Below are 56,688 nucleotides of genomic sequence, written 5' to 3'. Positions count from 1 at the left end.
CAGACTATGCTGAACGTCGCCGACAACTCCGGTGCACGTCGCGTAATGTGTATCAAGGTTCTGGGTGGCTCGCACCGTCGCTACGCAGGCGTAGGCGACATCATCAAGATCACCATCAAGGAAGCAATTCCACGTGGTAAGGTCAAAAAAGGTGATGTGCTGAAGGCGGTAGTGGTGCGCACCAAGAAGGGTGTTCGTCGCCCTGACGGTTCTGTCATTCGCTTCGATGGTAATGCATGCGTTATTTTAAACAATAACAGCGAGCAGCCTATCGGCACGCGTATCTTTGGGCCGGTAACTCGTGAACTTCGTACTGAGAAGTTCATGAAAATTATCTCTCTGGCACCAGAAGTACTCTAAGGAGCGAATCATGGCAGCGAAAATCCGTCGTGATGACGAAGTTATCGTGTTAACCGGTAAAGATAAAGGTAAACGCGGTAAAGTAAAAAATGTTCTGTCTTCCGGCAAACTTGTCGTTGAAGGTATTAACCTGGTTAAGAAACATCAGAAGCCGGTTCCGGCCCTGAACCAACCAGGCGGCATCGTTGAAAAAGAAGCTGCTATTCAGGTTTCTAACGTTGCAATCTTCAATGCGGCTACCGGCAAGGCTGACCGTGTAGGCTTTAGATTCGAAGACGGTAAAAAAGTCCGTTTCTTCAAATCTAACAGCGAAACTATCAAGTAATTTGGAGTAGTACGATGGCGAAACTGCATGATTACTACAAAGACGAAGTAGTTAACAAACTCATGACTGAGTTTAACTACAATTCTGTCATGCAAGTCCCTCGGGTCGAGAAGATCACCCTGAACATGGGTGTTGGTGAAGCGATCGCTGACAAGAAACTGCTGGATAACGCAGCAGCTGACCTGACAGCAATCTCCGGTCAAAAACCGCTGATCACCAAAGCACGCAAATCTGTTGCAGGCTTCAAAATCCGTCAGGGCTATCCGATCGGCTGTAAAGTAACTCTGCGTGGCGAACGCATGTGGGAGTTCCTTGAGCGCCTGATCACTATTGCTGTTCCACGTATCCGTGACTTCCGTGGCTTGTCCGCTAAGTCTTTCGACGGTCGTGGTAACTACAGCATGGGTGTCCGTGAGCAGATCATCTTCCCAGAAATCGACTACGATAAAGTCGACCGCGTGCGTGGTTTGGATATTACCATTACCACTACTGCGAAATCTGATGAAGAAGGCCGTGCTCTGCTGGCTGCCTTTGACTTCCCGTTCCGCAAGTAAGGTAGGGTTACTGAATGGCTAAGCAATCAATGAAAGCACGCGAAGTAAAGCGCGTAGCTTTAGCTGATAAATTCTTCGCTAAACGCGCTGAACTGAAAGCGATCATTTCTGATGTGAACGCTTCCGACGAAGATCGTTGGAATGCGGTTCTCAAGCTGCAGTCTCTGCCGCGTGATTCCAGCCCGTCTCGTCAGCGTAACCGCTGTCGTCAAACAGGTCGTCCACATGGTTATGTGGGCAAGTTTGGGTTGAGCCGTATCAAACTGCGTGAAGCCGCCATGCGCGGTGAAGTGCCAGGCTTGAAAAAGGCTAGCTGGTAATTACCAATTGAATCACGGGAGTAAAGACAGATGAGCATGCAAGATCCGATCGCGGATATGCTGACCCGTATCCGTAACGGTCAGGCCGCGAACAAAGTTGCGGTCACCATGCCTTCCGCCAAGCTGAAAGTGGCAATTGCCAACGTGCTGAAGGAAGAAGGTTTTATCGAAGATTTTAAAGTTGAAGGCGACACCAAGCCGGAACTGGAACTTACTCTCAAGTATTTCCAGGGTAAAGCTGTTGTAGAAAGCATTCAGCGTGTCAGCCGCCCAGGCCTGCGCATCTATAAGAAAAAAGATGAGCTGCCAAAAGTAATGGCTGGTCTTGGTATCGCAGTTGTTTCTACCTCTAAAGGTGTTATGACTGATCGTGCAGCGCGCCAGGCTGGTCTTGGTGGCGAAATTATCTGCTACGTAGCCTAATCGGAGGAAAGAATGTCTCGTGTTGCTAAAGCACCGGTCGTTATTCCTGCCGGCGTTGATGTAAAAATCGACGGTCAGGTTATTACGATCAAAGGTAAAAACGGCGAGCTGACTCGTACCCTCAACAATGCTGTTGAAGTTAAACATGCAGATAACGCTCTGACCTTCGGTCCACGTGATGGTTTCGTGGATGGATGGGCTCAGGCTGGTACCGCGCGTGCCCTGCTGAACTCAATGGTTGTTGGTGTTACCGAAGGCTTCACTAAAAAGCTTCAGCTGGTTGGTGTAGGTTATCGTGCAGCTATCAAAGGGAATGCAGTAGGCCTGTCTCTGGGCTTCTCACACCCTGTTGAGCATCCGCTGCCGGCCGGTATCACTGCAGAATGCCCGACTCAGACTGAAATCGTGCTGAAAGGCGCTGATAAACAGCTGATCGGTCAGGTTGCAGCAGATCTGCGCGCCTACCGTCGTCCTGAGCCTTATAAAGGCAAGGGTGTTCGTTACGCCGACGAAGTCGTGCGTACCAAAGAGGCTAAGAAGAAGTAAGGTAACACTATGGATAAGAAATCTGCTCGTATCCGTCGTGCGACCCGCGCACGCCGCAAGCTCAAAGAGCTGGGTGCAACTCGCCTGGTGGTACATCGTACCCCGCGTCATATTTACGCACAGGTAATTGCACCGAACGGTTCTGAAGTTCTGGTAGCTGCTTCTACTGTAGAAAAAGCTATCTCAGAACAATTGAAGTATACCGGTAACAAAGACGCCGCAGCAGCTGTAGGTAAAGCTGTCGCTGAACGCGCTCTGGAAAAAGGCATCAGCAATGTTTCCTTTGACCGTTCCGGGTTCCAATATCATGGTCGTGTCCAGGCACTGGCAGATGCTGCCCGTGAAGCTGGCCTTCAGTTCTAAGGTAGAGGTGTAAGATGGCTCACATCGAAAAACAGGCTGGCGAACTGCAGGAAAAGCTGATCGCGGTAAACCGCGTATCTAAAACCGTTAAAGGTGGTCGTATTTTCTCCTTCACAGCTCTGACTGTAGTGGGTGATGGTAACGGTCGCGTTGGTTTTGGTTACGGTAAAGCGCGTGAAGTTCCAGCAGCGATCCAGAAAGCGATGGAAAAAGCCCGTCGCAATATGATTAACGTCGCGCTGAACAACGGTACCCTGCAACACCCAGTTAAAGGTGTTCACACGGGTTCTCGTGTATTCATGCAGCCAGCTTCCGAAGGTACCGGTATCATCGCCGGTGGTGCAATGCGCGCCGTTCTGGAAGTTGCTGGAGTTCATAACGTTCTGGCTAAAGCATATGGTTCCACCAACCCGATCAACGTGGTTCGTGCAACTATTGATGGCCTGGAAAATATGAATTCTCCAGAAATGGTCGCTGCCAAGCGTGGTAAATCCGTTGAAGAAATTCTGGGGTAATTGACCATGGCAAAGACTATTAAAATCACTCAAACCCGCAGTGCAATCGGTCGTCTGCCGAAACACAAGGCAACGCTGCTTGGCCTGGGTCTGCGTCGTATTGGTCATACCGTTGAGCGCGAGGATACTCCTGCTGTTCGTGGTATGGTCAACGCGGTTTACTTCATGGTTAAAGTTGAGGAGTAAGAGATGCGTTTAAATACTCTGTCTCCGGCCGAAGGCTCTAAAAAGGCGGGTAAACGCCTGGGTCGTGGTATCGGTTCTGGCCTCGGCAAAACCGGTGGTCGTGGTCACAAAGGTCAGAACTCTCGTTCTGGCGGTGGCGTACGTCGCGGTTTCGAGGGTGGCCAGATGCCACTGTACCGTCGTCTGCCGAAGTTCGGCTTCACCTCTCGCAAAGCAGCGATCACAGCGGAAATCCGTCTGTCTGACCTGGCGAAAGTTGAAGGCGGCGTTGTAGACCTGAACACGCTGAAAGCGGCTAACATTATCGGTATCCAGATCGAGTTCGCGAAAGTGATCCTGGCTGGTGAAGTTTCTACTCCGGTAACTGTTCGTGGCCTGCGTGTTACTAAAGGTGCTCGTGCTGCTATCGAAGCTGCTGGCGGTAAAATTGAGGAATAAGTAGCAGATGGCTAAGCAACCGGGATTAGATTTTCAAAGTGCCAAAGGTGGATTTGGCGAGCTGAAACGCAGACTGCTGTTTGTAATCGGCGCGCTGATTGTGTTCCGTATTGGCTCTTTTATTCCGATCCCTGGTATTGATGCCGCTGTACTTGCCAAACTGCTTGAGCAACAGCGAGGCACCATCATTGAAATGTTCAACATGTTCTCTGGTGGTGCTCTCAGCCGTGCTTCTATTTTCGCACTGGGTATTATGCCGTATATTTCGGCATCGATTATTATCCAGCTGCTGACGGTCGTTCATCCGGCCCTGGCAGAGTTGAAGAAAGAAGGGGAGTCTGGACGTCGTAAGATTAGCCAGTACACCCGTTACGGCACTCTGGTGCTGGCAATATTCCAGTCGATCGGTATTGCTACCGGTCTTCCGAATATGCCTGGTATGCAGGGCCTGGTATTAAACCCAGGCTTTGCATTCTATTTCACCGCTGTTGTAAGTCTGGTCACAGGGACCATGTTCCTGATGTGGCTCGGCGAACAGATTACTGAACGAGGTATCGGTAACGGTATCTCAATCATTATCTTCGCCGGTATCGTTGCGGGTCTCCCGCCGGCCATCGCCCATACTATCGAGCAAGCGCGTCAAGGCGACCTGCACTTCCTCCTGTTGCTGTTGGTTGCAGTATTAGTATTTGCAGTGACGTTCTTTGTTGTCTTCGTTGAACGTGGTCAACGCCGCATTGTGGTGAACTACGCTAAACGTCAGCAGGGTCGTCGTGTCTATGCTGCACAGAGCACACATTTACCGCTGAAAGTGAATATGGCGGGGGTTATCCCGGCTATCTTCGCTTCCAGTATTATTCTGTTCCCGGCAACCATCGCGTCATGGTTCGGGGGCGGTACTGGTTGGAACTGGCTGACAACAATTTCGCTGTATTTGCAGCCTGGGCAACCACTTTATGTGTTACTCTATGCGTCTGCGATCATCTTCTTCTGTTTCTTCTACACGGCGTTGGTCTTCAACCCGCGTGAAACAGCAGATAACCTGAAGAAGTCCGGTGCATTTGTACCAGGAATTCGTCCGGGAGAGCAAACGGCGAAGTATATCGATAAAGTAATGACTCGCCTGACTTTGGTTGGTGCGCTTTATATTACTTTTATCTGCCTGATCCCGGAGTTCATGCGTGATGCAATGAAAGTACCGTTCTACTTCGGTGGGACCTCACTGCTTATCGTTGTTGTCGTGATTATGGACTTTATGGCTCAAGTGCAAACTCTGATGATGTCCAGTCAGTATGAGTCTGCATTGAAGAAGGCGAACCTGAAAGGCTACGGCCGCTAACTGGTCGCCTGAGAAGTTACGGAGAGTAAAAATGAAAGTTCGTGCTTCCGTCAAGAAATTATGCCGTAACTGCAAAATCGTTAAGCGTGATGGTGTCATCCGTGTGATTTGCAGTGCCGAGCCGAAGCATAAACAGCGCCAAGGCTGATTATTTCGCATATTTTTCTTGCAAAGTTGGGTTGAGCTGGCTAGATTAGCCAGCCAATCTTTTGTATGTCTGTACGTTTCCATTTGAGTATCCTGAAAACGGGCTTTTCAGCATGGTGCGTACATATTAAATAGTAGGAGTGCATAGTGGCCCGTATAGCAGGCATTAACATTCCTGATCAGAAACATGCTGTGATCGCATTAACTTCGATCTATGGCGTCGGCAAGACCCGTTCTAAAGCCATTCTGGCTGCAGCGGGTATCGCTGAAGATGTTAAGATCAGTGAGCTGTCTGAAGAACAAATCGACACGCTGCGTGACGAAGTTGCCAAATTTGTCGTTGAAGGTGATCTGCGCCGTGAAATCAGCATGAGCATCAAGCGCCTGATGGATCTTGGTTGCTATCGCGGTTTGCGTCATCGTCGTGGTCTGCCAGTGCGCGGTCAGCGTACTAAGACCAACGCACGTACCCGTAAGGGTCCGCGCAAACCGATCAAGAAATAATCGGGGTGATTGAATAATGGCAAAGGCACCAGTTCGTGCACGTAAACGTGTAAGAAAACAAGTCTCTGACGGCGTGGCTCATATCCATGCTTCTTTCAACAACACCATCGTTACTATTACTGATCGTCAGGGTAACGCATTGGGTTGGGCAACAGCCGGTGGTTCCGGTTTCCGTGGTTCTCGCAAATCCACTCCGTTCGCAGCTCAGGTTGCAGCAGAGCGTTGCGCTGAAGCCGTAAAAGAATACGGCATCAAGAATCTGGAAGTTATGGTTAAAGGTCCGGGTCCGGGTCGTGAATCTACTGTTCGCGCTCTGAACGCCGCTGGTTTCCGCATCACGAATATTACTGATGTGACTCCGATCCCTCATAACGGTTGTCGTCCGCCGAAAAAACGTCGCGTATAACGCTCGTTTTTTAGGTTAGTTGGAGATAGAAAATGGCAAGATATTTGGGTCCTAAGCTCAAGCTGAGCCGTCGTGAGGGCACCGACTTATTCCTTAAGTCTGGCGTTCGCGCGATCGATACCAAGTGTAAAATTGAACAAGCTCCTGGCCAGCACGGTGCGCGTAAACCGCGTCTGTCTGACTATGGTGTGCAGTTGCGTGAAAAGCAAAAAGTTCGCCGTATCTACGGTGTGCTGGAGCGTCAGTTCCGTAACTACTATAAAGAAGCAGCACGTCTGAAAGGCAACACAGGTGAAAACCTGCTGGCTCTGCTGGAAGGTCGTCTGGACAACGTTGTATACCGTATGGGCTTCGGCGCGACTCGTGCTGAATCACGCCAGCTGGTTAGCCATAAAGCAATCATGGTAAACGGTCGTGTTGTTAACATCGCTTCTTATCAGGTTAAAGCGAATGACGTTGTTAGCATTCGTGAGAAAGCGAAAAAGCAATCTCGCGTGAAAGCCGCTCTGGAGCTGGCTGAGCAGCGTGAAAAGCCAACCTGGCTGGAAGTTGATGCTGGCAAGATGGAAGGTACGTTCAAGCGTCAGCCAGAACGTTCTGATCTGTCTGCGGACATTAACGAACACCTGATCGTCGAGCTTTACTCCAAGTAAAGCTTAGTACCAAAGAGAGGACACAATGCAGGGTTCTGTGACAGAGTTTCTAAAACCGCGCCTGGTAGATATCGAGCAAGTGAGTTCGACGCACGCCAAGGTGACCCTTGAGCCTTTAGAGCGTGGCTTTGGCCATACTCTGGGTAACGCACTGCGCCGTATTCTGCTCTCATCGATGCCGGGTTGCGCGGTGACCGAGGTTGAGATTGATGGTGTACTTCATGAGTACAGCACCAAAGAAGGCGTTCAGGAAGATATCCTTGAAATCCTGCTCAACCTGAAAGGGCTGGCGGTGAGAGTTCAGGGTAAAGATGAAGTTATTCTTACTCTGAATAAATCTGGCATTGGCCCTGTGACTGCAGCCGACATCACCCACGACGGTGATGTTGAAATCGTCAAGCCGCAGCACGTGATCTGCCACCTGACCGATGAGAACGCAGCTATTAGCATGCGTATCAAAGTTCAGCGCGGTCGTGGTTATGTGCCGGCTTCTGCCCGAATTCATTCGGAAGAAGATGAGCGCCCAATCGGCCGTCTGCTGGTCGACGCATGTTACAGCCCTGTAGAGCGTATTGCCTACAATGTTGAAGCAGCGCGTGTAGAACAGCGTACCGACCTGGACAAGCTGGTCATCGAAATGGAAACCAATGGCACAATCGATCCTGAAGAGGCGATTCGTCGTGCGGCAACCATCCTGGCAGAACAACTGGAAGCTTTCGTTGACTTACGTGATGTACGTCAGCCGGAAGTGAAAGAAGAGAAACCAGAATTCGATCCGATCCTGCTGCGCCCTGTTGACGATCTGGAATTGACTGTCCGCTCTGCTAACTGCCTCAAGGCAGAAGCTATCCACTATATCGGTGATCTGGTACAGCGTACCGAGGTTGAGTTGCTGAAAACGCCGAACCTGGGTAAAAAATCTCTTACCGAGATTAAAGACGTGCTGGCTTCACGTGGTCTGTCTCTGGGCATGCGCCTGGAAAACTGGCCACCGGCAAGCATTGCTGACGAGTAACCGGATCACAGGTTAAGGTTTTACTGAGAAGGATAAGGTCATGCGCCATCGTAAGAGTGGTCGTCAACTGAACCGCAACAGCAGCCATCGCCAGGCTATGTTCCGCAACATGGCAGGTTCACTGGTTCGTCATGAAATCATCAAGACGACCCTGCCTAAAGCGAAAGAGCTGCGTCGCGTAGTTGAGCCGCTGATTACTCTTGCCAAGACTGACAGCGTTGCTAATCGTCGTCTGGCATTCGCCCGTACTCGTGATAACGAGATCGTGGCAAAACTGTTTAACGAACTGGGCCCGCGTTTCGCGAGCCGTGCCGGTGGTTACACTCGCATTCTGAAGTGTGGCTTCCGTGCAGGCGACAACGCGCCGATGGCTTACATCGAGCTGGTTGATCGTTCAGAAAAAGCAGAAGCTGCTGCAGAGTAATCTGTAGTAACGTAAAAAAACCCGCCTCGGCGGGTTTTTTTATATCCGCAGAATCTCCACTTATCTACAATGTCTGTATCTTTTCTGCTCACCCCCTGGAGTTCATTATGTGGTTGCTCGATCAGTGGGCTGAACGCCATATTTGCGATGCCCAAAACAAAGGCGAGTTCGAAAATCTTCCCGGCAGCGGTGAGCCGCTGATTCTGGACGATGATTCACATATTCCCCCTGAATTACGGGCCGGTTATCGCTTACTGAAAAACGCAGGTTGTTTACCGCCTGAACTTCAGCAACGCAATGAAGCCGTCGAGCTTGCCGATCTGCTTAAAGGCATTCATAAGAATGACCCGCGGTACTCCGAAATCAGTCGTCGGTTGGCGCTCATCGAGCTAAAACTGCGCCAGACGGGAATGAATACTGACTTTTTGCATGGTGAGTACAGTGAAAGGTTAATGCAAAAAATAAACGAGGAGTAGCCATGTACCGCATAGGTGAACTTGCGAAGCTTGCTAACGTAACGCCGGATACTATCCGCTACTACGAAAAGCAGCAGATGATCGATCATGAGGTCAGAACGGAAGGTGGATTTCGCCTTTATACGGATAACGACCTGCAACGCCTTCGTTTTATCCGCTATGCACGGCAACTCGGCTTCACGCTGGAGTCGATCCGTGAACTGCTGTCGATCCGTATCGATCCTGAACATCATACGTGTCAGGAATCTAAAAGCATCGTTCAGGCCCGGCTGGATGAAGTTGAAGGACGCATTCAGGAGCTGCAAGCCATGCAGCGATCTCTGCAAAGGTTAAATGACGCGTGCTGCGGTACCGCTCATAGCAGTGTTTATTGCTCAATACTGGAAGCTCTTGAACAGGGCGCCAGTAGTGAAACTCAGGGTTGTTGATTTTTTATCAGCCAGGGACTAGACTCCCGCCGACATTAACTATGCTCAGGAGAAATGATGAGCCGCTATCAGCATACGAAGGGACAAATTAAGGATAACGCCATTGAGGCATTGCTTCACGACCCGCTTTTCAGACAGCGTGTTGAGAAGAACAAGAAAGGAAAAGGGAGTTATTTACGTAAAGGTAAACATGCACAACGGGGTAACTGGGAGGCCAGTGGCAAGCAAGCTAATCGCCTTTTTTACCACTGGCCTTTCTGTTTCTGTCGCCTGATTAAACGCGGTTGTTCTGCTCTTTTAACAGATCGCGAATTTCAGTCAGTAAGACTTCTTCTTTAGTTGGTGCTGGCGGGGCAGCAGCCGGTTCTTCTTTTTTACGGTTAAGTCTGTTGATAAGTTTGATCGCCATGAAAATGGCAAATGCCACGATCACGAAATCAAATACGTTCTGAATGAATACGCCATAGTGCATTACAACCGCAGGGATATCGCCCTGAGCCTCCCGAAGGGTGAAGGCGAACTGTTTGAAATCAATGCCTCCAATCAACAGTCCTAACGGCGGCATAATAATGTCGGCGACTAATGATGAAACGATCTTACCGAACGCCGCACCAATAATGACACCCACAGCCAAATCCACCACATTCCCGCGCATCGCAAATTCGCGAAACTCTTTAATAAAACTCATTATGTTCTCCTTGTGCCAGCTGACGCCTATAAGTTTAACAAATGATTAGCTAATTGCCATTGGGGATAAATAATCGTTATGAAAAATAAAAGGCATGAAAATTAGAAGGTTAATATTTGGGTGCTCTCGTCTGAGCACCCAAATCATTACAGGAAGAACGGGCTTGGCTGGAATAAACGCTCGACGTCGGTAATAAATTTTTTATCGGTCAGGAACATAATAACGTGGTCACCCTGCTCAATACGTAAATTATCATTGGCGATCATGACATCGTTACCTCGCACTACGGCGCCGATAATGGTGCCTGGTGGAAGTTTAATTTCGTCGATCGCGCGACCAACAACGCGCGACGTCGTTTCATCCCCATGAGCGACGGCTTCAATGGCTTCAGCAACACCACGACGAAGAGACGACACGCCGACAATATCCGCTTTACGTACATGGCTTAGCAGGGCAGAAATGGTGGCTTGCTGAGGCGAAATAGCAATATCAATTACGCTACCCTGTACCAGGTCGACATAAGCCTTACGCTGGATAAGCACCATTACTTTTTTCGCCCCCATACGTTTAGCGAGCATGGCGGACATAATATTCGCTTCGTCGTCGTTGGTGACGGCAATAAAAAGATCAACCTGATCGATATGCTCTTCGGCCAGCAATTCCTGATCCGAAGCATCGCCATAAAACACGATAGTATTCTGAAGCTTTTCAGCCAGCTCCGACGCGCGCTGTTGATCTCGTTCGATCAGCTTCACGCTGTAGTCTTTTTCCAGCCGTCTCGCCAGACCTGCGCCAATATTACCGCCGCCAACCAGCATAATACGTTTATACGGTTTTTCGAGACGCTGAAGTTCACTCATCACCGCACGGATATGCTGAGAAGCCGCAATAAAGAAGACTTCATCCCCGGCTTCGACAATGGTGGACCCTTGCGGACGAATAGGTCTGTCGTGACGGAAAATCGCCGCAACACGCGTATCGATATGTGGCATATGCTCGCGCATTGTCGACAGGGCATTACCAATCAGCGGGCCGCCGTAGTACGCCTTCACGACCGCCAGGCTTACTTTTCCTTCCGCAAAGTTCACAACCTGCAACGCGCCCGGGTACTCAATCAGACGATAAATACTGTCGATAACCAGCTGTTCAGGGGCAATAAGATGGTCGATAGGTACTGCTTCGGAATTAAACAGCTTTTCCGCATCCCGGACATAGTCCGGGGAGCGAATGCGGGCGATGCGGTTCGGTGTGTTGAAAAGCGAGTAGGCCACCTGACATGCAACCATGTTGGTTTCATCAGAACTGGTTACTGCAACCAGCATGTCGGCATCGTCCGCGCCCGCCTCCCGAAGCACGCGTGGGTGAGAGCCGTGCCCTTGTACAACACGAAGATCAAACTTGTCCTGCAAAACGCGCAGGCGATCGCCATTGGTATCCACAATGGTGATATCGTTGTTTTCGCCCACGAGATTTTCCGCCAGCGTTCCGCCAACTTGCCCTGCGCCCAGAATGATAATTTTCATCTTTCGTGACCTGTTCTCAACATCACTCTTTGATTAGCTTAGCGTAAAAGAAACCATCACCCTCTTCTGCGCCCGGCAGGTTTTGCAGACCCGGGTGCTCAGGTGTTCCCGTATCATGCAGCGTAGCGTCCGGGGTGCGTTTCAGGAAAGCCGCAATTTGCTGACGGTTCTCTTCCGGAAGAACAGAGCAGGTTGCATACACCAGGGTTCCGCCGGGTTTGAGATGCGGCCAGATGGCATCCAGAATTTCGGATTGCAACTGGGCAAGCTCCTTGATATCACGATCGCGACGCAGCCATTTGATATCGGGATGACGACGAATCACGCCAGTTGCTGAGCAAGGGGCGTCCAGCAAAATACGATCGAACCTGGTATCACCACACCAGTCTGCGGGTTTACGTCCATCGCCTTGCTTAACCTGTGCTTTCATACCCAGACGCTTGAGGTTGTCATAGACGCGTGAAAGACGCTGCTCATCAACATCCACGGCCATCACGCTGGCCTGCGGCGCCACTTCCAGAATATGTGTTGTTTTCCCCCCTGGCGCTGCACAGAGATCAAGGATCTGCTCCCCGTCTTTCGGTTCAAGCCAGGTCATGCAGCCCTGAGCGGATGCGTCCTGTACCGTTACCCAGCCCTCTTCAAAACCGGGTAATGCATGTACCGGTGCAGGGGAGGCTAAACGAACCGCATCAGGATAAGCAGCGTGTGTGAAGCCGCTCATTCCGGCCTCTTCCAGCAGGGCCAGCCATGCGTCGCGGGTATGATGGTTACGATTGACGCGTAACCACATCGGCGGACGTTGGTTATTGGCATCAGCAATGTCTTGCCATTGCTGTGGATAGGCTTTTTTAAGGCGATTCAGCAGCCATTCAGGGTGCAGGAAGCGCGCTTCGCTTTGCGCAAATTCTGCCAGCAGTTCGTCCTGCTGACGCTGGAACTGACGCAGCACGCCGTTAATCAACCCTTTCAGTTGAGGACGTTTAATCGCAACGGCACCCTCCACTGTCTCAGCCAGCGCAGCATGAGGTGGAATGCGGGTATGAAGAAGCTGGTAGAAACCGACCATGATCAAATAATGCACGGTACGCTGCTTGCCGCTCATCGGGCGTGACATCAGCTTATTAATTAACCATTCAAGCTGAGAGAGGGTGCGCAGCACGCCAAAGCACAGCTCCTGAAGCAGTGCTTTGTCTTTATCGGAAACCTTTTGTTGCAGTGGAGGCAGGACTTTACTCAGTGACTGGCCCTGCTCGATAACCTGCTCAACGGCCTGAGCCGCCATAGTGCGTAGATTTTGTCTTTTCATAACCGTAAAAATAAAAATGCCCGGAAACACCGGGCCTTAAGAGTAAATTTGTTCAGGCAAGGCGATTGCCAGGGATGAACCATTCACGACGGGAATTTAATAGATCCTGCGCGCTCATTGCCTTTTTACCGGCCGGTTGCAGCGATTCAAGATTCAGGATCCCTTCTCCGGTCGCAACCTGGATACCGTTTTTGCTGGCGTCGATAATCGTACCGGGCTCTGCCGAAGTATTGCCGTTAATAACTGAAGCTTTCCAGACTTTCACTGGCTGCTCATCAATCATCAACCAGCTCATCGGCCATGGATTAAAGGCGCGGATACAGCGTTCGAGTTGAGCTGCTGACAGGGACCAGTCGATCCGGGCTTCTTCTTTACTCAGTTTTTCAGCATAGGTCACCTGTGCCTCATCCTGCACTTCAGGTGACGCTGTATTGTCAGCAAGCTGTTGCAACGTCTCAATCAGCCCCTGCGGACCGAGATCCGCCAGCTTGTCATACAGCGTGGCGCTGGTATCTTCTGCGGTAATGGGACACGCCAGTTTATACAGCATGTCGCCCGTGTCTAAACCTACGTCCATCTTCATGATTGTCACGCCAGTTTCAGCATCGCCTGCCCACAGAGCGCGCTGAATAGGGGCTGCACCACGCCAGCGTGGGAGCAAGGAACCATGAACGTTAACACAGCCCAGGCGGGGCATATCGAGTACCGCTTTCGGCAGAATGAGGCCGTAAGCCACAACTACCATCACGTCAGCGTTCAGGTCTGCCACTAACTGCTGGTTTTCCTGAGGTCGTAATGATGCAGGTTGGAAAACCGGCAAACCATGCGTTTCTGCCAGCACTTTAACCGGGCCAGGCATCAGTTTTTTACCGCGGCCAGCCGGACGATCAGGCTGAGTAAATACGCCAACAATCTGATGACCAGACGATAGCAGCGCGTCGAGATGACGCGCCGCAAAATCAGGGGTACCCGCGAAGATTATACGTAGTGATGTAGACACGTTATTCCTTGTATCCGGGGGGCGTTAAGCGCGAGAACGTAAACGATCCAGTTTCTCAACTTTCTGACGAATACGCTGTTGCTTCAGCGGTGAGAGGTAATCGATAAACAGCTTACCGACCAGGTGATCCATCTCATGCTGAATGCAAATCGCCAGCAGATCGTCGGCTTCCAGCTCAAACGGATTGCCGTCACGATCCAGTGCGCGGATTTTAACTTTTTCGGCACGTGGCACCAAAGCGCGCTGTTCAGGGATAGACAGACAGCCTTCCTCAATACCTGTTTCGCCGCTTTTTTCCAGCATCTCAGGGTTGATCAGCACCAGGCGCTCATCACGATTTTCAGAAACGTCGATCACAATAATACGTTTGTGAATGTCTACCTGGGTCGCGGCAAGGCCAATGCCTTCTTCAGCGTACATGGTATCGAACATATCATCGACGATACGCTGAATTTCTGCATTCACTTCTTTAACCGGTTCCGCGACGATGCGAAGGCGCTCGTCAGGAATATGTAACACTTGCAAAACTGCCATAAATTTCCAGAGTCGTGTTCAGGAGTTGATAAGAATATTACTTCTATTCTAGACAAATCCCCGGTCGATTGACAGCATCAGTGACCAATCGCAAAGATTGCTGAGGCTGCTTATGGCAGGGAAAAGGATGACGTCCACAGAGATATGGTTACGGCTTATAAACATCGGGTCGTTATACGGTGACGCGATGCTGGAGATTGCGCAGAGGCTGCTTCGCCAGGCAACCGTCGATGCTGAAGCTGTCAACGCGTCAGGGCTTTCGCCCAAACATGCCGTAAAGTTTTTTTCGTTCAGTGAGAGTGAGCTTGAACGTAGTCTGGAATGGCTGGAACACACCGACAACCACCTTCTCACAGCGGATGATCCTCGCTTTCCGCCATTGTTACGTTCTATACCTGATTTTCCCGGGGCGCTATTTGTGCGAGGCCGCGTTGACGTGCTTAATAGCATGCAGCTTGCGGTTGTGGGCAGCCGTGCGCCCTCGTGGTATGGCGAGCGGTGGGGGAAAATGCTGAGTGAACAGCTGTCCCAATGTGGCTTTACGATCACCAGTGGCCTGGCTTGCGGCATCGATGGTGTGGCACATCATGCGGCGTTGTCAGCAAAAGGGCGAAGTGTCGCCGTGCTTGGCAATGGTCTTTTTAGTCTCTATCCGCGTCGTCATCACATTCTGGCTGAGCAACTTATCGCTTCAGAGGGGGCGATAGTGTCTGAGTTTTCACTTTCGACATCGCCCAGACCGGGTAACTTTCCACGGCGTAACCGGATCATCAGTGGGTTAAGCCAGGGCGTGCTGGTGGTCGAAGCTGCGATTCGGAGTGGATCGCTGGTTACCGCAAGGTGCGCACTGGAGCAGGGGCGTGAAGTTTTTGCGCTACCCGGCCCGTTGGGGAACCCTGGCTGCGAAGGCCCTCACTGGCTGATAAAACAGGGGGCGACGCTGGTGACCTGTAAAGAGGATATCCTGGAAAATTTGCAATATGGATTGCATTGGTTGCAGGATGATCTCCAAAAGCGACATATTTCATCGGATCAGGAGGCAGTAGCATTGCCATTTCCCAAGCTCCTGGCTAACGTAGGAGATGAGGTAACACCTGTTGACGTTGTCGCTGAACGTGCCGGCCAACCTGTGCCAGTAACGGTAGCACAGCTACTCGAACTGGAGTTAGCAGGGTGGATCGCAGCTGTACCCGGCGGCTATGTCCGATTAAGGAGGGCATGCCATGTTCGACGTACTGATGTATTTGTTTGAGACTTACATCCACAACGAAGCAGAAATGCAGGTGGATCAGGACAAATTAACACGGGATCTGACCGACGCAGGTTTTGAGCGGGAAGATATTTATAATGCGTTGATGTGGCTGGATAAGTTGGCTGATTATCAGGACGGCCTCGCCGAACCGATGCAGCTTGCTTCTGACCCATTGTCTGTGCGCATCTATACAGCTGAAGAGTGTGAAAGGCTGGATGCCAGCTGCCGGGGATTCATTTTATTCCTCGAGCAGATTCAGGTGCTAAACCTCGAAACGAGAGAGATGGTGATAGAGCGCGTCATGGCGCTGGATACTGCTGAGTTTGAACTGGAAGATCTCAAATGGGTGATCCTGATGGTTCTGTTCAACATCCCAGGCTGTGAAAATGCCTATCAGCAAATGGAAGAATTACTCTTTGAAGTGAATGAAGGTATGCTGCATTAATTCTATGTGCAGCAACAAGAGTTGTTATGGCCAAATCAGCACTCTTCACGGTGCATAAAAACGAGCCCTGCCCACAGTGTGGGGCTGAACTTGTTATTCGGTCCGGGAAACACGGTCCGTTTCTCGGTTGTTCACACTATCCGGAATGTGATTATGTCCGTCCCCTGAAAAGCCAGGCGGACGGACATATCGTCAAAATTCTGGAGGGACAGCTTTGTCCACTCTGTGGCGGCGAACTGGCGCTGCGGCAGGGGCGGTTCGGGATGTTTATCGGATGCAGCCGCTATCCGGAATGTGAACATACGGAACAAATTGATAAACCAGATGAAACGGCAATTGCCTGCCCTCAGTGCCAGCGTGGTCAATTGGTGCAGCGCCGCTCTCGTTATGGCAAGACCTTCCATTCGTGCGATCGCTATCCTGAATGCCAGTTCGTTATCAATTTCAAACCAGTAGCGGGCGTCTGCCCTCATTGCGATTATCCGTTACTTATAGAAAAGAAAACCGCGCAAGGCTTGAAACGCTTTTGCGCCAGTAAACAATGTGGAAAGCCGGTTTCGGCGGATCAAATCAGTGAATAATAACCTGTCATCAGGCTCCATCGCGCAGGCGGTGGACATCCTGAAAAAAGAAGAAGTCATCGCCTATCCAACAGAAGCCGTTTTCGGGGTCGGGTGCGATCCTGACAGCGAAGTCGCCGTTAACCGTCTGCTGGCGCTAAAACAGCGGCCTGTCGAAAAAGGATTGATTTTGATCGCTGCGAACTACGAGCAGCTTAAGCCTTATATTGATGATTCCATGCTGACGCCTGCACAGCGGGAAACCATTTTCTCTGCGTGGCCTGGTCCCGTGACGTTTGTTTTCCCTGCACAACCGACAACGCCGCGCTGGCTAACCGGGCGTTTCGATTCACTCGCGGTACGCGTTACGGACCATCCCTTGGTGGTGGAGTTATGCCAGGCATTTGGTAAACCCCTGGTTTCAACCAGCGCCAACCTGACCGGGCTTCCCCCTTGTCGGACAACAGAAGAAGTTCTGGCGCAGTTCGGGAATGATTTCCCTGTAGCCGTGGGTGAAACCGGGGGGCGTCTTAACCCGTCAGAAATTCGCGATGCCTTGACCGGCGAACGTTTTCGCCAGGGATAATGTTATGGAAACCTATGCTGTTTTTGGTAACCCGATCGCGCACAGCAAGTCGCCTCTGATCCATCAGCTGTTTGCAGAGCAATTGCAGATAGATCACCCGTATGGTCGGGTTCTTGCGCCTGTTGATGCATTTATACCGACGCTGAATAGCTTTTTTGATGCGGGTGGTAAAGGTGCGAACGTCACGGTGCCTTTTAAAGAAGAGGCTTTCGGGCGTGCGGATGAGCTGACCGAGCGTGCCTCGCTCGCTGGTGCCGTCAATACTCTTAAGCGGCTCGAAGATGGTCGCCTTCTGGGCGATAACACCGATGGCATAGGTTTACTCAGCGATCTGGAGCGATTGTCGTTTATTAAACCAGGCTTTCGGATCCTGCTGATCGGCGCGGGTGGCGCGTCGCGCGGCGTATTGCTTCCTCTTCTTTCGCTGGATTGTGCGGTGACAATCACCAACCGTACCTTCTCCAGAGCAGAAGAGCTGGCGGCGTTGTTCGCACACACAGGCAGCGTAACTGCGGTAGCACTTGACGATCTCGCGAGTCACGAATTTGATCTTGTGATTAATGCCACCTCAAGCGGTATTAATGGAGAGATCCCGGCGATTCCTGCATCCCTGGTTCATTCCCACATCTACGCCTATGACATGTTTTATCAAAAAGGGAAAACGCCATTTCTGACCTGGTGTGAACAACAGGGGGCAAAACACGTGGCTGATGGTCTGGGCATGCTGGTGGGGCAGGCGGCTCATGCGGTGCTACTCTGGCATGGCGTGTTACCTGCTGTAGAACCGGTGATCGAAAAGCTGAAACAGGAACTGATGGCATGAATCAGGCGATTCATTTTCCCGACAGAGAAATCTGGGATGAAAATAAGCAAGCGGTTTGTTTCCCGGTGCTGGTGCATGGAATGCAGCTCACCTGTGCGATTAAAGGGGAGACGTTGCATCAGCGCTTTGGTGGTTCAGATCCGTTAGCGGTCTTTTGCGAAAATCGCTGGGATCTGGAAGAGGAAGCCAGCGATTTGATCCGCGATCAGCAGGAAGACGATCAGGGTTGGGTCTGGTTATCCTGATCCAGATAGTCATTCTTCCATTTAACGTAATTGTTCGCTGAGTATTTCAATCCTTCGATCTCCGCCTCTTTTAGGGGGCGGATCTGTTTAACCGGACTGCCTAAATAGAGATAGCCACTTTCCAGACGTTTGTTTTGCGGAACAAGGCTTCCTGCGCCAATCATTACGTCATCTTCTACTATGACGCCATCCAGCAAAATCGATCCCATCCCAACGAGAACCCTGTTACCGATTGTGCAACCGTGGAGCATCACTTTATGACCGACGGTGACATCTTCCCCAATGATGAGCGGATTGCCCTCAGGGTTATAAGATGACTTATGAGTCACATGCAGCACGCTGCCGTCCTGAATATTGGTGCGTGCACCGATTGCAACGTAGTTAACATCGCCCCGGATCGCGACGAGTGGCCAGATGCTGACATCCTCGGCCATGCGAACATCACCAATGACCACGCTGCTGGTATCGATCATCACGCGATCGCCTTTTTGGGGGAACAGATCTTTATAAGGACGTAATACTGCAAACATATCTACCTCGATACAGATGAGCGCTATTAAAGAAGACTTTGATCGTATTCCTGGATCGAGGCAAGGCAAAATGCGTCAATTTTTAAGCGGATCGGGTGGGTTTTCAGCGAAAAGCACGGAAAATCATCAGTTGGAAAAAAAGATCTAAAAAATACTTGTGCTAAAAACTGGGATCCCTATAATGCGCCTCCATCGACACGGCGGATGTGAATCACTTCACAGACAACCCGGTCGGCTGAAGAGAAAAAATCCTGAAATAACGGGTTGACTCTGAAAGAGGAAAGCGTAATATACGCCACCTCGCGACAGAGCGCTGAAGCGCGTCGCAACTGCTCTTTAACAATTTATCAGACAATCTGTGTGGGCACTCAAAGTGACATGGATTCTTAATGTCTTCGGACACTAAATGAATACCAAGTCTCAACGAGTGAACACGTAATTCATTACGAAGTTTAATTCATTGAGCATCAAACTTTTAAATTGAAGAGTTTGATCATGGCTCAGATTGAACGCTGGCGGCAGGCCTAACACATGCAAGTCGAACGGTAACAGGAAGCAGCTTGCTGCTTTGCTGACGAGTGGCGGACGGGTGAGTAATGTCTGGGAAACTGCCTGATGGAGGGGGATAACTACTGGAAACGGTAGCTAATACCGCATAACGTCGCAAGACCAAAGAGGGGGACCTTCGGGCCTCTTGCCATCGGATGTGCCCAGATGGGATTAGCTAGTAGGTGGGGTAACGGCTCACCTAGGCGACGATCCCTAGCTGGTCTGAGAGGATGACCAGCCACACTGGAACTGAGACACGGTCCAGACTCCTACGGGAGGCAGCAGTGGGGAATATTGCACAATGGGCGCAAGCCTGATGCAGCCATGCCGCGTGTATGAAGAAGGCCTTCGGGTTGTAAAGTACTTTCAGCGGGGAGGAAGGCGATAAGGTTAATAACCTTGTCGATTGACGTTACCCGCAGAAGAAGCACCGGCTAACTCCGTGCCAGCAGCCGCGGTAATACGGAGGGTGCAAGCGTTAATCGGAATTACTGGGCGTAAAGCGCACGCAGGCGGTCTGTCAAGTCGGATGTGAAATCCCCGGGCTCAACCTGGGAACTGCATTCGAAACTGGCAGGCTAGAGTCTTGTAGAGGGGGGTAGAATTCCAGGTGTAGCGGTGAAATGCGTAGAGATCTGGAGGAATACCGGTGGCGAAGGCGGCCCCCTGGACAAAGACTGACGCTCAGGTGCGAAAGCGTGGGGAGCAAACAGGATTAGATACCCTGGTAGTCCACGCCGTAAACGATGTCGACTTGGAGGTTGTGCCCTTGAGGCGTGGCTTCCGGAGCTAACGCGTTAAGTCGACCGCCTGGGGAGTACGGCCGCAAGGTTAAAACTCAAATGAATTGACGGGGGCCCGCACAAGCGGTGGAGCATGTGGTTTAATTCGATGCAACGCGAAGAACCTTACCTACTCTTGACATCCAGAGAACTTAGCAGAGATGCTTTGGTGCCTTCGGGAACTCTGAGACAGGTGCTGCATGGCTGTCGTCAGCTCGTGTTGTGAAATGTTGGGTTAAGTCCCGCAACGAGCGCAACCCTTATCCTTTGTTGCCAGCGGTTAGGCCGGGAACTCAAAGGAGACTGCCAGTGATAAACTGGAGGAAGGTGGGGATGACGTCAAGTCATCATGGCCCTTACGAGTAGGGCTACACACGTGCTACAATGGCGCATACAAAGAGAAGCGACCTCGCGAGAGCAAGCGGACCTCATAAAGTGCGTCGTAGTCCGGATTGGAGTCTGCAACTCGACTCCATGAAGTCGGAATCGCTAGTAATCGTGGATCAGAATGCCACGGTGAATACGTTCCCGGGCCTTGTACACACCGCCCGTCACACCATGGGAGTGGGTTGCAAAAGAAGTAGGTAGCTTAACCTTCGGGAGGGCGCTTACCACTTTGTGATTCATGACTGGGGTGAAGTCGTAACAAGGTAACCGTAGGGGAACCTGCGGTTGGATCACCTCCTTACCTTAAAGAACCTGCCTTTGCAGTGCTCACACAGATTGTCTGATGAAAAGTAAATAGCAAGGCGTCTTGCGATTGAGACTGTACGTCCCCTTCGTCTAGAGGCCCAGGACACCGCCCTTTCACGGCGGTAACAGGGGTTCGAATCCCCTAGGGGACGCCACTTGCTGGTTCGTGAGTGAAAGTCACCTGCCTTAATATCTCAAAACTGACTTGCGAGTCATGTTTGAGATATTTGCTCTTTAAAAATCTGGATCAAGCTGAAAATTGAAACGACACACAGCTCATGTGTGTTCAAGTCTCTCAAATTTTCGCAAGTCGATGGTGAATCGAAAGAAACATCTTCGGGTTGTGAGGTTAAGCGACTAAGCGTACACGGTGGATGCCCAGGCAGTCAGAGGCGATGAAGGACGTGCTAATCTGCGAAAAGCGTCGGCGAGGTGATATGAACCTTTGACCCGGCGATGTCCGAATGGGGAAACCCAGTGCAATCCGTTGCACTATCGTTAACTGAATACATAGGTTAACGAGGCGAACCGGGGGAACTGAAACATCTAAGTACCCCGAGGAAAAGAAATCAACCGAGATTCCCCCAGTAGCGGCGAGCGAACGGGGAGCAGCCCGGAGTCTGAATCAGCTTGTGTGTTAGTGGAACGGTCTGGAAAGTCCGACGGTACAGGGTGATAGTCCCGTACACGAAAGCACACTTGCTGTGAACTCGAAGAGTAGGGCGGGACACGTGGTATCCTGTCTGAATATGGGGGGACCATCCTCCAAGGCTAAATACTCCTGACTGACCGATAGTGAACCAGTACCGTGAGGGAAAGGCGAAAAGAACCCCGGCGAGGGGAGTGAAAAAGAACCTGAAACCGTGTACGTACAAGCAGTGGGAGCCTCTTTATGGGGTGACTGCGTACCTTTTGTATAATGGGTCAGCGACTTATATTCTGTAGCAAGGTTAACCGTATAGGGGAGCCGAAGGGAAACCGAGTCTTAACTGGGCGTTAAGTTGCAGGGTATAGACCCGAAACCCGGTGATCTAGCCATGGGCAGGTTGAAGGTTGGGTAACACTAACTGGAGGACCGAACCGACTAATGTTGAAAAATTAGCGGATGACCTGTGGCTGGGGGTGAAAGGCCAATCAAACCGGGAGATAGCTGGTTCTCCCCGAAAGCTATTTAGGTAGCGCCTCGTGAATTCATCTTCGGGGGTAGAGCACTGTTTCGGCTAGGGGGCCATCCCGGCTTACCAACCCGATGCAAACTACGAATACCGAAGAATGTTATCACGGGAGACACACGGCGGGTGCTAACGTCCGTCGTGAAGAGGGAAACAACCCAGACCGCCAGCTAAGGTCCCAAAGTCATGGTTAAGTGGGAAACGATGTGGGAAGGCACAGACAGCCAGGATGTTGGCTTAGAAGCAGCCATCATTTAAAGAAAGCGTAATAGCTCACTGGTCGAGTCGGCCTGCGCGGAAGATGTAACGGGGCTAAACCATGCACCGAAGCTGCGGCAGCGACGCTTATGCGTTGTTGGGTAGGGGAGCGTTCTGTAAGCCGTTGAAGGTGTGCTGTGAGGCATGCTGGAGGTATCAGAAGTGCGAATGCTGACATAAGTAACGATAAAGCGGGTGAAAAGCCCGCTCGCCGGAAGACCAAGGGTTCCTGTCCAACGTTAATCGGGGCAGGGTGAGTCGACCCCTAAGGCGAGGCCGAAAGGCGTAGTCGATGGGAAACAGGTTAATATTCCTGTACTTGGTGTTACTGCGAAGGGGGGACGGAGAAGGCTATGTCAGCCGGGCGACGGTTGTCCCGGTTTAAGCATGTAGGCGGAGGTTCCAGGTAAATCCGGTACCTTGTTAACGCTGAGGTGTGATGACGAGGCACTACGGTGCTGAAGTGATAAATGCCCTGCTTCCAGGAAAAGCCTCTAAGCATCAGGTAACACGAAATCGTACCCAAAACCGACACAGGTGGTCAGGTAGAGAATACCAAGGCGCTTGAGAGAACTCGGGTGAAGGAACTAGGCAAAATGGTGCCGTAACTTCGGGAGAAGGCACGCTGATGTGTAGGTGAAGCCCCTGCGGGTGGAGCTGAAATCAGTCGAAGATACCAGCTGGCTGCAACTGTTTATTAAAAACACAGCACTGTGCAAACACGAAAGTGGACGTATACGGTGTGACGCCTGCCCGGTGCCGGAAGGTTAATTGATGGGGTTAGCGGCAACGCGAAGCTCTTGATCGAAGCCCCGGTAAACGGCGGCCGTAACTATAACGGTCCTAAGGTAGCGAAATTCCTTGTCGGGTAAGTTCCGACCTGCACGAATGGCGTAATGATGGCCAGGCTGTCTCCACCCGAGACTCAGTGAAATTGAACTCGCTGTGAAGATGCAGTGTACCCGCGGCAAGACGGAAAGACCCCGTGAACCTTTACTATAGCTTGACACTGAACACTGGTCCTTGATGTGTAGGATAGGTGGGAGGCTTTGAAGCGTGGACGCCAGTCTGCGTGGAGCCAACCTTGAAATACCACCCTTTAATGGCTGGTGTTCTAACGTAGACCCGTAATCCGGGTTGCGGACAGTGTCTGGTGGGTAGTTTGACTGGGGCGGTCTCCTCCCAAAGAGTAACGGAGGAGCACGAAGGTTGGCTAATCCTGGTCGGACATCAGGAGGTTAGTGCAATGGCATAAGCCAGCTTGACTGCGAGCGTGACGGCGCGAGCAGGTGCGAAAGCAGGTCATAGTGATCCGGTGGTTCTGAATGGAAGGGCCATCGCTCAACGGATAAAAGGTACTCCGGGGATAACAGGCTGATACCGCCCAAGAGTTCATATCGACGGCGGTGTTTGGCACCTCGATGTCGGCTCATCACATCCTGGGGCTGAAGTAGGTCCCAAGGGTATGGCTGTTCGCCATTTAAAGTGGTACGCGAGCTGGGTTTAGAACGTCGTGAGACAGTTCGGTCCCTATCTGCCGTGGGCGCTGGAGAATTGAGGGGGGCTGCTCCTAGTACGAGAGGACCGGAGTGGACGCATCACTGGTGTTCGGGTTGTCATGCCAATGGCACTGCCCGGTAGCTAAATGCGGAAGAGATAAGTGCTGAAAGCATCTAAGCACGAAACTTGCCCCGAGATGAGTTCTCCCTGAGACCTTGAGTCTCCTGAAGGAACGTTAAAGACTATGACGTTGATAGGTCGGGTGTGTAAGCGCAGCGATGCGTTGAGCTAACCGATACTAATGAACCGTGAGGCTTAACCTTACAACGCCGAAGCTGTTTTGGCGAAGAGACAGACACGATTTTCAGCCTGATACAGATTAAACAGAATTTGCCTGGCGGCTTTAGCGCGGTGGTCCCACCTGACCCCATGCCGAACTCAGAAGTGAAACGCCGTAGCGCCGATGGTAGTGTGGGGTCTCCCCATGTGAGAGTAGGGAACTGCCAGGCATCAAATTTAGCGTGCTGATATGGCTCAGTTGGTAGAGCGCACCCTTGGTAAGGGTGAGGTCCCCAGTTCGACTCTGGGTATCAGCACCACTTTATACTTAGGTTAAAGTTCGGCAAGAAGTAAAAGAATTTGTCTGGCGGCTTTAGCGCGGTGGTCCCACCTGACCCCATGCCGAACTCAGAAGTGAAACGCCGTAGCGCCGATGGTAGTGTGGGGTCTCCCCATGTGAGAGTAGGGAACTGCCAGGCATCAAATTTAGCGTGCTGATATGGCTCAGTTGGTAGAGCGCACCCTTGGTAAGGGTGAGGTCCCCAGTTCGACTCTGGGTATCAGCACCACTTTATACTTAGGTTAAAGTTCGGCAAGAAGTAAAAGAATTTGTCTGGCGGCTTTAGCGCGGTGGTCCCACCTGACCCCATGCCGAACTCAGAAGTGAAACGCCGTAGCGCCGATGGTAGTGTGGGGTCTCCCCATGTGAGAGTAGGGAACTGCCAGACATCAAACAAGTAGAAAGGCCATCCGAAAGGATGGCCTTTTTGCGTTATCGCTCCAGCCAAACCAATTCCCTCATTCGATATTCCTGCTGTCGCCATTAATACCTTACGGACGTATTAAAGCGTTTTACCCTACTGAAACTGAAGTTGTGGAATGCATTATGCTGGCTCGCAGCAGCGTTAAATCAATTAAATGTTATGTACAGGTATGGGGTATAGCGGAGAGTAAGGTAGCGTATTGAATTTAATTAATATCTGATGCTATTCGTGATGGGGAGTATGCATTTCTTATATCAGGCAAAAATAAAAGCGCGGCCATCGCCGCGCTTTTAGAAGCCTTATTTAGTCAGGGCAACAATACCGAGTGTCAGGCCTGCGATTGCCGCGGCGCCACCAGCAATCGCACCTGCTGTTTCCCAGTTATCCTGGGTAGTGCCCTTCATACAGGTATTGGTGTGAACCAGTCGGCCCTGATCGTCGTATACCGGTACACATGGAGAGTCGGGTGATGCTGCCAACTTACTGATTTAGTGTATGATGGTGTTTTTGAGGTGCTCCAGTGGCTTCTGTTTCTATCAGCTGTCCCTCCTGTTCAGCTACTGACGGGGTGGTGCGTAACGGCAAAAGCACTGCCGGACATCAGCGCTATCTCTGCTCTCACTGCCGTAAAACATGGCAACTGCAGTTCACTTACACCGCTTCTCAACCCGGTACGCACCAGAAAATCATTGATATGGCCATGAATGGCGTTGGATGCCGGGCAACCGCCCGCATTATGGGCGTTGGCCTCAACACGATTTTCCGCCATTTAAAAAACTCAGGCCGCAGTCGGTAACCTCGCGCATACAGCCGGGCAGTGACGTCATCGTCTGCGCGGAAATGGACGAACAGTGGGGATACGTCGGGGCTAAATCGCGCCAGCGCTGGCTGTTTTACGCGTATGACAGGCTCCGGAAGACGGTTGTTGCGCACGTATTCGGTGAACGCACTATGGCGACGCTGGGGCGTCTTATGAGCCTGCTGTCACCCTTTGACGTGGTGATATGGATGACGGATGGCTGGCCGCTGTATGAATCCCGCCTGAAGGGAAAGCTGCACGTAATCAGCAAGCGATATACGCAGCGAATTGAGCGGCATAACCTGAATCTGAGGCAGCACCTGGCACGGCTGGGACGGAAGTCGCTGTCGTTCTCAAAATCGGTGGAGCTGCATGACAAAGTCATCGGGCATTATCTGAACATAAAACACTATCAATAAGTTGGAGTCATTACCGCCGATGCGTGAGATGATTCGTGACAGGTTAATACTTTCCGAAAATGACGACCCTTTGTTAATGCTTCGTGAACAATTTATTGTCGCACTACAATATATTGCGAGCGAGCCGCGGCAATATGCGCTTTTACAAATTTTGTATCATAAGTGTGAATTTCATGACGATGTGATTTCAGAATGTGAAATACGAAAGCGGATCGGTTTAAACGATGATTATCTTCGCAAGACGCTAAAGCGATGCATTGCTCGTAACGTTATCTCTTCGCAAACCAATATTGAACTGGCGCTGATTGTTTTCCACGCCTTTTTTAGCGGTGTCATTAAAAACTGGTTAATGGATAGCAACAATTTTAATCTGTACAAACAAGCACCGGCGCTGGTGGATAATATTCTGGCGACACTAAATATCACCCGAGTGGCGCCAGTGGTTTACGATACAGCCTCATGACCGCGTCCGGGGTAGCGACATCTCCCCGTGCTGGCACTGTTCCATAATAGCTTGCGCGGTAATCGGTTTGCCCAGCAGGTAACCCTGTAGCGTATTGCATCCCAGTTCTGTCAGAAAGGTTTGCTGCGCTGCGGTTTCGACCCCTTCCGCCACGACCTTCAGATTCAGCGTTTTTGCCAGGGCGACAATCGCCGAGACAATCGTCGCATCTTCGCTCTCACCACTTAACTCTTTCACAAAAGCACGATCGATTTTCAACTCGCAGGCGGGGAGTCGCTTAAGATACAGAAGGCTTGAGTAACCGGTGCCAAAATCGTCTATCGAGGCTTTTACTCCCGCATCCGTCAGCGCTGTCAGGACACGCACGCTTTCGTCCGGATTGTTCATTGCCGTGGTTTCGGTCACCTCCAGGATCAACATGCCGGGCGGTACGCTATGGCGCGTCAGACAATCGAGAACTGTTTTAACCAGCGACGGCTGTTCGAACTGCAATGTAGAAAGATTCACCGCCATTGACCAGTCCGTGTGGCCCTGAAGATGCCATTCACGCAGCTGGCGGCAGGCCTCGTCGATTACCCAGTTTCCAATCGGAATAATCAGCCCCGTTTTCTCTGCCAGCGGTAGAAACAGGTCAGGGGAGAGTAACCCTGTTTGGGATGCTGCCAGCGTAACAGCGCTTCGAACCCGAGGACTGGCCCGGCAGGGGCGTGAAATTTAGGTTGATAAAGCAGGCGTAACTCATTACGGTCGATGGCCTGCCACAGATCATTCATCAGCTGTAGATGCGTCTGCGCCAGCGTATTCATTGACGGCTGGAAGAAGTGATAGCCGTTACGACCCATATGTTTCGTGTGGTACATCGCAGCATCAGCGTTAAACATCAGTTCACGATCGGTTTTGCCATCGTGTGGATAGAGCGCAATGCCAATGCTCAGGGTGACCATCAGTTCATAAGGATCGAGATGGAACGGGCTATCAATGACGCGCACCAGTGAATTTGCCTGTGAGGCAGCATCATCCGGAGTGGCGGTTTCGGCCAGCAGGACGAATTCATCCCCACCGATACGCGCCAGCGTATACTGACCTTTCAGCTGCAACAGCAAACGCTGAGTCACCGCAACCAGAAGCTTGTCACCGACATCATGACCATAGGCATCGTTGACGGTTTTAAAGCCATCAAGATCCATAAACATCAGCGCGAAAGGGCTTCCTTCGCGATCGGCCTTGCTGATGGCCTGATCGAGGCGATCCTCAAGCAGAATACGATTGGGTAATCGCGTCAGCGTATCATGCAACGCCAGCTGTGCGAGTTCACGGTTAGCTTCTGCCAGTGATGAGGCCAGCAGCGAGGTACGAGCCTGAAGGCGGGCATCGAACATCGACACCAGCAGCGTAATCCCCAGAATAGCGAGCGCGACCACGCTAACCAGTATCGCCAGCCAGCTCCCGTTAATGCCATGATGGTGGACCATCGTCGACATTGGAAATTGTGCTGCTTCCATGCCGGCGTAATGCATGCCAGCGATAGCGATGCCCATGGTGATCGCCGCCCCCAGCCGCATCAACGCCATTCGTGCTGCTTCCTGACGTAAACGGAACGTCAGCCAAAGAGCGGCCAGTGAAGCGGCAAGGGCAATGACCACGGAGATAGCCACCCACTTTTTATCCCAGACAATACCCGGTGTGACCTCCAGGGCAGCCATACCAGTGTAGTGCATGGCAACAATGCCCGCTCCCATCACGACGGCGCCAGGCAGCAGCCGGCGCAAACGTAGCTGCTCGCCGCTAACGAGCCACAGGGCAAACATTGACGAGCTGATGGCGATAACCATCGAAAGCACGGTCAGGACCGCGTTGTAACTCATGCTCATGGAAAGATCCATCGCCAGCATACCGATGAAATGCATCGCCCACACGCCAATCCCCATCGAAACACCGCCACCTGCCAGCCAGACGCGTGCAGCGATGCCCTGGCTTCCGGCAACGCGCGCAGCCATATTCAGCGCGGTATAGGCGGCAAGAATGGCAACAACAAAGGAGATGACTACGAGGATTTGGTTGTATTGGCTAACCAGCATGGTCTGTTCACTCGTTGTGAGACGTTAAGCAAGAGCGGTTGGAAAGGGCACAGACATTATCATCGTCAGGAAATGACGAAAAGTGATTTAAATCCCTGTTTTTATTGAGTGATAACAGGGGGGGACAGGATGGAAGCGGTTAGTCCAGCTCTGAGCAGTTGACCAGTTTAAGCGGGTTCACGGAATTCATATTGCGACATTTATCGGTTTCGGTGCTCATCAGTTCAATCCACTGCATCAGCAGCGCATCAAAAATGAAAACAGAGACAGCAAAAACGACCAGCCACCAGTATTTACGAATCATGTGTCATTCCGTGAAAAGAGAGCCTGTAAGTTGCTGGAAATATACACGAAAAGCGGGCGTTGAAAAGTGGGGAAAGAGAAGGTTTACAAAGCATTGACGGTTGCCCGTCCGGACGATAAAAAAGGCGCTTCCCCATGCCGAAGAGCGCCTTTTTAAACAAGCAGTTAGCTAATCGAAATTAGTTCATGCCGTATTTTTTCAGTTTCTTACGCAGGGTACCACGGTTGATGCCCATCATCAGGGCAGCGCGGGTTTGATTACCACGGGTGTATTGCATCACCATGTCCAACAGTGGCTGTTCAACTTCAGCCAGTACCAGCTCATACAGGTCATTAACATCCTGACCGTTCAGTTGAGCAAAATAGTTCTTCAGTGCCTGTTTAACCGAGTCACGCAGGGGCTTTTGAGTCACCTGATCCTGAGAGTTAACGGTAGAAACGGTCAGTACGTCAGAATTTACGCGTTGTTCGAACATAGTTCTGTCAGCTCTTTATTTCATTACGCAAGATTTTCGAAGTATGCCTCCAACGCCTCCAGCTGTTCGCTGGCATCCTCAATGGCGTTGAATGTGCGCCGAAACTGGTCATTTGGAGCGTGCTCCTGGAGGTACCAGGAGACGTGTTTACGCGCAATTCGGTACCCTTTTGCCTGGCCGTAGTGGTCATGCAGTTCCCGAACATGCGAACAAAGCAAGCGCTTGACCTCTGCCAGAGGCAGCGGGGCAAGCAGCTCCCCAGTGTCCAGATAATGCTGGATTTCCCGAAAGATCCAGGGTCTTCCCTGAGCGGCACGTCCTATCATCAGAGCATCAGCTCCCGTATAGTCGAGCACAGCTCTGGCTTTAAGCGGGTCAGTAATGTCGCCATTCGCGATAATCGGAATGGAAACTTTCTGCTTAACTGCCCGAATGCTGTCGTATTCAGCTTCACCGTTGAACAAACAGGCGCGAGTGCGTCCATGAATGGTCAGGGCCTGAATGCCACAGTCTTCGGCCAGTTGGGCAATCTCTACGCAGTTACGGTGTTCCGGCGACCAACCCGTGCGAATCTTCAACGTAACAGGAACGTCCACTGCGCTGACAACCGCCGTCAGGATTGACTTCACCTGGTCGGGGTATTGCAGAAGGGCTGAACCTGCAAGCTTGCGATTCACCTTTTTGGCCGGGCAACCCATATTGATATCAATAATCTGGGCGCCACTTTCCACGTTAATACGCGCGGCATCTGCCATCTCTTCAGGCACGCTTCCGGCAATTTGCACGGTGCGGATACCTGGTTCATCAATGTGCACCATCCGTAGGCGGGACTTATCGCTTTCCCAAACCTGCGGGTTAGACGACATCATCTCGGAAACGGTCAGGCCTGCTCCCATCTCGTAACACAGCGTCCTGAACGGCCGGTCGGTAATACCTGCCATTGGGGCTGCGATCAGGCGATTTCTGAGCTGGTGGTGTCCGATGCGCATGAGTTAAGAAATGACCATACTGTGACTGCAAGGCGGCGTATATTACGCATTTTTTGCACGAGATGAAAGGCCAAACTTTGAACAATCCTCTGTTGTAGATCAAGGAATCGCCAGTCATTCTTTTTGGATAAGATTATTCGCTATTTAAATCATTGTGTTATGAATAAATGAACATTTTGTGGGCGCTTACAATTTCCCGTAACTTCTCATCATTTCTGAATAAATGAATCAATTGTCCGGGATAATCTGCTGCTATAAGCAGCAGATTATGGCGCTTCTTTGCGATATGCGTCGCATTTCAGCACAGGATATCAGCGTAAAAAAATCGACTTATTCAACAACCAGACGGCCATGAAGCGGTTGAACCGGGCGGCTGTTTTCATGGCGCATGGTGTGAGTGAATTTTTGCAGCTGTTCAGCAGAGACGGTCAGCGGGTGCTTGAGCACCAGCCATGTCACCCCTTCTGAACACGGTGGCGTGGTCAGAGAGCCGCTAAAACGCCAGTAGGTTTTATCCGTGGGCAGTAATTTATTCATATCGAGGGTTGGCTTAATCGTTACGTTCTGGTCAACCTGTCCAGGCATCACGCCCCAGAGTTTATCCAGTTCAGTGTTTGCCGCGCCCTGATCGAACATAACGGCAACGACCGTCAGTTCGCCGTCAGCGTTTTTATGGACCAGATGCATTTCCATTGCGTATTTTTTACCGTGCACCGTGTTTTCGGATGGCGCATGGAAATGGAACTGCTGTAACGTCCAGCGCTGTTTATCAAGCGTGATGCTGTCGCGTGTATCGGCATTTTCACTTGCCTGGATAGTATGGCCGTTGTTTGTCAGAATGACCGGGCCGTCGATATAGTGCGTTTCCAGCGGAGAGATGTGGGCTTTGACCGTGTTATCTATGTTGACCGGCGACTGATACATTCCGCTTTTACACGTCTTGTACGCCTCGTCCAGTTCGCCCCAATGTTCCGGTGCGCCTTCTCCCTGATAACTCCAGTGTGATGCGTAAGCCGTAGCCGAAATCATGCTCAGCGCCAGCAGCACTGCCTTGCCTGAAATGTGTTTCATCATATTCTTCCTGTGAATTTTATTATCCAAATCAATGAGTAACATTATGATTTGTGCGGTTATTTTATCGAAGAAAGGAAGAAGGCGGGAGAAAAAACCGAAGGGAAAAGGCGTGGTCAGACGACCACGCCAAACGCTTATTTTTTACGGCCGGTGATGCGACACCACTCTTCTTTCTCGACCACCGGGTCGAGCGCGAAGAGATCGGCGTAGGCTTCACAGACGCTGTCTGCCTGGCTGGCAAGGATACCGGACAGGCCCAGCAGACCGCCTTCAACCGGCAGCACGCTGATTAACGGCGCCAGCTCGCGTAACGGGCCAGCCAGGATATTCGCGACCACAACATCGGCTTTCATCGCCTCTGGCTGTGCATCGGGCAAATACAGTTCAAGGCGATCGGAAACGCCATTACGCTCGGCGTTATCACGGCTGGCCTGAATCGCCTGCGGATCGATGTCGATCCCGATGGCTTTTGCCGCGCCCAGTTTCAGCGCCGCGATAGCAAGGATCCCGGATCCGCAACCGAAGTCGATCACGGTTTTGCCTTCCAGATCCAGGCCATCCAGCCATTGCAGGCACAGGGAGGTTGTCGGGTGGGTGCCGGTGCCGAACGCCAGACCCGGATCCAGCATCACGTTGACGGCGTTTTTATCGGGAACTTCACGCCAGCTTGGGCAGATCCACAGACGCTGACCAAACTGCATCGGATGGAAGTTGTCCATCCACTCGCGTTCCCAGTCTTTGTCTTCCAGCTGTTCAATTTTATGCGCGAAACCCACGCCCAGCAGCGGATGGTTTTCCAGAATCGCCACGACCTCTTTCATGTCGGTTTCTGCATCGAACAGGCCGATAACGTCCGTATCACCCCACAGGCGCGTTTCGCCCGGCAGCGGCTCAAAGACCGGCGTGTCATGCGTGTCCTGGAAGGTGATAGAGACCGAACCGGCCTCCATCAGCGCATCACTCAGTTCTTCGGCGTTCGCGCCGGTTGTGTTCAGTTTTAATTGGATCCACGGCATGGCAAAACTCTTTATTTGTCAGTAGAAATCAGGACAGTTTGTGGCACCGGTCGACCAAAACGGTTTCCCACCACAAACGCCAGTAAACTTACCAGTAACGAAGGCACGATAGGATGGAAGCCCAGATACTGAATTTTAAACGTGGCGAGAACGGCATACAGGACGCCCCCGACAATCATGCCGCTTAATGCACCCGCGGCATTCGCGCGTTCCCAGTACAGCCCCAGCACCAGCGGCCACAGGAAAACGGCCTCCAGCCCGCCAAAGGCGAGCAGGTTCAGCCAGATGATCATCTCCGGTGGACGCCATGCGGCCAGCAGCAGCAACGCCCCCAGCACCAGGGTAATCACCGCCGACATACGCTTGAGGCGTCGCTCATTTTCGACCTGTTCAGGGCGCAAATTCAGATAGAGATCTTTAATGATCGTAGCGGAACTTTGCAGCAACTGAGCGTTGATGGTCGACATAATGGCCGCCATGGGTGCGGCGAGGAAAATCCCGGCGGCAAACGGCGGAAGCACTTTCACCATCAGGGTCGGAATGACCAGATCCGGTACGGTAAGGTCAGGGATCACCGCGCGTCCCAGCGCGCCCGCCAGATGCATACCGAACATCAGGATCGCCACCACAATTGTCCCGATAATGATCCCGCGGTGCACCGCTTTGCTGTCTTTATATGAGATGCAGCGCACGGCAGTATGGGGCAGGCCAATCACGCCAAAGCACACCAGTACCCAGAACGAGGTCATAAAGGTTGGAGAGAGGATGTCATCCGCCCCCTGCGGTGAGACCAGTTTCGGATCGATCGCTTCCAGGGTTTCAACCGCATGGCTCAGGCCTCCTGCGGCATGCACGATACCTACCAGCAGAACGAGGGTGCCAATGAGCATCACCATCCCCTGCATTGTGTCGTTGAGTACGCTGGCGCGGAACCCGCCAAACGCGGTATACAGCGCGATACTCACACCGAAAATGACCAGACCTGTTTCATAGGGGATACCGGCTGCCGTCTCCAGCAGACGCGCCCCGCCGATAAACTGCACCGTCATTGCGCCAATAAACGCCACCAGCAGACTCAGGCTTGCCAGCCATACCAGCAAGCGACTCTGATAGCGGGCAAACAGCATATCGTTCAGCGTTACGGCATTGTAGCGACGGGCCAGAATGGCAAACTTTTTACCCAGTATGCCCAGAGAGAGCCAGATGGCAGGCAGCTGGATCATGGCCAGCAGTACCCAGCCCAGCCCGTACTTATAAGCGGCGCCGGGGCCACCGATAAACGAGCTGGCGCTGATGTACGTGGCGGTCAGCGTCATGGCCAGCACGACGCCACCCATTGAGCGGCTCCCGAGGAAATACTCGTTCAGAAAGGTGCCGGTCGAACGTTTACGCATCGCATAAACCGACAGGCCAAACACCAGGAACAGGTAAGCGATAAGGGGCAGAATGACTTCAAGCTGCATCATCGTCCTCCAGTGATATATCGCGATAGATGAATTTCACCATCGCCCAGCACAGCAGGATAAACACCAGCGGCAGCAGCAGGCAGGCCATTTCAAACCAGTGCGGGAGGCCGGTAATGCCAATCGCCGAATCAGGTAAGTAAGCAGTTACTAACCACGCGGCGAGATAGAGAAGGGTCAGCCACAGCGCCCAGCGCGCTTCTTTATGGGCCTGAACAAAACGTTTGTCCATTTTTTGTCCCTTGTGGATGAAGAAAGCGGGGATTGTACATGATGGGGCTTAGCGATCCCCAGAAATAAAAAAGGCCGGATAATCCGGCCTTTTAGCAACACTGGTCTCTTACTTCTCGTTCAGACCGAGTTTTTTCTCCAGGTAGTGGATGTTAGTCCCACCATTCTGGAAGTGCTCGTCGCTCATAATGCGCATCTGGAGATCAACGTTGGTTTTGATCCCGTCGATGATCAGCTCCTGAAGGGCGTTCTTCATGCGGGCAATGGCCACGTCACGGTTTTCGCCGTAGCAGATCAGCTTACCGATCATTGAGTCATAATACGGCGGTACGGTGTAACCGGCGTAGATATGGGACTCCCAGCGCACACCAAAGCCACCCGGCGCGTGGAAACGCGTGATTTTACCCGGGCTTGGCAGGAAGGTATTCGGGTCTTCGGCGTTGATACGGCACTCTACCGCATGGCCTTTAACCACAACTTCTTCCTGTTTGATGGACAGCGGCTGACCGGCTGCGATACGCAGCTGTTCTTTGATCAGGTCAACGCCGGTGATCATTTCGGTAACCGGGTGTTCAACCTGAATACGGGTGTTCATCTCAATGAAGTAGAACTCGCCGTTTTCGAACAGGAACTCAAAGGTACCCGCCCCGCGATAGCCGATATCGACACACGCTTTGGCGCAACGCTCACCGATGTAGCGACGCAGTTCAGGCGTAATGCCCGGCGCTGGCGCTTCTTCGACCACTTTCTGGTGACGACGCTGCATGGAGCAGTCACGTTCTGCCAGATAGATCGCGTTACCCTGACCGTCAGCCAGCACCTGAATTTCGATGTGGCGTGGGTTTTCCAGGTATTTTTCCATGTACACCATGTCATTGCTGAAGGCCGCTTTCGCTTCCGCTTTGGTCATGGAGATGGACTGCGCCAGTTCAGCATCGCTGCGTACAACGCGCATACCGCGACCGCCGCCGCCGCCGGACGCTTTGATGATCACCGGATAGCCAATGCGTTTAGCATGGGCGCGGTTAGCATCCATATCGTCGGTCAGCGGGCCGTCAGAGCCCGGTACGGTTGGCACGCCGGCTTTTTTCATCGCGGTGATGGCAGACACTTTGTCACCCATCAGGCGAATGGTGTCGGCTTTCGGGCCAATGAAGATAAAGCCAGAGCGTTCAACCTGCTCAGCAAAGTTGGCGTTCTCAGAGAGGAAACCATAACCCGGGTGAATCGCGACCGCGCCAGTGATTTCGGCGGCGCTGATGATCGCCGGGATGTTCAGATAGCTTTTTACGGACGGAGCCGGACCGATACAGACCGTCTCATCCGCCAGCAATACGTGTTTTAAATCGCGATCCGCGCTTGAGTGCACGGCCACGGTCTTGATGCCCAGTTCTTTACAGGCACGAAGAATACGCAGTGCAATCTCGCCACGGTTGGCGATAACAATTTTATCCAGCATGTTCGCCTCGTTACTCGATGACGACCAGCGGCTCGTCAAATTCTACCGGCTGACCACTTTCGACCAGGATCGCTTTCACAGTACCTGATTTGTCTGCTTCGATCTGGTTCATCATTTTCATGGCTTCAACGATGCACAGGGTATCGCCTACGTTGACTTTCTGACCCACTTCGATGAACGCCTTCGCGTCCGGGCTCGGGGTGCGGTAGAAAGTACCAACCATTGGGGAACGTACGATGTGACCACTGATTTCTGTTGCAGCCGCAGGTGCCGCTTCTGCTGCCACTGGTGCAACGGCTGCGGAGAGCGCAGGCTGCTGCACTGGCGCAGCGTAAGCTTGCTGCATTACCGGGAAGCTAGCGGCCGGGGCTGCACGGCTGATGCGTACAGACTCTTCGCCTTCAGAAATTTCCAGTTCGGAGATGCCTGATTCTTCAACCAGCTCGATCAGTTTTTTAATCTTACGAATATCCATGAGTGGGTTCCGTACTCTTGTTTAGTGTGATTGTGACAAGCGTTTTACCGCTGTCTGTAAAGCGTATGAATAGCCGTCTGCACCCAGCCCACAAATCACGCCAGCGGCGATATCTGACAGGTAGGAATGGTGGCGGAACGGCTCTCGGGCGTGCACGTTACTCAGGTGGATCTCGATAAACGGGATACTCACCGCGAGCAGTGCGTCGCGTATAGCAACACTGGTGTGCGTAAACGCGGCCGGATTGATCAGGATATAGTCCACAGTGTCTTTAGCCTGATGAATACGGTCGATGATTGCGTACTCCGCGTTTGACTGAAAATGGTCCAAATCCACATTCAGCGAGGCTGCTTCCGTACTCAGACGGTTAACAATTTCGCTCAATGTCAGCGTGCCGTACTTCTCTGGCTCACGGGTGCCGAGCATGTTCAGGTTCGGACCGTTCAATACTAAAATTTGGAATTTGTCAGCCATTGCGCCGCTATCTCCTGCGATTTTCGGGTAAAAAACAACATATACCCTCAACGCGCAATTGTCACCCTTTCAGAGGCCTAAAACCCCTGTCCGGAAAACCGAAGTCGCACATTATAACGATTTCGTAGCATTTGGCAGCTAAATACTGGTCTTATCAGGGAAGATTATCAACCGCTATCCGAAAAAGATTCGCGGTTGATAAATAATCTGCGGGAAAACGCACAGTTTCGTGAACTATCGCAACCACTGGCGGAACTTCTTGTAACGCCACGCTAAAAGGGCCAGGGCCAGCAGGGCGTAGATGACCGGCTGAGGGGATAAAATCTTCACCGACCACAGGTAATGAATCGGGGCGAGGATCGCGACAAGATAGACGAAGTTGTGCAGCAGTTGCCAGCGTCGACCCAGTTTTCGCTGCGCATACTGCGTGGATGTCAGCGTCAGCGCCAGTAAAACCAGCCAGCTTACGATACCCAGCGTCAGATAGGGACGCGTCACCAGTTCGCTGCCAAGGAGTGCCAGGTTGTTAATGCCCAGTTCCAGCAGGGCATAACTGGTGAGATGCAGCGTCGCCCAGGCAAAACACCATAGCCCTAAAAGCCGACGGGTGCGTATCAATAATGGCTGTTTAGCGTAGCGCGCCAGCGGTGAGACGAGCAAGGTCGCCAGCAAAAATTTCAGAGCCATCCGACCCGTAAAATGCTGAATATCTTTCGCCGGATCGGCACTGAACTGTCCCTGGCTGGCTGCCCAGAAGAGCCAGATAAAGGGGAGCAATCCTGCTAAATGCAGGAGTACCTTCAGCCAGGTTATCTGCTTTGCCGTTAAACGCACTTAGAAGTTCTCCCGTAAATTCAGCCCACGGTAGAGGGATGCCACCTCATCCGCATAGCCGTTAAACAGCAGCGTTGGCTGGCGTTTAACATCCAGCGCGCCGCCGGAGCCGATAAAACGTTCCGTTGCCTGCGACCAGCGCGGATGGTCAACGTGCGGGTTAACGTTGGCAAAAAAACCATACTCGTCAGGCGCTGCCAGGTTCCAGGTGGTGGGGGGGCGTTCACGGGTGAGCTTAATGCTGACGATCGATTTGATGCCCTTGAAACCGTATTTCCACGGTACGGTCAGGCGAATGGGCGCCCCGTTTTGCGGCGGCAGCGCTTTGCCATAAACCCCGACGGTGAGCAGCGTAAGCGGATGCATGGCTTCGTCGAGACGTAAACCTTCAACGTAGGGATACTCCAGCCCGCCGCCGATAAACCGATCCTTCTGGCCTGGCATCTCGTCCGGGGCGTAGCGCGTCTGGAAGGAAACATACTTCGCGTTGCTGGTGGGCTCAACCAGCGCCAGCAGTTTATGCAAAGGGAAACCTACCCACGGCACCACCATCGACCAGGCTTCCACACAGCGCATACGGTAAATGCGTTCTTCAAGTGGGAAGCGGGTGGTGAGGTCATGATGATCCAGCGTCAGCGGTTTTGCCACCTCGCCATCTATCTTCAGCGTCCAGGGATCGGTTTTCATGCTCCCGGCGTTGGCGGCAGGATCGGCCTTATCGAGACCAAACTCATAGAAGTTGTTATAGCCGGTGACTTTATCTTCCGGCGTCAGCGCCAGTTTATTCTGCCACTGCGCCGGTTTGGTGAAGTTAAGCGGTGCGCCGGAGGGGGCTTTCGGGCGATCGTTGCCCTTAAACCAGTCGAGCAGATCGGCATGGGCCGCAGGGGTGAGCGTCAGGGCGGTGGCGCTGATGCCAAGCATTTTCAGGATCTGGCGGCGCTGTAGCATAAAGACAGATTCAGACGTTACGTCGGCTTCCGTCAGTTTTCGGGTTTTCATGGCATCCTCCGTCAGGCGTTTTTCTAAGCATGACGGAGGAGGAGGGTTAGCGCGAATATGTCACGAAAATTTGAAGATTAGGCGATTTTAACAAGCGCACGACCGTGGAACTGGTTGTCCATGATTTTATTGGCGAACTCTGGCGCCTGGCTCAGGGTAATCTCAGTGGCGCTCTGGTCAAAGAATGAGGCTGGCAGATCCTGCACCAGACGTTCCCAGGCCTCAGCCCGCCGCTCGGCTGGGGTCATGACCGAATCGACACCCTGAAGACGCACGTTACGCAGAATAAATGGCATCACCGTCGTCGGCAGGGCAAAACCACCCGCCAGTCCACAGGCCGCCACGCAGCCGCCGTAATTCATTTGCGCCAGCACCTTCGCCAGCACTTTGTCGCCGACGGTATCTACTGCGCCAGCCCAGACCTGTTTTTCCAGCGGGCGGGTCTCGGCAAATTCGTCGCGGCTCAGAATGCGGCTTGCGCCCAATTGACGTAGATAGTCATGCGTACTTTCGCGGCCTGAGACGGCAGCGACCTGATACCCCAACTTGTGCAGCAGCGTGACGGCCGTGCTGCCCACGCCGCCGCTGGCGCCGGTGACGACAATTTCGCCAGAGTCAGGGCGGATCCCGGCCTCTTCCAGCGCCATCACGCACAGCATGGCGGTGAAACCTGCCGTGCCGATGATCATCGCCTTACGACCGTCCAGGCCTTTCGGCATCGGGACCAGCCAGTCACCTTTTACGCGCGCCTGCGCTGCCAGTCCGCCCCAGTGGTTTTCACCTACGCCCCAGCCGGTGAGCAGCACCTGCTGTCCGGCGTGAAAACGTGGATCTTCACTGGTATGTACGCGGCCTGCAAAGTCGATTCCTGGCACCATCGGGAAATTTCGGATGATTTTACCTTTTCCCGTAATGGCCAGCGCATCCTTATAGTTCAGGCTGGACCAGTCGATATCTACGGTCACGTCGCCCTCCGGCAGGCGGCTCTCCTCGATGGCTTGCACTGAGGCAACGGTTTTGCCGTCCTGCTGTTCTAAGATCAAAGCCTGCATACTGGGTCCTCACTAGGTTTGATGATGGGAAAATATGTTCTGATGACTATACTCGCTCAATGAAACGCAGTGCCGATTTAACGCAATAAATTGCCAGATACGCCAGGTTTGGTAGTATGCCGCATTTGAAATGCAAGTTAGTGCTCACTTGCACCCCCTTCAACCCACGGAGTAATCTCAAGGATGCGATTAACGACGAAGTTCTCAGCTTTTATCACCTTGCTGACGGGGCTGACCATATTTGTCACGCTAATCGGCTGCTCGCTGAGCTTTTACAATGCCATCCAGGATAAGCTGGTTAACCGGGTTGAATCGGTTGCATCGGTTATCGACACTCGCCTGATTGCAACCTCCTTCCCGGCGCTTTCGCGTGAGCTGGATGAGTTAATGGTGCCTGTGGATATCGTGCAGATCGACATTAAACAGGGGAAGCAGACCGTTTTCAGCCATACCCGCCAGGGCAGCTATCGTCCTGCCGGCACGGTAGATCAGTATCGGAACGTCACGGTTAATTCACTTAAACATCCGGGTATGACAATTCATCTGATGTACCAGGATCCGATGAGCAACTATTTACGCTCGCTTATGACCACCGCGCCCTTAACCATCGCCGTTGCCTTTATCGTACTGCTGATTTTCCTCGCCGTTCGCTGGCAGCGTCGTCAACTTTCCGGCCAGGAACTGCTGGAAACACGCTCCGTGCGGATACTGAATGGCGAACGGGGTCCACAGGTGCGGGGATCGGTTTATGAATGGCCATCACGCACCAGTAGCGCCCTGGACGTGCTGCTCTCCGAAATCCAGTTTGCCAGCGATCAGCGTAGCCGTATGGACACATTGATTCGCTCTTACGCCGCGCAGGATAACAAAACGGGCCTCAACAACCGTCTCTTCTTTGATAATCAGCTGGCTACCCTTCTTGATGACCCCGAAAAGGTGGGTACGCATGGCGTGGTAATGATGATTCGCCTGCCCGACTTCGATCTGCTCCGTGATACCTGGGGTCAGCGCGTGGCGGAAGAGAACCTCTTTACGCTGATTAACCTGCTGTCCACCTTTATTATGCGCTACCCCGGCGCGTTACTGGCACGCTACCACCGCAGCGATTTTGCCGTCTTGCTGCCGCATCGCACCTTAAAGGAGTCCGAGAGTATCGCCAGCCAGCTGCTGAAAGCCGTCGATGCGCTGCCCCAGAGCAAAATGCTCGACAGAGACGATATGGTGCATATGGGCATCTGTGCCTGGCGCGGCGGTCAGTCGACGGAGCAGGTGATGGAACATGCGGAAGCGGCCACGCGTAACGCCGTATTGCAGGGGGCGAACGGCTGGGCAGTCTATGATGATACGCTGCCGGAGAAAGGGCGCGGCAACGTGCGCTGGCGAACCCTGATTGAACAGATGCTGAGCCGGGGCGGACCGCGCATCTATCAAAAACCGGCGGTCATGAAGAATGGTCATGTTCATCATCGTGAGCTGATGTGCCGTATTTTTGATGGCACTGAAGAGGTTATCTCCGCGGAATATCTGCCCATGGTGTTGCAATTCGGATTGTCCGAAGAGTATGACCGTCAGCAAATCACCCGTCTCATTCCGTTTTTATCGTACTGGCCTGAAGAAAATCTGGCTTTACAGGTGACCGTCGAATCGCTGATCCGTCCGCGTTTCCAGCGCTGGTTACGTGACACGTTAATGCAATGCGAAAAATCGCAACGCAAACGCATTATTTTTGAACTTGCAGAGGCAGATGTAGGTCAACACATCAGCCGGTTGCGCCCGGTAGTGCGTTTAATCAATGCGCTTGGGGCTCGCGTGGCGGTAACCCAGGCGGGTTTGACGCTGGTGAGCACCCGCTGGATCAAAGAGCTGGATGTTGAATTATTGAAGCTGCATCCGGGTCTGGTAAGGAATATTGAAAAACGCACGGAAAACCAGCTGCTGGTACAAAGCCTGGTGGAAGCGTGCAAAGGAACGCAAACGCAAGTATTTGCCACAGGCGTACGTTCACGTAGTGAATGGCAGATGTTGACAGAGCGCGGCGTGACGGGCGGTCAGGGGGATTTTTTTGCCGCCTCTCAGCCGCTTGACACCAATGTGAAAAAATATTTGCAAAGATACTCTGTTTGACCTGCCGTTTACTTTGTTTTCACGTAGAATATCGCGCCTGTAGCTTTGAGTAAGACGAGCATAAAAGCCAGTGAACGACCTTTAGTGGGTTACAAGTGAAAGTGAGGGACGCTGCTGTTTACTCAGCCCTGAGGGATTCAGGGGATGAATTTGTAACAAAGGAAACGTGCTGCACTAATTTTCACCGTAGCAGACGATTTTTGCGCCTTGTCGCTGCTGCGTGTGGTTGGTAAAGTAAGCGGATTTTGTTTTCCGCCCCAGCTTTCAGGATTATCCCTTAGTATGTTGAAAAAATTTCGTGGCATGTTTTCCAATGACCTGTCCATTGACCTGGGTACCGCGAATACCCTTATTTATGTAAAAGGACAAGGCATCGTATTGAATGAGCCTTCCGTTGTGGCCATTCGTCAGGATCGTGCCGGCTCGCCAAAAAGCGTGGCCGCAGTAGGTCATGATGCGAAGCAGATGCTGGGCCGTACGCCGGGCAACATCGCCGCGATCCGCCCTATGAAAGACGGCGTTATTGCTGACTTCTTCGTGACCGAAAAAATGCTTCAGCACTTCATCAAGCAGGTTCACAGCAACAGCTTCATGCGCCCAAGCCCGCGCGTGCTGGTGTGTGTGCCGGTTGGCGCAACCCAGGTTGAACGCCGTGCGATCCGTGAATCCGCTCAGGGTGCCGGTGCGCGTGAAGTGTTCCTGATTGAAGAACCGATGGCTGCGGCAATTGGTGCGGGTCTGCCGGTTTCTGAGGCTACCGGTTCTATGGTGGTGGATATCGGTGGCGGTACCACTGAAGTGGCCGTTATCTCCCTGAACGGTGTGGTGTACTCCTCTTCCGTGCGTATCGGCGGCGACCGTTTCGACGAAGCCATCATCAATTACGTTCGCCGTAACTACGGCTCTCTGATCGGTGAAGCAACCGCAGAGCGCATCAAGCATGAAATCGGTTCTGCCTATCCGGGTGATGAAGTACGCGAGATCGAAGTTCGCGGTCGTAACCTGGCTGAAGGCGTGCCACGCGGATTCACCCTGAACTCCAACGAAATCCTGGAAGCGTTGCAGGAGCCGCTGACCGGCATCGTGAGCGCGGTGATGGTTGCGCTGGAACAGTGCCCGCCAGAGCTGGCTTCCGATATCTCCGAGCGCGGTATGGTTCTGACCGGTGGTGGTGCGCTGCTGCGTAACCTCGACCGCCTGTTAATGGAAGAGACAGGTATTCCTGTCGTAGTTGCAGAAGATCCACTGACTTGCGTCGCCCGTGGTGGTGGCAAGGCGCTGGAAATGATCGACATGCACGGCGGCGACTTGTTTAGCGAAGAGTAGTCGGGTGTGAGAGGGTAGCAATTCGCTACCCTTTCTCTCTGACGCGAGAATACGCATAGCCTATGAAGCCAATTTTTAGCCGTGGCCCGTCGCTACAGTTTCGCCTGATCCTGGCGGTTCTGGTTGCGCTCGGGGTCATTATTGCCGATAGCCGCCTCGGTACGTTCAGCCAGATCCGAACGTACATGGATACCGCCGTCAGTCCTTTCTACTTTATTTCAAATGGTCCCCGTGAACTGCTCGACTCCGTGTCGCAAACGCTCTCATCGCGTGACCAGCTCGAACTCGAAAACCGTGCGTTACGCCAGGAACTGCTGCTGAAAAATAGCGAGCTGCTGATGCTGGGGCAATATAAGCAGGAAAACGCCCGTCTGCGCGAACTGCTCGGCTCGCCGCTGCGCCAGGATGAACAGAAAATGGTCACCCAGGTAATCTCCACCGTAAACGATCCGTACAGTGATCAGGTGGTGATTGATAAAGGCAGCGTGAACGGCGTATACGAAGGTCAGCCTGTCATCAGCGATAAGGGCGTCGTGGGCCAGGTTGTGGCGGTTGCCAAACTGACCAGCCGCGTGTTGCTGATTTGCGATGCCACCCATGCACTGCCGATTCAGGTGCTGCGTAACGATATTCGCGTGATTGCCGCCGGTAATGGCTGCACGGACGATCTGCAACTGGAACACCTGCCTGCCAACACGGATATCCGAGTGGGCGACGTGCTGGTGACGTCCGGTCTGGGCGGTCGTTTCCCTGAGGGCTACCCGGTTGCGGTTGTCTCTTCCGTGAAGCTCGACACTCAGCGTGCCTACACCGTGATTCAGGCGCGTCCAACGGCCGGCTTGCAGCGTTTGCGCTACCTGTTGCTGCTGTGGGGGGCCGATCGTAACGGCGCTAACCCGATGACCCCGGAAGATGTGCATCGCGTGGCCAACGAACGCCTGATGCAGATGATGCCGCAGGTGCTGCCTGCGCCGGATGCGATGGGACCACCTGCACCCGTACCGGCTCCGGCGACGGGGTTAACGCAGCCGCTGCCGGATGCGCCCCCACCGCCGCAAGTCTCGGGTGGAGGGCAGTAGTGGCCAGTTATCGTAGCCAGGGGCGCTGGGTAATCTGGCTCTCATTCCTCGTTGCACTGTTGCTGCAAATTATGCCCTGGCCGGACGACATTCTTGTTTTCCGGCCAAACTGGGTATTGCTCATTTTGCTCTACTGGATCCTTGCCCTGCCGCACCGCGTAAATGTCGGCACAGGTTTTGTGATGGGTGCCATACTGGATCTTATCAGTGGCTCTACGCTTGGCGTCCGCGCCTTATCCATGAGCATTATTGCGTATCTCGTCGCACTCAAATTCCAGCTCTTTCGTAACCTTGCGCTCTGGCAACAGGCGCTGGTAGTGATGTTGTTGTCGCTCGCTGCGGATATCGTTGTTTTCTGGGCAGAGTTTTTAGTGATCAACGTCTCTTTCCGACCGGAAGTGTTCTGGAGTAGTGTAGTAAACGGTGTGCTCTGGCCGTGGCTGTTCCTGCTGATGCGTAAAATTCGCCAGCAGTTTGCCGTGCAATAAAAGGTTTCTATGACGTCTTTGTATCTTGCCTCCGGTTCTCCGCGTCGCCAGGAACTGCTCGCGCAGTTGGGTGTCTCCTTCGAACGCATCGTTACCGGTATCGAAGAAAAACGTGCTGAGGGTGAAAGCGCTCAGCAGTATGTCTCTCGTCTGGCGCGTGAAAAAGCGCAGGCGGGCGTGGCATGCGTGCCGCGTGACTTACCGGTGCTGGGTGCGGATACCATCGTTATTCTCAATGGTGAGGTGCTTGAGAAACCCCGCGACGTAGACCATGCGGCGCGGATGCTGCGTAATATGTCCGGACAAACCCATCAGGTGATGACGGCGGTAGCGCTGGCAGATAGCCAGTACGTTCTGGATTGCCTTGTGGTAACGGAAGTGACGTTCAGAGTCCTCACCGACGAGGAGATCGCCGGCTATATCGCCAGCGGTGAACCTATGGATAAAGCAGGTGCATACGGTATTCAAGGGTTGGGTGGCTGTTTTGTCAGGAAGATAAATGGCAGCTATCACGCCGTAGTCGGCTTACCGCTGGTGGAAACGTATGAGTTGCTGAGCAATTTTAACTCACTGCGTGAGGGAAGGGATAATTATGACGGCTGAATTGTTGGTAAACGTAACGCCATCGGAAACCCGTGTGGCCTACATTGATGGTGGCATTCTCCAGGAAATTCATATTGAGCGTGAAGCGCGACGCGGAATCGTAGGCAATATCTACAAAGGTCGTGTCAGTCGTGTCCTGCCGGGTATGCAGGCGGCTTTTGTAGATATTGGGCTCGATAAGGCGGCGTTTTTACATGCCTCCGATATCATGCCGCACACCGAATGTGTGGCAGGCGAAGAGCAAAAGCAGTTTGCCGTGCGCGACATCTCTGAGCTGGTGCGTCAGGGCCAGGATCTGATGGTACAGGTGGTAAAAGATCCGCTTGGCACCAAAGGCGCGCGTCTGACCACCGACATCACCCTGCCTTCACGCTATCTGGTCTTTATGCCGGGGGCGTCGCACGTCGGCGTGTCACAGCGCATTGAGAGCGAAAGCGAGCGTGAGCGCCTGAAAAAGGTGGTCAGCGCCTACTGCGACGAGCAGGGCGGGTTTATTATCCGTACCGCGGCGGAAGGGATCAGCGAAGAAGATCTGGCCTCGGATGCGGCCTATCTGAAGCGCGTCTGGACCAAAGTGATGGAGCGTAAAAAACGCAACCAGACCCGCTACCGGCTGTACGGTGAGCTGGCGCTCGCTCAGCGCGTATTACGTGATTTCGCCGACGCCCAGCTTGACCGCATCCGCGTGGACTCCCGTCTGACGTACGAAGCCTTACTGGAGTTCACCGCCGAGTACATCCCGGAAATGCCGGGTCTGCTGGAGCATTACACTGGACGCCAGCCAATATTTGACCTCTATGACGTTGAAAACGAAATCCAGCGTGCGCTGGAGCGTAAGGTTGAGCTGAAATCGGGTGGCTATCTGATCATCGATCAAACCGAAGCGATGACCACCGTCGACATCAACACCGGCGCGTTTGTCGGACATCGCAACCTCGATGACACCATCTTCAACACCAACATCGAAGCGACGCAGGCCATCGCGCGTCAGCTTCGTCTGCGTAATCTGGGCGGCATTATCATCATCGACTTTATCGATATGAACAATGAAGATCACCGCCGTCGCGTGCTGCACTCTCTGGAGCAGGCGCTGAGTAAAGATCGCGTGAAAACCAGCATCAATGGCTTCTCGCAGCTCGGTCTGGTGGAAATGACCCGGAAACGGACCCGCGAAAGCGTGGAACATGTCCTGTGTAATGAGTGTCCAACCTGCCATGGACGCGGAACGGTAAAGACGGTGGAGACGGTCTGCTACGAGATCATGCGTGAGATTGTCCGTGTCCATCATGCCTACGACTCAGACCGTTTTCTGGTCTATGCTTCCCCTGCGGTGGCGGAGGCCCTGAAAGGGGAAGAGTCGCACGCGCTGGCAGAAGTGGAAATCTTTGTCGGCAAACAGGTAAAAGTGCAAATTGAGCCGCTCTATAACCAGGAGCAGTTTGACGTCGTCATGATGTAAACGCAGTTCGCTGCGAGATTTAAGGCTGACAAGGAGAGACGCGTGAGGCGATTGCCGGGGATTTTACTGCTTACAGGGGCAACGCTGGTCGTGATTGTCGCGTTGCTCGTGAGCGGGCTGCGTCTCGCCTTGCCGCATCTGGACAGCTGGCGTCCGCAGATCCTGGCAAAAATCGAATCCGCCACCGGCCTGCCGGTGGACGTGAGTCATATCGAGGCAAGCTGGCAGAACTTTGGCCCGACGCTAGATGCCCGGGATATCAGCGCCGGCCTGAAAGATGGCGGCCACCTCAAAATCAAACGCGTCACCCTGGCGCTGGATATCTGGCAAAGCCTGCTGCATCTGCGCTGGCAGTTTCGCGATCTCACCTTCTGGCAACTTCAGCTGATGACTAACACGCCGCTGCGAAGCGGCGACAGCGATCGGGGGCTGGAAACCAGCCGTATCAGCGATCTGTTCCTGCGGCAGTTCGATCATTTCGATCTGCGCGACAGCGAAGTGAGCTTTATTACTCTTTCCGGCCAGCGCGCTGAGCTGGCGATCCCACAGCTGACCTGGTTAAACGGGAAAGATCGCCACCGCGCCGAGGGGCAGGTGAATCTCTCCAGCCTGAACGGGCAGCACGGCGTTATGCAGGTGCGGATGGATCTGCGTGACGACAATGGCTTGCTGAACAACGGCAGGGTGTGGCTACAGGCGGACGACGTGGACGTGAAGCCGTGGCTCGGTGAGTGGTTACAGCAGAACATGCAGCTGGAGACCGCGCGCTTCAGCCTGGAAGGCTGGATGACCCTGACGAACGGGACGTTCGCCAGCGGCGATATCTGGCTTAAGCAGGGGGGCGCGAGCTGGAAAGGGGAAAACCATCAGCATCAACTTTCCGTCGATAACCTCACCGCACACGTGACGCAGGATAAAGGCGGCTGGCAGTTCGCTATACCGGATACGCGCATCTCCATGGATAACAAACCCTGGCCGCGCGGCGCGCTGACGCTGGCGTGGATGCCGGAGCAGGACGTCGGCGGGATAAACGGTAAACGCAGCGACGAGCTGCGTATCCGCGCCAGTAACCTGGATCTGACGGCGATCGAAGGGCTGCGTTCAATGGCCGCAAAACTCTCCCCGGAGCTGGGCGAAATCTGGCTGGCGACGCAGCCGAGCGGGCAAATAAACCGGCTGGCGTTGGATATTCCGCTCCAGGCTACGGAAAAGACGCGTTTTCAGGCGGCATGGAAAAATCTCGCATGGAAACAGTGGAAACTGCTGCCGGGTGCCGAGCACTTCAGCGGTAAACTGGAAGGAAGCGTGGAAAACGGCAGGCTGACAGCAGAAATGCAGGACGCGAAAATGCCGTACGAAACGGTCTTCCGTGCGCCACTGGAGATCGAAAAGGGAAATGCCACCCTCAACTGGCTGAAGAATGACAAAGGTTTTCAGCTCGATGGCCGCGATATCGATGTGAAAGCCAAAGCGGTACATGCCCGCGGTAATTTCCGTTATCTACAGCCTGAAGGCGATGAGCCGTGGTTGGGTATTCTGGCGGGCATCAGCACGGATGACGGTTCGCAGGCGTGGCGCTACTTCCCGGAAAACCTGATGGGGAAAGCGCTGGTGGACTATCTCAGCGGCGCCATTCAGGGCGGCCAGGCGGATAACGCCACGCTGGTCTACGGCGGCAACCCGCACCTGTTCCCGTATAAGCACAACGAAGGCCAGTTCCAGGTTCTGGTGCCGCTACGCAACGCCACCTATGCCTTCCAGCCGGACTGGCCGGCGCTGAAGAATCTGGATATTGAACTCAACTTCCTGAATGACGGCCTGTGGATGAAGACGGACAGCGTTGCGCTGGGCGGCGTAACGGCAAGCAACCTGAGGGCAAACATCCCGGATTACTCCAAAGAGAAACTGCTGATCGATGCGGATATTAAGGGGCCGGGTAAAGCGGTTGGCCCGTACTTTGAAGATACGCCGCTGAATGACTCCCTGGCAGCCACCCTTCAGCAGTTGCAGTTAGATGGCGATGTGAATGCTCGCTTACATCTGGATATCCCGCTGGACGGTGAAATGACCACCGCCAAAGGTGACGTTCGCCTTAATAACAACAGCCTCTATATCAAGCCGCTGGACAGCACGCTGAAAAACCTCAGCGGTCAGTTCAGCTTTGTTAACGGCACGCTGAAAAGTGAGCCGCTGAAAGCGACCTGGTTCAATCAACCCGTCAATATCGATTTCTCCACCACCGAGGGCGATAAAGCCTACAAGGTGGCGGTCAATATGGACGCGAACTGGCAGCCGTCACGCATGGATGTTCTGCCGAAGCCGATTGAAAATGCGGTGGACGGCGCGGTGTCATGGAATGGCAAGGTCGCCATCGACCTGCCTTATCATGCCGGTGCGCGCTATAACGTCGACATTACGGGCGATCTGAAAAACCTCAGCAGCCAACTTCCCGCGCCGCTGAATAAGAAAAGCGGTGAAGCATTGCCCGTCAATGTTAAGGTTGCGGGCAACCTTAACAGCTTCGATTTAACCGGAAACGCTGGTGGAACAAACCACTTCAACAGCCGCTGGCTGCTTAACCGCAAGCTGACGCTGGACAGAGCGATCTGGACGACGGACAGCCGTACCACGCCGCCGCTGCCGGAGCAGGCGGGCGTTGAACTGAATCTCCCGCCGATGGATGGCGCAGAGTGGCTGGCACTGTTCCAGAAAGGTGTCGGGCAAAACGTCGACCAAACGGCGCAGTTCCCACAGTCCATTACCTTGCGCACGCCTGCGCTGACGCTGGGCGGGCAGCAGTGGAACAACCTGAGTATTGTCTCCCGGCCGACGGTAAACGGCTCAAAGGTCGAGGCGCAGGGGCGTGAGATTAACGGTTCGTTGACCATGCGCGATCACGCGCCATGGCAGGCGGCTATCCGTTATCTCTATTACAATCCGACCTTTACGGCGTCTAAAGCAGAGTCGACAAGCGCTTCTCCTGTCAGTGGCAGTGGGAGGTCGCGCGTGGATTTCAGCGGCTGGCCCGATCTCCAGTTGCGCTGTGCGGAGTGCTGGCTGTGGGGGCAAAAATATGGCCGTATCGACGGTGATTTTGCTATTCAGGGCAATACGCTGAGCCTCTCTGGTGGGCTGGTGGATACCGGCTTTGGCCGCATGACTGCCGCTGGCGAATGGGTGAACAAACCGGGTGAACAGCGCACCTCGCTGAAAGGCGATATTAAAGGCAACAAGCTGGACGCCGCAGCTAACTTCTTCGGCATTAGCACGCCGCTTCGCGGATCGTCCTTCGATGTGAATTACGATCTGCACTGGCGCGCAGCGCCATGGACACCCGATGAAGCTTCGCTTAACGGCATCCTGAAAACCCACTTCGGTAAGGGGGAGATTGCCGATGTGAGCACGGGGCGCGCCGGGCAGATCCTGCGTCTGCTGAGTTTTGACGCGCTGCTGCGCAAGCTGCGCTTCGACTTTAGCGACACCTTCAGCGAAGGTTTCTACTACGATTCCATTCGCAGCACGGCGTGGATCAAAGACGGCGTTCTGCACACCGACGACACGCTGGTGGACGGCCTGGAAGCGGATATCGCGATGAAAGGGTCAGTGGATCTCGTGCGCCGCGAGCTGGATATGGAAGCCGTGGTGGCGCCGGAGATTTCCGCAAGCGTGGGCGTTGCGGCAGCCTTTGTGGTCAATCCGATCGTCGGGGCGGCGGTGTTTGCGGCCAGTAAAGTGCTGGGACCGCTCTGGAGCAAAGTCTCGATTCTGCGCTATCGCATCACCGGGCCGGTTGATAAACCACAGATTAATGAGGTGCTGCGCCAGCCGCGCAAAGAAGCACAGCAATGATTTGACGTGGGCAGGTAATTGCCTCACTCTCAATAAATACGATCTTTATACCGCCACGGGCGGCAACGAACGAGTAGCAATAGATGAGTCTGAACCTGGTAAGTGAACATTTGCTCGCAGCGAACGGCCTGAGCCATCAGGACCTGTTCTCCATTCTTGGTCAACTGACCGAACGCCGCCTCGACTACGGCGATCTCTATTTCCAGTCGAGCTATCACGAATCCTGGGTTTTAGAAGACAGCATCATTAAAGATGGCTCTTATAACATTGACCAGGGCGTCGGCGTGCGCGCCGTCAGCGGCGAAAAAACCGGTTTTGCCTATGCAGACCAGATAAGCCTGGCCGCGCTGGAGCAGAGCGCGCAGGCGGCGCGAACCATCGTGCGCGATACGGGCGACGGACGGGTGAAAACGCTGGGTGAAGTGCAGCACGCTGCGCTCTATACCAGCATCGACCCGCTGCAAAGCATGAGCCGCGAAGAGAAGCTGGACATCCTTCGTCGCGTGGACAAAGTGGCTCGCGCGGGGGATAAACGCGTGCAGGAAGTCTCTGCCAGCCTGACCGGTGTTTATGAACTGATCCTGGTGGCGGCGACGGACGGTACCCTGGCCGCCGACGTGCGTCCGCTGGTGCGTCTTTCCATCAGCGTGCAGGTTGAAGACGACGGCAAGCGCGAGCGCGGCTCCAGCGGTGGCGGCGGTCGTTTTGGCTATGACTGGTTCCTGGGCGATGTCGACGGCGAAGCCCGCGCAGATGCATGGGCAAAAGAAGCCGTGCGCATGGCGCTGGTCAACCTGTCTGCCGTGGCTGCACCCGCCGGTACGTTGCCGGTGGTACTGGGCGCAGGCTGGCCGGGCGTGCTGCTGCACGAAGCGGTCGGTCACGGCCTGGAAGGTGATTTCAACCGTCGCGGGACGTCCGTATTCAGCGGTCAGATGGGGCAGCTTGTCTCCTCCGAACTGTGTACCGTGGTGGATGATGGCACCATGCTCGACCGTCGCGGCTCGATTTCTATCGACGATGAAGGTACGCCGGGTCAGTACAACGTGCTGATCGAAAACGGCGTACTGAAAGGCTACATGCAGGACAAGCTTAACGCACGGCTGATGGGCGTAGCGCCAACGGGTAACGGCCGTCGCGAATCCTACGCGCACCTGCCGATGCCGCGCATGACCAACACTTACATGCTGCCGGGCCAGTCCACGCCGCAGGAGATTATCGAATCCGTTGATTATGGTATCTTCGCGCCAAACTTTGGTGGCGGTCAGGTGGATATCACCTCCGGCAAATTTGTCTTCTCTACCTCAGAGGCGTATCTGATTGAGAAGGGCAAAGTGACCAAAGCGGTGAAGGGCGCAACCCTGATTGGCTCCGGCATTGAGGCCATGCAGCAGATTTCCATGGTCGGTAACGACCTGAAACTGGATAACGGCGTGGGCGTTTGCGGCAAAGAGGGCCAGAGCCTGCCTGTGGGCGTCGGTCAGCCTACGTTGAAAGTGGATAATCTGACGGTGGGCGGCACGGCGTAAATTTTCCCCCGCACTCTAACCCTCTCCCCAACGGGGAGAGGGGAAAAGCCTACTCTTTCCTTCTACCTCGCATGCCCTGAAACAGCTCCGCCACTTCCACAAAATAGTCCGTCAGATAGTTAATACAGACCTGCACCTTCAGCGGCAGCTTGTCCTTTTCGGTATAGAGCGCGTACACCGGACGCGGATCGGACTGGTAGCGCGGGAAGAGGATCTCCAGCACGCCGCTGTTGATCTCGTTGATCACCCACATCAGCGGTACGTAGGCGATCCCGGCCCCGGCCACCAGCCAGCGTGAGATGGTCATCGGATCGTTGGTCACGAAGCGGCCTTCAGGCAGCAGTTTAGTGGAAAGCCCTTCCGGCGCGATCAGTTCAAATTCGTTATCTGGCCGAACGCTGTATTCCAGCCACGAGTGGTTGCTCAGGTCGGCAGGTTTTTCCGGCACGCCATACTGTGCCAGATAGCTTTTCGACGCGCAGACCACCATCGGCATGCTGCCCAGTCGACGCGAGAACAGGCTTGAGTCCTGCAACGCGCCAACGCGGATCACCACGTCTAACCCATCGGCAATCAGGTCCGGTGCCGGAATGCCCGTTACCAGATTAACGGTTAAACCGGGATACTCTTTCAGCATTTCCGCCGTCATGGCAGCGAGAACATTTTGTGCCATAGTTGAAGAACACCCGATACGCAGCGTGCCGATAGGCGTGTTGTTAAAGGCATAGAGCTGCTCGTGAACGTCCTGCACCTCATGCAGCATTCGACGGCAGCCCTGATAGTAAATTTTACCCGCTTCCGTCAGCCCGATGCTGCGGGTGCTGCGGTTGAGCAGCTTCACCTGGAGCTCATCTTCCAGTTTTGACACTGTCTGGCTAATGGATGAGACGCTCATTTGTAGCTGACGTGCTGCGGCGGTAAAAGAGCCTTGCTCAACCACTTTCGCAAAGACGGACATGCGTTTTAGACGTTCCATTATTCACTCTGGCTTAAAAGTGATTTAGATCACATATGATAGATAACAGCATAACAGTTACGTTAATATATTATTAATTACATAACGGCTGCGCCACTCTCGCCCGGCAATTCTTGCTCTCCTGCGGCGGCGCGAGCTTAAAAATCCAGTAACCTGCACTCTCTTTAATCAAGGTCAACATGAGTCTGTTTCCCGTTATCGTGGTGTTCGGTTTGTCGTTCCCACCGATATTTTTCGAGCTTCTTTTATCACTGGCGATCTTCTGGCTGGTGCGCAAGGTGCTGGTCCCTACCGGGATTTATGATTTCGTCTGGCATCCTGCATTGTTCAATACCGCGCTGTATTGCTGCCTGTTCTATTTAATATCGCGCATGTTTGTCTGAGGTTGATGTGAAAACGCTAACAAGAAAAATCTCCCGCACTGCCATCACTATGGCGCTGGTCATCCTGGCGTTCATCGCTATTTTTCGCGCCTGGGTTTATTACACCGAATCCCCGTGGACGCGCGATGCGCGTTTCAGCGCGGAGGTGGTCGCGATAGCGCCCGATGTCGCCGGTCTCATTACGGCGGTCAACGTCCACGATAACCAACTGGTGAAAAAAGATCAGGTACTGTTCACCATCGACCAGCCGCGCTATCAAAAAGCGCTGGAAGAAGCGGAAGCCGACGTGGCGTATTACAACGCGCTGGCCGCTGAAAAACGCCGTGAAGCAGGTCGCCGTAACAAACTGGGCATCCAGGCTATGTCCCGGGAAGAGATTGACCAGTCTAATAACGTGCTGCAAACCGTGCTGCATCAGCTGGCAAAAGCGCAGGCGACGCGCGATCTGGCGAAGCTCGATCTGGAACGTACCGTTATCCGCGCCCCGTCCGATGGCTGGGTGACCAACCTCAACGTCTATGCGGGTGAGTTTATCACGCGCGGCTCAACTGCCGTGGCGCTGGTGAAACAGAACTCCTTCTACGTCCTCGCCTATATGGAAGAGACCAAGCTGGAAGGCGTGCGTCCGGGCTATCGCGCCGAAATCACGCCGCTCGGCAGCAACCGGGTCCTGAAGGGAACCGTGGACAGCGTGGCCGCGGGGGTGACCAACTCCAGCAGTACCAATGATACAAAAGGGATGGCGACCGTCGATTCTAACCTCGAGTGGGTTCGCCTGGCGCAGCGCGTACCGGTACGCATTCGTCTGGATGAGCAGCAGAGCAACCTCTGGCCCGCAGGCACCACCGCGACGGTGGTGATCACGGGTGAAAAAGACCGTGATGCCAGCCAGGATTCTATCTTCCGTCAAATCGCCCATCGCCTGCGCGAGTTTGGTTGATCGCTATGGGCATTTTTTCCATCGCCAGCCAGCACATCCGCTTCGCCGTTAAGCTGGCATGCGCCATTGTGCTGGCGCTGTTTGTTGGCTTCCATTTCCAGCTTGAAACGCCGCGCTGGGCCGTTCTGACCGCCGCGATCGTCGCCGCCGGTCCAGCCTTCGCGGCGGGTGGCGAACCTTACTCCGGGGCAATTCGCTATCGCGGGATGCTGCGTATTATCGGCACCTTTATCGGCTGTATCGCCGCTCTGACCATTATCATCCTGATGATCCGCACGCCGCTGCTGATGCTGATTGTGTGCTGTATCTGGGCGGGTTTTTGCACCTGGGTCTCTTCGCTGGTGAAGGTGGAGAACTCGTACGCCTGGGGTCTGGCGGGGTATACCGCGCTGATTATTATCATCACCATTCAGAGTGAACCGCTGCTTGCTCCGCAGTTCGCCGTGGAACGTTGTAGCGAGATTGTCATTGGTATCGTCTGCGCGATTGTCGCAGATCTGCTCTTCTCTCCGCGATCCATCAAGCAGGAAGTCGATCGTGAGCTGGACGCGCTGATTGTTGCTCAGTACCAGCTTATGCAGCTGTGCATTAAGCACGGCGACAGCGAAGAGGTCGACAAGGCCTGGAGCGCGCTGGTGCGCCGCACGCAGGCGCTGGAAGGGATGCGCAGTAATCTCAACATGGAGTCTTCCCGCTGGGAGCGGGCCAATCGTCGTCTGAAAGCGATCAATACCGTCTCGTTAACGCTGATCACCCAGGCGTGTGAAACCTACCTGATTCAGAACACCCGCCCCGAAGTGGTAACGGATACTTTCCGCGAACTGTTTGATGAGCCCGTGGAGACGGTGCAGGACGTGCATCGACAGCTTAAACGCATGCGTCGTGTGATTGCCTGGACAGGAGAACGGGATACGCCAGTCACCATTTATACCTGGGTTGGCGCCGCAACGCGCTACCTGCTCCTGAAACGCGGCGTGATTAGCAACACCAAAATCAGTGCGGCGGAAGAAGAGGTATTGCAGGGCGAAGTGGTGATCAAACCGGAGTCCGCCGAACGCCACCATGCGATGGTTAATTTCTGGCGTACCACCCTGGCTTGTATACTCGGCACGCTGTTCTGGCTGTGGACCGGCTGGACGTCCGGCAGCGGCGCGATGGTGATGATTGCCGTCGTCACCGCGCTGGCGATGCGTCTGCCCAACCCGCGCATGGTTGCTATCGATTTTCTGTACGGCACCATTGCGGCGTTACCCATTGGTGCGCTCTACTTCCTGGTGATTATTCCCTCGACGCAGCAAAGCATGCTTTTGCTCTGCATCAGCCTGGCGGTGATGGCGTTCTTTATCGGGATTGAGGTACAAAAACGCCGTCTGGGATCGTTGGGTGCGCTGGCGAGCACGATTAACATCATCGTGCTGGATAACCCGATGACCTTCCATTTCAGCCAGTTCCTGGATAGCGCATTAGGTCAGCTGGTGGGCTGTTTCCTGGCGATGATGGTGATCCTGCTGGTGCGGGATAACTCTCAGGCGCGGACAGGGCGTGTGCTGCTGAATCAGTTTGTGTCGGCCGCCGTATCGTCATTGACTACCAACACCGCGCGGCGTAAGGAGAACCACCTGCCGGCGCTCTATCAGCAGCTGTTCCTGTTGTTGAATAAATTCCCGGGCGATGTCGCCCGCTTCCGCCTGGCGTTAACCATGATTATCGCGCACCAGCGTCTGCGGAACGCGCCAGTGCCGATCAACGACGATTTGTCCGCCTACCACCGCCAGCTACGGCGAACGGCGGACCATGTGATATCGGCATCCAGTGATGACAAACGTCGCCGCTACTTTAAGCAACTGCTGGAGGAACTGGATATCTACCAGGAGAAACTGCGGATCTGGGAAGCGCCGCCGCAGGTTACCGAGCCGGTAGAGCGGCTGGTGTTTATGCTGCACCGCTACCAGAATGCGCTGACAGACAGCTAATGAAGAGAAAACCGACGCCAAAAGCGTCGGTTTTTTTGTGGCTATACTTATTCTTGCAGGTTCAAACATTCAGGAAGGGAGGACACATGACAACCCAGGCTCTTCAGGACAGTATTCTTTTTCAGACCGGGTATCTGGTCAACGGTATCTGGAAAACACTCGACACCACGTTTGATGTGCTAAACCCGGCCACGGGTGAGGTGGTCGCGAAAGTGGCGAAAGCAGGGAAAGCCGAAACCGAAGAGGCCATTGCGGCCGCGACGAAGGCCTTTCCCGCATGGCGCGCAAAAACGGCAAAAGAGCGCTCCACGATCCTCTATCGCTGGTATGAACTGATTATCGAGAACAAAAGCTGGCTCGGGCGGCTGATGACTACCGAGCAGGGCAAGCCGCTGAAAGAGGCTGAAGGTGAGGTGGACTACGCTGCCAGCTTCATTC

General features: G+C 53.4%; 58 protein-coding genes, 3 tRNA genes, 5 rRNA genes and 4 pseudogenes (2 of these 70 running past the window's edge). 48 read left to right on the top strand and 22 right to left on the bottom strand.

The features are described 5' to 3' along the window. The 20 genes and pseudogenes from rplN to L463_RS20850 all read left to right on the top strand — a co-directional run. Positions 1-360, top strand: partial view of a 50S ribosomal protein L14 gene (gene rplN, locus L463_RS20765; protein ID WP_002919748.1) — the 3' portion only. The gene continues 12 nt to the left of window position 1, outside the view; 360 of the gene's 372 nt are visible here — the last part of the coding sequence; its start codon lies beyond the left edge, outside the window; it ends in the stop codon at positions 358-360. Positions 361-370: 10 nt separating this feature from the next. Then, on the top strand, positions 371-685 hold the full coding sequence (gene rplX / locus L463_RS20770) for a 50S ribosomal protein L24 (protein ID WP_003863287.1): 315 nt from the start codon (positions 371-373) through the stop codon (positions 683-685). 14 nt (positions 686-699) lie between these two features. Further along, a complete protein-coding gene (gene rplE / locus L463_RS20775) occupies positions 700-1,239 on the top strand; it encodes a 50S ribosomal protein L5 (RefSeq protein ID WP_003863290.1) in 540 nt (179 codons plus the stop codon). A gap of 14 nt (positions 1,240-1,253) precedes the next feature. Then, entirely contained in the window at positions 1,254-1,559 is a 306-nt protein-coding gene (gene rpsN, locus L463_RS20780; protein ID WP_003863291.1) for a 30S ribosomal protein S14, read from the top strand. 30 nt (positions 1,560-1,589) lie between these two features. Beyond that, positions 1,590-1,982, top strand: a complete 393-nt coding sequence (gene rpsH, locus L463_RS20785; RefSeq protein WP_006178918.1) for a 30S ribosomal protein S8 — start codon at positions 1,590-1,592, stop codon at positions 1,980-1,982. A gap of 12 nt (positions 1,983-1,994) precedes the next feature. Next, the gene (gene rplF / locus L463_RS20790; protein ID WP_006178917.1) at positions 1,995-2,528 is read left to right on the top strand and encodes a 50S ribosomal protein L6; all 534 of its coding nucleotides are present in this window, start codon (positions 1,995-1,997) and stop codon (positions 2,526-2,528) included. A gap of 9 nt (positions 2,529-2,537) precedes the next feature. Beyond that, complete coding sequence (gene rplR, locus L463_RS20795; protein ID WP_003863297.1) at positions 2,538-2,891, top strand: 50S ribosomal protein L18; 354 nt, start codon at positions 2,538-2,540, stop codon at positions 2,889-2,891. A 14-nt stretch (positions 2,892-2,905) separates the two neighbouring features. Next, positions 2,906-3,406, top strand: coding sequence for a 30S ribosomal protein S5 (gene rpsE / locus L463_RS20800; protein WP_003863299.1), 501 nt, complete (start codon positions 2,906-2,908; stop codon positions 3,404-3,406). Between the two features lie 6 nt (positions 3,407-3,412). Next, the gene (gene rpmD, locus L463_RS20805) at positions 3,413-3,592 is read left to right on the top strand and encodes a 50S ribosomal protein L30 (RefSeq protein WP_003863301.1); all 180 of its coding nucleotides are present in this window, start codon (positions 3,413-3,415) and stop codon (positions 3,590-3,592) included. 3 nt (positions 3,593-3,595) lie between these two features. Continuing rightward, positions 3,596-4,030 carry a 50S ribosomal protein L15 gene (rplO, locus tag L463_RS20810; protein WP_003863304.1) on the top strand — a complete coding sequence of 145 codons (435 nt, stop codon included), beginning with the start codon at positions 3,596-3,598 and terminating at the stop codon, positions 4,028-4,030. Positions 4,031-4,037: 7 nt separating this feature from the next. Beyond that, positions 4,038-5,369 carry a preprotein translocase subunit SecY gene (gene secY / locus L463_RS20815; RefSeq protein WP_003863305.1) on the top strand — a complete coding sequence of 444 codons (1,332 nt, stop codon included), beginning with the start codon at positions 4,038-4,040 and terminating at the stop codon, positions 5,367-5,369. Between the two features lie 31 nt (positions 5,370-5,400). Then, positions 5,401-5,517: a 50S ribosomal protein L36 gene (gene rpmJ / locus L463_RS0122485; protein WP_000868187.1), complete on the top strand. Its 117-nt coding sequence runs from the start codon at positions 5,401-5,403 to the stop codon at positions 5,515-5,517. Positions 5,518-5,663: 146 nt separating this feature from the next. After that, positions 5,664-6,020 (top strand): 30S ribosomal protein S13, encoded by a 357-nt coding sequence (gene rpsM / locus L463_RS20820; protein WP_003863308.1) that lies wholly within the window; start codon positions 5,664-5,666, stop codon positions 6,018-6,020. Positions 6,021-6,036: 16 nt separating this feature from the next. Further along, positions 6,037-6,426: a 30S ribosomal protein S11 gene (rpsK, locus tag L463_RS0122480; protein WP_003863312.1), complete on the top strand. Its 390-nt coding sequence runs from the start codon at positions 6,037-6,039 to the stop codon at positions 6,424-6,426. A gap of 32 nt (positions 6,427-6,458) precedes the next feature. Continuing rightward, positions 6,459-7,079, top strand: coding sequence for a 30S ribosomal protein S4 (gene rpsD, locus L463_RS20825; protein WP_003863314.1), 621 nt, complete (start codon positions 6,459-6,461; stop codon positions 7,077-7,079). Positions 7,080-7,104: 25 nt separating this feature from the next. Continuing rightward, on the top strand, positions 7,105-8,094 hold the full coding sequence (gene rpoA, locus L463_RS20830; protein WP_002919219.1) for a DNA-directed RNA polymerase subunit alpha: 990 nt from the start codon (positions 7,105-7,107) through the stop codon (positions 8,092-8,094). Between the two features lie 40 nt (positions 8,095-8,134). Next, the gene (gene rplQ, locus L463_RS20835; protein ID WP_001216368.1) at positions 8,135-8,518 is read left to right on the top strand and encodes a 50S ribosomal protein L17; all 384 of its coding nucleotides are present in this window, start codon (positions 8,135-8,137) and stop codon (positions 8,516-8,518) included. Positions 8,519-8,625: 107 nt separating this feature from the next. Then, positions 8,626-8,994, top strand: coding sequence for a DnaJ family domain-containing protein (locus tag L463_RS20840; RefSeq protein WP_023295520.1), 369 nt, complete (start codon positions 8,626-8,628; stop codon positions 8,992-8,994). A gap of 2 nt (positions 8,995-8,996) precedes the next feature. Next, positions 8,997-9,422 (top strand): Zn(2+)-responsive transcriptional regulator, encoded by a 426-nt coding sequence (gene zntR, locus L463_RS20845; protein WP_003863328.1) that lies wholly within the window; start codon positions 8,997-8,999, stop codon positions 9,420-9,422. 57 nt (positions 9,423-9,479) lie between these two features. Further along, positions 9,480-9,696, top strand: a pseudogene (locus L463_RS20850) (alternative ribosome-rescue factor A). Here the strand turns inward: L463_RS20850 and mscL are convergent. From mscL to def, 5 genes are all read right to left on the bottom strand, one after another. Then, positions 9,697-10,110, bottom strand: coding sequence for a large-conductance mechanosensitive channel protein MscL (gene mscL / locus L463_RS20855; protein ID WP_003863335.1), 414 nt, complete (start codon positions 10,108-10,110; stop codon positions 9,697-9,699). It abuts the pseudogene before it with no gap. Between the two features lie 146 nt (positions 10,111-10,256). Next, positions 10,257-11,633: a Trk system potassium transporter TrkA gene (trkA, locus tag L463_RS20860; protein ID WP_003863337.1), complete on the bottom strand. Its 1,377-nt coding sequence runs from the start codon at positions 11,631-11,633 to the stop codon at positions 10,257-10,259. A 22-nt stretch (positions 11,634-11,655) separates the two neighbouring features. Then, a complete protein-coding gene (gene rsmB / locus L463_RS20865) occupies positions 11,656-12,942 on the bottom strand; it encodes a 16S rRNA (cytosine(967)-C(5))-methyltransferase RsmB (protein WP_032673328.1) in 1,287 nt (428 codons plus the stop codon). Between the two features lie 52 nt (positions 12,943-12,994). Then, positions 12,995-13,942: a methionyl-tRNA formyltransferase gene (gene fmt, locus L463_RS20870; protein WP_032104909.1), complete on the bottom strand. Its 948-nt coding sequence runs from the start codon at positions 13,940-13,942 to the stop codon at positions 12,995-12,997. A gap of 24 nt (positions 13,943-13,966) precedes the next feature. Then, positions 13,967-14,476, bottom strand: coding sequence for a peptide deformylase (gene def, locus L463_RS20875; RefSeq protein WP_015571402.1), 510 nt, complete (start codon positions 14,474-14,476; stop codon positions 13,967-13,969). Positions 14,477-14,603: 127 nt separating this feature from the next. Here def and dprA point away from each other — a divergent pair, with 127 nt between their 5' ends. From dprA to L463_RS20905, 6 genes are read left to right on the top strand one after another with little or no spacing between them, the layout of a single operon-like run. Beyond that, entirely contained in the window at positions 14,604-15,728 is a 1,125-nt protein-coding gene (dprA, locus tag L463_RS20880) for a DNA-protecting protein DprA (protein ID WP_017693885.1), read from the top strand. Further along, positions 15,700-16,173, top strand: a complete 474-nt coding sequence (smg, locus tag L463_RS20885; protein WP_000460665.1) for a DUF494 family protein Smg — start codon at positions 15,700-15,702, stop codon at positions 16,171-16,173. The genes dprA and smg overlap by 29 nt, the downstream gene beginning before the upstream one ends. A 26-nt stretch (positions 16,174-16,199) precedes the next feature. Then, complete coding sequence (locus L463_RS20890; RefSeq protein WP_017383725.1) at positions 16,200-16,754, top strand: DNA topoisomerase family protein; 555 nt, start codon at positions 16,200-16,202, stop codon at positions 16,752-16,754. Beyond that, a complete protein-coding gene (tsaC, locus tag L463_RS20895) occupies positions 16,747-17,319 on the top strand; it encodes an L-threonylcarbamoyladenylate synthase type 1 TsaC (RefSeq protein WP_032104910.1) in 573 nt (190 codons plus the stop codon). Before L463_RS20890 ends, tsaC begins: the two co-directional genes overlap by 8 nt. Positions 17,320-17,323: 4 nt before the next feature. Next, on the top strand, positions 17,324-18,142 hold the full coding sequence (gene aroE / locus L463_RS20900; protein ID WP_032104911.1) for a shikimate dehydrogenase: 819 nt from the start codon (positions 17,324-17,326) through the stop codon (positions 18,140-18,142). Next, positions 18,139-18,387, top strand: coding sequence for a DUF1488 family protein (locus tag L463_RS20905; RefSeq protein WP_015571398.1), 249 nt, complete (start codon positions 18,139-18,141; stop codon positions 18,385-18,387). Before aroE ends, L463_RS20905 begins: the two co-directional genes overlap by 4 nt. Here the strand turns inward: L463_RS20905 and L463_RS20910 are convergent. Further along, positions 18,363-18,917 carry a gamma carbonic anhydrase family protein gene (locus L463_RS20910; RefSeq protein ID WP_023295516.1) on the bottom strand — a complete coding sequence of 185 codons (555 nt, stop codon included), beginning with the start codon at positions 18,915-18,917 and terminating at the stop codon, positions 18,363-18,365. The two genes, L463_RS20905 and L463_RS20910, sit on opposite strands and share 25 nt — an antisense overlap. A gap of 477 nt (positions 18,918-19,394) precedes the next feature. On the opposite strand from L463_RS20910, the gene L463_RS20915 reads away from it, so the two are divergent. From L463_RS20915 to rrf (L463_RS20950), 8 genes are all read left to right on the top strand, one after another. After that, positions 19,395-20,936, top strand: a 16S ribosomal RNA gene (locus L463_RS20915). Positions 20,937-21,020: 84 nt separating this feature from the next. Beyond that, positions 21,021-21,096 (top strand) — tRNA-Glu (locus L463_RS20920). A 192-nt stretch (positions 21,097-21,288) separates the two neighbouring features. Next, positions 21,289-24,194: ribosomal RNA gene (locus L463_RS20925) — 23S ribosomal RNA — on the top strand. Between the two features lie 70 nt (positions 24,195-24,264). Further along, a 5S ribosomal RNA gene (rrf, locus tag L463_RS20930) occupies positions 24,265-24,380 on the top strand. Between the two features lie 14 nt (positions 24,381-24,394). After that, positions 24,395-24,470: transfer RNA gene (locus L463_RS20935), tRNA-Thr, on the top strand. Between the two features lie 43 nt (positions 24,471-24,513). After that, positions 24,514-24,629 (top strand): 5S ribosomal RNA (rrf, locus tag L463_RS20940). A gap of 14 nt (positions 24,630-24,643) precedes the next feature. Beyond that, positions 24,644-24,719 (top strand) — tRNA-Thr (locus L463_RS20945). A gap of 43 nt (positions 24,720-24,762) precedes the next feature. Further along, a 5S ribosomal RNA gene (rrf, locus tag L463_RS20950) occupies positions 24,763-24,878 on the top strand. The 16S, 23S and 5S rRNA genes sit together here with 3 tRNA genes alongside, the layout of an rRNA operon. A gap of 335 nt (positions 24,879-25,213) precedes the next feature. Here rrf (L463_RS20950) and L463_RS0122475 read toward each other — a convergent pair. Further along, positions 25,214-25,378, bottom strand: a pseudogene (locus L463_RS0122475) (hypothetical protein); the annotation flags it as partial. Between the two features lie 56 nt (positions 25,379-25,434). Here L463_RS0122475 and L463_RS20955 point away from each other — a divergent pair. Together L463_RS20955 and L463_RS20960 are read left to right on the top strand one after the other, a co-directional pair. Beyond that, positions 25,435-26,132 (top strand): IS1-like element IS1B family transposase gene (locus L463_RS20955; protein ID WP_095033700.1). Its coding sequence is split into 2 segments (ribosomal slippage): positions 25,435-25,684 and positions 25,684-26,132, totalling 699 coding nucleotides; the frame shifts between segments, so codons are not numbered across the junction. Positions 26,133-26,148: 16 nt separating this feature from the next. Then, positions 26,149-26,595: pseudogene (locus L463_RS20960) on the top strand (acrEF/envCD operon transcriptional regulator); the annotation flags it as partial. On the opposite strand, the pseudogene L463_RS0122470 reads toward L463_RS20960, so the two are convergent. From L463_RS0122470 to L463_RS21025, 14 genes and pseudogenes are all read right to left on the bottom strand, one after another. Further along, positions 26,590-28,673 (bottom strand): annotated as a pseudogene (locus tag L463_RS0122470) (putative bifunctional diguanylate cyclase/phosphodiesterase). The pseudogenes L463_RS20960 and L463_RS0122470 overlap by 6 nt on opposite strands. Positions 28,674-28,812: 139 nt before the next feature. Beyond that, positions 28,813-28,977 carry a DUF2556 family protein gene (locus tag L463_RS20965; protein WP_003860373.1) on the bottom strand — a complete coding sequence of 55 codons (165 nt, stop codon included), beginning with the start codon at positions 28,975-28,977 and terminating at the stop codon, positions 28,813-28,815. Between the two features lie 178 nt (positions 28,978-29,155). Further along, positions 29,156-29,452, bottom strand: a complete 297-nt coding sequence (fis, locus tag L463_RS20970) for a DNA-binding transcriptional regulator Fis (protein WP_000462905.1) — start codon at positions 29,450-29,452, stop codon at positions 29,156-29,158. Between the two features lie 23 nt (positions 29,453-29,475). Beyond that, the gene (dusB, locus tag L463_RS20975) at positions 29,476-30,441 is read right to left on the bottom strand and encodes a tRNA dihydrouridine synthase DusB (protein ID WP_013098996.1); all 966 of its coding nucleotides are present in this window, start codon (positions 30,439-30,441) and stop codon (positions 29,476-29,478) included. A gap of 330 nt (positions 30,442-30,771) precedes the next feature. Then, entirely contained in the window at positions 30,772-31,512 is a 741-nt protein-coding gene (locus tag L463_RS20980) for a carbonic anhydrase (protein WP_032104507.1), read from the bottom strand. Positions 31,513-31,649: 137 nt separating this feature from the next. Then, positions 31,650-32,531: a 50S ribosomal protein L11 methyltransferase gene (gene prmA / locus L463_RS20985; RefSeq protein ID WP_015572021.1), complete on the bottom strand. Its 882-nt coding sequence runs from the start codon at positions 32,529-32,531 to the stop codon at positions 31,650-31,652. Positions 32,532-32,542: 11 nt separating this feature from the next. After that, on the bottom strand, positions 32,543-33,994 hold the full coding sequence (gene panF / locus L463_RS20990; protein ID WP_032104509.1) for a sodium/pantothenate symporter: 1,452 nt from the start codon (positions 33,992-33,994) through the stop codon (positions 32,543-32,545). Beyond that, on the bottom strand, positions 33,984-34,226 hold the full coding sequence (locus L463_RS20995) for a YhdT family protein (RefSeq protein WP_003860385.1): 243 nt from the start codon (positions 34,224-34,226) through the stop codon (positions 33,984-33,986). The genes panF and L463_RS20995 overlap by 11 nt, the downstream gene beginning before the upstream one ends. Before the next feature lie 108 nt (positions 34,227-34,334). Beyond that, the gene (gene accC / locus L463_RS21000) at positions 34,335-35,684 is read right to left on the bottom strand and encodes an acetyl-CoA carboxylase biotin carboxylase subunit (RefSeq protein WP_003860388.1); all 1,350 of its coding nucleotides are present in this window, start codon (positions 35,682-35,684) and stop codon (positions 34,335-34,337) included. Positions 35,685-35,694: 10 nt separating this feature from the next. After that, the gene (gene accB / locus L463_RS21005) at positions 35,695-36,159 is read right to left on the bottom strand and encodes an acetyl-CoA carboxylase biotin carboxyl carrier protein (protein ID WP_015572018.1); all 465 of its coding nucleotides are present in this window, start codon (positions 36,157-36,159) and stop codon (positions 35,695-35,697) included. Between the two features lie 21 nt (positions 36,160-36,180). After that, complete coding sequence (gene aroQ / locus L463_RS21010) at positions 36,181-36,633, bottom strand: type II 3-dehydroquinate dehydratase (protein WP_003860391.1); 453 nt, start codon at positions 36,631-36,633, stop codon at positions 36,181-36,183. Positions 36,634-36,867: 234 nt separating this feature from the next. Next, positions 36,868-37,467 (bottom strand): protein-methionine-sulfoxide reductase heme-binding subunit MsrQ, encoded by a 600-nt coding sequence (gene msrQ, locus L463_RS21015; protein WP_003860393.1) that lies wholly within the window; start codon positions 37,465-37,467, stop codon positions 36,868-36,870. Beyond that, positions 37,468-38,469 carry a protein-methionine-sulfoxide reductase catalytic subunit MsrP gene (gene msrP, locus L463_RS21020; protein ID WP_015572016.1) on the bottom strand — a complete coding sequence of 334 codons (1,002 nt, stop codon included), beginning with the start codon at positions 38,467-38,469 and terminating at the stop codon, positions 37,468-37,470. A gap of 77 nt (positions 38,470-38,546) precedes the next feature. Further along, on the bottom strand, positions 38,547-39,521 hold the full coding sequence (locus L463_RS21025; protein ID WP_015572015.1) for an acrylyl-CoA reductase (NADPH): 975 nt from the start codon (positions 39,519-39,521) through the stop codon (positions 38,547-38,549). A 183-nt stretch (positions 39,522-39,704) separates the two neighbouring features. Here L463_RS21025 and csrD point away from each other — a divergent pair, with 183 nt between their 5' ends. The 8 genes from csrD to tldD all read left to right on the top strand — a co-directional run bounded on the left by csrD (position 39,705) and on the right by tldD (position 51,978). Beyond that, positions 39,705-41,645 carry an RNase E specificity factor CsrD gene (gene csrD / locus L463_RS21030; protein ID WP_017693893.1) on the top strand — a complete coding sequence of 647 codons (1,941 nt, stop codon included), beginning with the start codon at positions 39,705-39,707 and terminating at the stop codon, positions 41,643-41,645. A gap of 282 nt (positions 41,646-41,927) precedes the next feature. Beyond that, positions 41,928-42,971 carry a rod shape-determining protein MreB gene (mreB, locus tag L463_RS21035; protein ID WP_000913396.1) on the top strand — a complete coding sequence of 348 codons (1,044 nt, stop codon included), beginning with the start codon at positions 41,928-41,930 and terminating at the stop codon, positions 42,969-42,971. Positions 42,972-43,033: 62 nt separating this feature from the next. Next, positions 43,034-44,050, top strand: a complete 1,017-nt coding sequence (mreC, locus tag L463_RS21040) for a rod shape-determining protein MreC (RefSeq protein ID WP_003860400.1) — start codon at positions 43,034-43,036, stop codon at positions 44,048-44,050. Beyond that, positions 44,050-44,538: a rod shape-determining protein MreD gene (gene mreD / locus L463_RS21045; protein WP_003860402.1), complete on the top strand. Its 489-nt coding sequence runs from the start codon at positions 44,050-44,052 to the stop codon at positions 44,536-44,538. The genes mreC and mreD overlap by 1 nt, the downstream gene beginning before the upstream one ends. Before the next feature lie 9 nt (positions 44,539-44,547). Next, positions 44,548-45,141: a Maf family protein gene (locus L463_RS21050; protein ID WP_023295509.1), complete on the top strand. Its 594-nt coding sequence runs from the start codon at positions 44,548-44,550 to the stop codon at positions 45,139-45,141. Beyond that, complete coding sequence (gene rng, locus L463_RS21055; RefSeq protein ID WP_003860405.1) at positions 45,131-46,600, top strand: ribonuclease G; 1,470 nt, start codon at positions 45,131-45,133, stop codon at positions 46,598-46,600. Before L463_RS21050 ends, rng begins: the two co-directional genes overlap by 11 nt. A gap of 42 nt (positions 46,601-46,642) precedes the next feature. Next, the gene (gene yhdP, locus L463_RS21060; protein ID WP_032673067.1) at positions 46,643-50,449 is read left to right on the top strand and encodes an AsmA2 domain-containing protein YhdP; all 3,807 of its coding nucleotides are present in this window, start codon (positions 46,643-46,645) and stop codon (positions 50,447-50,449) included. Between the two features lie 83 nt (positions 50,450-50,532). Next, positions 50,533-51,978 carry a metalloprotease TldD gene (tldD, locus tag L463_RS21065; RefSeq protein ID WP_023295507.1) on the top strand — a complete coding sequence of 482 codons (1,446 nt, stop codon included), beginning with the start codon at positions 50,533-50,535 and terminating at the stop codon, positions 51,976-51,978. A 49-nt stretch (positions 51,979-52,027) separates the two neighbouring features. Here the strand turns inward: tldD and aaeR are convergent, their stop codons facing one another. Further along, positions 52,028-52,954 (bottom strand): HTH-type transcriptional activator AaeR, encoded by a 927-nt coding sequence (gene aaeR / locus L463_RS21070; RefSeq protein WP_003860415.1) that lies wholly within the window; start codon positions 52,952-52,954, stop codon positions 52,028-52,030. 179 nt (positions 52,955-53,133) lie between these two features. On the opposite strand from aaeR, the gene aaeX reads away from it, so the two are divergent. The 4 genes from aaeX to L463_RS21090 form a co-directional block, all read left to right on the top strand. Continuing rightward, positions 53,134-53,337, top strand: coding sequence for a p-hydroxybenzoic acid efflux pump operon protein AaeX (gene aaeX, locus L463_RS21075; RefSeq protein WP_003860416.1), 204 nt, complete (start codon positions 53,134-53,136; stop codon positions 53,335-53,337). A 7-nt stretch (positions 53,338-53,344) separates the two neighbouring features. Then, positions 53,345-54,277 (top strand): p-hydroxybenzoic acid efflux pump subunit AaeA, encoded by a 933-nt coding sequence (gene aaeA / locus L463_RS21080; protein ID WP_017382713.1) that lies wholly within the window; start codon positions 53,345-53,347, stop codon positions 54,275-54,277. A 5-nt stretch (positions 54,278-54,282) separates the two neighbouring features. Continuing rightward, the gene (gene aaeB, locus L463_RS21085; RefSeq protein WP_015572008.1) at positions 54,283-56,250 is read left to right on the top strand and encodes a p-hydroxybenzoic acid efflux pump subunit AaeB; all 1,968 of its coding nucleotides are present in this window, start codon (positions 54,283-54,285) and stop codon (positions 56,248-56,250) included. Positions 56,251-56,336: 86 nt separating this feature from the next. Then, positions 56,337-56,688: the 5' portion of an NAD-dependent succinate-semialdehyde dehydrogenase gene (locus L463_RS21090; RefSeq protein WP_032673066.1), read on the top strand. The gene runs 1,103 nt beyond the window's last position; 352 of the gene's 1,455 nt are visible here — the first part of the coding sequence; the start codon lies at positions 56,337-56,339; the stop codon falls past the right edge of the window.

Source organism: Enterobacter sp. BIDMC 27 (genome assembly GCF_000534415.1).
GTDB lineage: Bacteria > Pseudomonadota > Gammaproteobacteria > Enterobacterales > Enterobacteriaceae > Enterobacter > Enterobacter hormaechei_C.
Note: the sequence above shows the minus strand (reverse complement) of the source record. Positions and strands in the feature narration are given on the sequence as shown.

Coding starts and splice junctions, on each gene's coding strand:
- rplR (WP_003863297.1), top strand. CDS start 2,538: ATGGATAAGAAATCTGCTCGTATCCGTCGTGCGACCCGCGCACGCCGC.
- mreC (WP_003860400.1), top strand. CDS start 43,034: ATGAAGCCAATTTTTAGCCGTGGCCCGTCGCTACAGTTTCGCCTGATC.
- fis (WP_000462905.1), bottom strand. CDS start 29,452: ATGTTCGAACAACGCGTAAATTCTGACGTACTGACCGTTTCTACCGTT.
- rplF (WP_006178917.1), top strand. CDS start 1,995: ATGTCTCGTGTTGCTAAAGCACCGGTCGTTATTCCTGCCGGCGTTGAT.
- rplQ (WP_001216368.1), top strand. CDS start 8,135: ATGCGCCATCGTAAGAGTGGTCGTCAACTGAACCGCAACAGCAGCCAT.
- prmA (WP_015572021.1), bottom strand. CDS start 32,531: ATGCCGTGGATCCAATTAAAACTGAACACAACCGGCGCGAACGCCGAA.
- rpsH (WP_006178918.1), top strand. CDS start 1,590: ATGAGCATGCAAGATCCGATCGCGGATATGCTGACCCGTATCCGTAAC.
- L463_RS20980 (WP_032104507.1), bottom strand. CDS start 31,512: ATGAAACACATTTCAGGCAAGGCAGTGCTGCTGGCGCTGAGCATGATT.
- L463_RS21025 (WP_015572015.1), bottom strand. CDS start 39,521: ATGCAGGCTTTGATCTTAGAACAGCAGGACGGCAAAACCGTTGCCTCA.
- rplE (WP_003863290.1), top strand. CDS start 700: ATGGCGAAACTGCATGATTACTACAAAGACGAAGTAGTTAACAAACTC.
- rpmD (WP_003863301.1), top strand. CDS start 3,413: ATGGCAAAGACTATTAAAATCACTCAAACCCGCAGTGCAATCGGTCGT.
- aaeR (WP_003860415.1), bottom strand. CDS start 52,954: ATGGAACGTCTAAAACGCATGTCCGTCTTTGCGAAAGTGGTTGAGCAA.
- smg (WP_000460665.1), top strand. CDS start 15,700: ATGTTCGACGTACTGATGTATTTGTTTGAGACTTACATCCACAACGAA.
- L463_RS20840 (WP_023295520.1), top strand. CDS start 8,626: ATGTGGTTGCTCGATCAGTGGGCTGAACGCCATATTTGCGATGCCCAA.
- L463_RS20905 (WP_015571398.1), top strand. CDS start 18,139: ATGAATCAGGCGATTCATTTTCCCGACAGAGAAATCTGGGATGAAAAT.
- dusB (WP_013098996.1), bottom strand. CDS start 30,441: ATGCGCATCGGACACCACCAGCTCAGAAATCGCCTGATCGCAGCCCCA.
- mscL (WP_003863335.1), bottom strand. CDS start 10,110: ATGAGTTTTATTAAAGAGTTTCGCGAATTTGCGATGCGCGGGAATGTG.
- rplO (WP_003863304.1), top strand. CDS start 3,596: ATGCGTTTAAATACTCTGTCTCCGGCCGAAGGCTCTAAAAAGGCGGGT.
- msrP (WP_015572016.1), bottom strand. CDS start 38,469: ATGAAAACCCGAAAACTGACGGAAGCCGACGTAACGTCTGAATCTGTC.
- rpsD (WP_003863314.1), top strand. CDS start 6,459: ATGGCAAGATATTTGGGTCCTAAGCTCAAGCTGAGCCGTCGTGAGGGC.
- L463_RS20890 (WP_017383725.1), top strand. CDS start 16,200: ATGGCCAAATCAGCACTCTTCACGGTGCATAAAAACGAGCCCTGCCCA.
- aroQ (WP_003860391.1), bottom strand. CDS start 36,633: ATGGCTGACAAATTCCAAATTTTAGTATTGAACGGTCCGAACCTGAAC.
- rng (WP_003860405.1), top strand. CDS start 45,131: ATGACGGCTGAATTGTTGGTAAACGTAACGCCATCGGAAACCCGTGTG.
- tldD (WP_023295507.1), top strand. CDS start 50,533: ATGAGTCTGAACCTGGTAAGTGAACATTTGCTCGCAGCGAACGGCCTG.
- mreB (WP_000913396.1), top strand. CDS start 41,928: ATGTTGAAAAAATTTCGTGGCATGTTTTCCAATGACCTGTCCATTGAC.
- L463_RS21050 (WP_023295509.1), top strand. CDS start 44,548: ATGACGTCTTTGTATCTTGCCTCCGGTTCTCCGCGTCGCCAGGAACTG.
- aaeB (WP_015572008.1), top strand. CDS start 54,283: ATGGGCATTTTTTCCATCGCCAGCCAGCACATCCGCTTCGCCGTTAAG.
- L463_RS20910 (WP_023295516.1), bottom strand. CDS start 18,917: ATGTTTGCAGTATTACGTCCTTATAAAGATCTGTTCCCCCAAAAAGGC.
- aaeX (WP_003860416.1), top strand. CDS start 53,134: ATGAGTCTGTTTCCCGTTATCGTGGTGTTCGGTTTGTCGTTCCCACCG.
- rpoA (WP_002919219.1), top strand. CDS start 7,105: ATGCAGGGTTCTGTGACAGAGTTTCTAAAACCGCGCCTGGTAGATATC.
- aroE (WP_032104911.1), top strand. CDS start 17,324: ATGGAAACCTATGCTGTTTTTGGTAACCCGATCGCGCACAGCAAGTCG.
- accC (WP_003860388.1), bottom strand. CDS start 35,684: ATGCTGGATAAAATTGTTATCGCCAACCGTGGCGAGATTGCACTGCGT.
- panF (WP_032104509.1), bottom strand. CDS start 33,994: ATGCAGCTTGAAGTCATTCTGCCCCTTATCGCTTACCTGTTCCTGGTG.
- accB (WP_015572018.1), bottom strand. CDS start 36,159: ATGGATATTCGTAAGATTAAAAAACTGATCGAGCTGGTTGAAGAATCA.
- rpsK (WP_003863312.1), top strand. CDS start 6,037: ATGGCAAAGGCACCAGTTCGTGCACGTAAACGTGTAAGAAAACAAGTC.
- rpsE (WP_003863299.1), top strand. CDS start 2,906: ATGGCTCACATCGAAAAACAGGCTGGCGAACTGCAGGAAAAGCTGATC.
- rsmB (WP_032673328.1), bottom strand. CDS start 12,942: ATGAAAAGACAAAATCTACGCACTATGGCGGCTCAGGCCGTTGAGCAG.
- rpsN (WP_003863291.1), top strand. CDS start 1,254: ATGGCTAAGCAATCAATGAAAGCACGCGAAGTAAAGCGCGTAGCTTTA.
- L463_RS20965 (WP_003860373.1), bottom strand. CDS start 28,977: ATGATTCGTAAATACTGGTGGCTGGTCGTTTTTGCTGTCTCTGTTTTC.
- zntR (WP_003863328.1), top strand. CDS start 8,997: ATGTACCGCATAGGTGAACTTGCGAAGCTTGCTAACGTAACGCCGGAT.
- L463_RS20995 (WP_003860385.1), bottom strand. CDS start 34,226: ATGGACAAACGTTTTGTTCAGGCCCATAAAGAAGCGCGCTGGGCGCTG.
- rpmJ (WP_000868187.1), top strand. CDS start 5,401: ATGAAAGTTCGTGCTTCCGTCAAGAAATTATGCCGTAACTGCAAAATC.
- rplX (WP_003863287.1), top strand. CDS start 371: ATGGCAGCGAAAATCCGTCGTGATGACGAAGTTATCGTGTTAACCGGT.
- csrD (WP_017693893.1), top strand. CDS start 39,705: ATGCGATTAACGACGAAGTTCTCAGCTTTTATCACCTTGCTGACGGGG.
- secY (WP_003863305.1), top strand. CDS start 4,038: ATGGCTAAGCAACCGGGATTAGATTTTCAAAGTGCCAAAGGTGGATTT.
- dprA (WP_017693885.1), top strand. CDS start 14,604: ATGACGTCCACAGAGATATGGTTACGGCTTATAAACATCGGGTCGTTA.
- def (WP_015571402.1), bottom strand. CDS start 14,476: ATGGCAGTTTTGCAAGTGTTACATATTCCTGACGAGCGCCTTCGCATC.
- trkA (WP_003863337.1), bottom strand. CDS start 11,633: ATGAAAATTATCATTCTGGGCGCAGGGCAAGTTGGCGGAACGCTGGCG.